At 68.5% G+C, this 56,276-nt stretch carries 56 protein-coding genes and 1 pseudogene (1 of these 57 running past the window's edge); 23 read left to right on the top strand and 34 right to left on the bottom strand.

The features are described from left to right. On the bottom strand, window positions 1–192 hold the 5' portion of the coding sequence (locus tag ACM6LR_RS27075; RefSeq protein ID WP_414936347.1) for a DUF3558 family protein. Its footprint begins 813 nt before the window's first position; 192 of the gene's 1,005 nt are visible here — the first part of the coding sequence; its start codon is at window positions 190–192; its stop codon lies off the left edge, out of view. A 60-nt stretch (window positions 193–252) separates the two neighbouring features. Beyond that, entirely contained in the window at window positions 253–1,521 is a 1,269-nt protein-coding gene (gene serS / locus ACM6LR_RS27070; RefSeq protein WP_414944764.1) for a serine--tRNA ligase, read from the bottom strand. A gap of 166 nt (window positions 1,522–1,687) precedes the next feature. Between serS and ACM6LR_RS27065 the strand changes: the two genes are divergently transcribed. Continuing rightward, window positions 1,688–2,971, top strand: a complete 1,284-nt coding sequence (locus tag ACM6LR_RS27065; protein ID WP_414944763.1) for an aspartate aminotransferase family protein — start codon at window positions 1,688–1,690, stop codon at window positions 2,969–2,971. A 71-nt stretch (window positions 2,972–3,042) separates the two neighbouring features. Here ACM6LR_RS27065 and ACM6LR_RS27060 read toward each other — a convergent pair whose 3' ends face one another. Genes ACM6LR_RS27060 through ACM6LR_RS27045 form a run of 4 tightly spaced genes read right to left on the bottom strand, consistent with a single transcriptional unit; the run spans window position 3,043 to window position 6,288 of the window. Next, window positions 3,043–3,948: a haloalkane dehalogenase gene (locus ACM6LR_RS27060; RefSeq protein ID WP_414936350.1), complete on the bottom strand. Its 906-nt coding sequence runs from the start codon at window positions 3,946–3,948 to the stop codon at window positions 3,043–3,045. Between the two features lie 56 nt (window positions 3,949–4,004). After that, window positions 4,005–4,457, bottom strand: coding sequence for a DUF350 domain-containing protein (locus ACM6LR_RS27055; protein WP_101611747.1), 453 nt, complete (start codon window positions 4,455–4,457; stop codon window positions 4,005–4,007). Between the two features lie 55 nt (window positions 4,458–4,512). Continuing rightward, window positions 4,513–5,679, bottom strand: a complete 1,167-nt coding sequence (locus tag ACM6LR_RS27050; protein WP_414936351.1) for a glutathionylspermidine synthase family protein — start codon at window positions 5,677–5,679, stop codon at window positions 4,513–4,515. Then, window positions 5,680–6,288, bottom strand: a complete 609-nt coding sequence (locus ACM6LR_RS27045; RefSeq protein WP_414936352.1) for a hypothetical protein — start codon at window positions 6,286–6,288, stop codon at window positions 5,680–5,682. It lies immediately after the preceding gene. Between the two features lie 94 nt (window positions 6,289–6,382). Here ACM6LR_RS27045 and ACM6LR_RS27040 point away from each other — a divergent pair, with 94 nt between their 5' ends. From ACM6LR_RS27040 to ACM6LR_RS27025, 4 genes are all read left to right on the top strand, one after another. Further along, window positions 6,383–7,387, top strand: a complete 1,005-nt coding sequence (locus tag ACM6LR_RS27040; RefSeq protein ID WP_414936353.1) for a septum formation family protein — start codon at window positions 6,383–6,385, stop codon at window positions 7,385–7,387. Between the two features lie 4 nt (window positions 7,388–7,391). Next, complete coding sequence (locus ACM6LR_RS27035; protein WP_093936420.1) at window positions 7,392–7,742, top strand: metallopeptidase family protein; 351 nt, start codon at window positions 7,392–7,394, stop codon at window positions 7,740–7,742. Between the two features lie 208 nt (window positions 7,743–7,950). Continuing rightward, the gene (locus tag ACM6LR_RS27030; protein ID WP_414936354.1) at window positions 7,951–9,216 is read left to right on the top strand and encodes an MFS transporter; all 1,266 of its coding nucleotides are present in this window, start codon (window positions 7,951–7,953) and stop codon (window positions 9,214–9,216) included. A 59-nt stretch (window positions 9,217–9,275) separates the two neighbouring features. After that, window positions 9,276–9,713 (top strand): hypothetical protein, encoded by a 438-nt coding sequence (locus tag ACM6LR_RS27025; protein ID WP_414936355.1) that lies wholly within the window; start codon window positions 9,276–9,278, stop codon window positions 9,711–9,713. A gap of 4 nt (window positions 9,714–9,717) precedes the next feature. Here ACM6LR_RS27025 and ACM6LR_RS27020 read toward each other — a convergent pair whose 3' ends face one another. From ACM6LR_RS27020 to pheA, 3 genes are all read right to left on the bottom strand, one after another. Next, window positions 9,718–10,362: a DUF4232 domain-containing protein gene (locus ACM6LR_RS27020; RefSeq protein ID WP_414936356.1), complete on the bottom strand. Its 645-nt coding sequence runs from the start codon at window positions 10,360–10,362 to the stop codon at window positions 9,718–9,720. 226 nt (window positions 10,363–10,588) lie between these two features. Beyond that, complete coding sequence (locus ACM6LR_RS27015; RefSeq protein WP_414944762.1) at window positions 10,589–11,212, bottom strand: histidine phosphatase family protein; 624 nt, start codon at window positions 11,210–11,212, stop codon at window positions 10,589–10,591. Continuing rightward, window positions 11,209–12,117 carry a prephenate dehydratase gene (gene pheA / locus ACM6LR_RS27010; RefSeq protein ID WP_414936358.1) on the bottom strand — a complete coding sequence of 303 codons (909 nt, stop codon included), beginning with the start codon at window positions 12,115–12,117 and terminating at the stop codon, window positions 11,209–11,211. Before pheA ends, ACM6LR_RS27015 begins: the two co-directional genes overlap by 4 nt. Window positions 12,118–12,214: 97 nt before the next feature. On the opposite strand from pheA, the gene ACM6LR_RS27005 reads away from it, so the two are divergent. The 3 genes from ACM6LR_RS27005 to ACM6LR_RS26995 all read left to right on the top strand — a co-directional run bounded on the left by ACM6LR_RS27005 (window position 12,215) and on the right by ACM6LR_RS26995 (window position 14,622). Further along, complete coding sequence (locus ACM6LR_RS27005) at window positions 12,215–12,856, top strand: macro domain-containing protein (RefSeq protein ID WP_414936359.1); 642 nt, start codon at window positions 12,215–12,217, stop codon at window positions 12,854–12,856. 332 nt (window positions 12,857–13,188) lie between these two features. Further along, a complete protein-coding gene (gene coaA / locus ACM6LR_RS27000; protein WP_414936360.1) occupies window positions 13,189–14,121 on the top strand; it encodes a type I pantothenate kinase in 933 nt (310 codons plus the stop codon). A gap of 330 nt (window positions 14,122–14,451) precedes the next feature. Continuing rightward, window positions 14,452–14,622 carry a hypothetical protein gene (locus tag ACM6LR_RS26995; RefSeq protein ID WP_414936361.1) on the top strand — a complete coding sequence of 57 codons (171 nt, stop codon included), beginning with the start codon at window positions 14,452–14,454 and terminating at the stop codon, window positions 14,620–14,622. Between the two features lie 97 nt (window positions 14,623–14,719). Here ACM6LR_RS26995 and ACM6LR_RS26990 read toward each other — a convergent pair whose 3' ends face one another. From ACM6LR_RS26990 to ACM6LR_RS26970, 5 genes are all read right to left on the bottom strand, one after another. Continuing rightward, window positions 14,720–15,136 (bottom strand): type II toxin-antitoxin system VapC family toxin, encoded by a 417-nt coding sequence (locus ACM6LR_RS26990; RefSeq protein ID WP_414936362.1) that lies wholly within the window; start codon window positions 15,134–15,136, stop codon window positions 14,720–14,722. Beyond that, entirely contained in the window at window positions 15,133–15,432 is a 300-nt protein-coding gene (locus tag ACM6LR_RS26985) for a type II toxin-antitoxin system Phd/YefM family antitoxin (RefSeq protein ID WP_414944761.1), read from the bottom strand. Before ACM6LR_RS26985 ends, ACM6LR_RS26990 begins: the two co-directional genes overlap by 4 nt. A 70-nt stretch (window positions 15,433–15,502) precedes the next feature. Then, window positions 15,503–17,059, bottom strand: a complete 1,557-nt coding sequence (locus tag ACM6LR_RS26980) for a DUF1841 family protein (protein ID WP_414936364.1) — start codon at window positions 17,057–17,059, stop codon at window positions 15,503–15,505. Between the two features lie 246 nt (window positions 17,060–17,305). Continuing rightward, window positions 17,306–18,619, bottom strand: a complete 1,314-nt coding sequence (locus tag ACM6LR_RS26975) for a hypothetical protein (protein WP_414944760.1) — start codon at window positions 18,617–18,619, stop codon at window positions 17,306–17,308. An 88-nt stretch (window positions 18,620–18,707) separates the two neighbouring features. Next, window positions 18,708–18,845, bottom strand: a complete 138-nt coding sequence (locus tag ACM6LR_RS26970) for a hypothetical protein (protein ID WP_414944759.1) — start codon at window positions 18,843–18,845, stop codon at window positions 18,708–18,710. Window positions 18,846–19,202: 357 nt separating this feature from the next. On the opposite strand from ACM6LR_RS26970, the gene ACM6LR_RS26965 reads away from it, so the two are divergent. From ACM6LR_RS26965 to ACM6LR_RS26950, 4 genes are all read left to right on the top strand, one after another. Continuing rightward, window positions 19,203–19,523, top strand: a complete 321-nt coding sequence (locus tag ACM6LR_RS26965; protein WP_414936367.1) for a nucleotide pyrophosphohydrolase — start codon at window positions 19,203–19,205, stop codon at window positions 19,521–19,523. A gap of 173 nt (window positions 19,524–19,696) precedes the next feature. After that, window positions 19,697–22,189: a M14 family zinc carboxypeptidase gene (locus ACM6LR_RS26960; RefSeq protein ID WP_414944758.1), complete on the top strand. Its 2,493-nt coding sequence runs from the start codon at window positions 19,697–19,699 to the stop codon at window positions 22,187–22,189. A 102-nt stretch (window positions 22,190–22,291) separates the two neighbouring features. Then, on the top strand, window positions 22,292–22,918 hold the full coding sequence (locus tag ACM6LR_RS26955) for a response regulator (RefSeq protein WP_020632829.1): 627 nt from the start codon (window positions 22,292–22,294) through the stop codon (window positions 22,916–22,918). Between the two features lie 117 nt (window positions 22,919–23,035). Beyond that, on the top strand, window positions 23,036–24,571 hold the full coding sequence (locus ACM6LR_RS26950; RefSeq protein ID WP_414944757.1) for a hypothetical protein: 1,536 nt from the start codon (window positions 23,036–23,038) through the stop codon (window positions 24,569–24,571). On the opposite strand, the gene ACM6LR_RS26945 is transcribed toward ACM6LR_RS26950, so the two are convergent. The 10 genes from ACM6LR_RS26945 to ACM6LR_RS26900 form a co-directional block, all read right to left on the bottom strand. Continuing rightward, complete coding sequence (locus ACM6LR_RS26945) at window positions 24,561–26,789, bottom strand: hypothetical protein (protein ID WP_414936370.1); 2,229 nt, start codon at window positions 26,787–26,789, stop codon at window positions 24,561–24,563. The genes ACM6LR_RS26950 and ACM6LR_RS26945 overlap by 11 nt on opposite strands. A gap of 86 nt (window positions 26,790–26,875) precedes the next feature. Continuing rightward, window positions 26,876–27,145: a hypothetical protein gene (locus ACM6LR_RS26940; RefSeq protein ID WP_414936371.1), complete on the bottom strand. Its 270-nt coding sequence runs from the start codon at window positions 27,143–27,145 to the stop codon at window positions 26,876–26,878. A 42-nt stretch (window positions 27,146–27,187) separates the two neighbouring features. Beyond that, complete coding sequence (locus ACM6LR_RS26935) at window positions 27,188–27,796, bottom strand: histidine phosphatase family protein (RefSeq protein ID WP_414944756.1); 609 nt, start codon at window positions 27,794–27,796, stop codon at window positions 27,188–27,190. A 7-nt stretch (window positions 27,797–27,803) separates the two neighbouring features. After that, window positions 27,804–28,436, bottom strand: coding sequence for a class F sortase (locus tag ACM6LR_RS26930; RefSeq protein WP_414936373.1), 633 nt, complete (start codon window positions 28,434–28,436; stop codon window positions 27,804–27,806). After that, window positions 28,433–29,056, bottom strand: coding sequence for an excalibur calcium-binding domain-containing protein (locus tag ACM6LR_RS26925; protein WP_414936374.1), 624 nt, complete (start codon window positions 29,054–29,056; stop codon window positions 28,433–28,435). The genes ACM6LR_RS26930 and ACM6LR_RS26925 overlap by 4 nt, the downstream gene beginning before the upstream one ends. A gap of 133 nt (window positions 29,057–29,189) precedes the next feature. Further along, entirely contained in the window at window positions 29,190–30,335 is a 1,146-nt protein-coding gene (locus ACM6LR_RS26920) for a GAF domain-containing sensor histidine kinase (RefSeq protein ID WP_414936375.1), read from the bottom strand. Window positions 30,336–30,349: 14 nt separating this feature from the next. Further along, a complete protein-coding gene (gene cydD, locus ACM6LR_RS26915) occupies window positions 30,350–33,604 on the bottom strand; it encodes a thiol reductant ABC exporter subunit CydD (protein WP_414944755.1) in 3,255 nt (1,084 codons plus the stop codon). After that, a complete protein-coding gene (gene cydB, locus ACM6LR_RS26910; protein WP_414944754.1) occupies window positions 33,601–34,608 on the bottom strand; it encodes a cytochrome d ubiquinol oxidase subunit II in 1,008 nt (335 codons plus the stop codon). The genes cydD and cydB overlap by 4 nt, the downstream gene beginning before the upstream one ends. A 456-nt stretch (window positions 34,609–35,064) precedes the next feature. Continuing rightward, complete coding sequence (locus tag ACM6LR_RS26905) at window positions 35,065–36,576, bottom strand: cytochrome ubiquinol oxidase subunit I (RefSeq protein WP_414944753.1); 1,512 nt, start codon at window positions 36,574–36,576, stop codon at window positions 35,065–35,067. 81 nt (window positions 36,577–36,657) lie between these two features. After that, on the bottom strand, window positions 36,658–37,611 hold the full coding sequence (locus ACM6LR_RS26900; protein ID WP_414944752.1) for a S41 family peptidase: 954 nt from the start codon (window positions 37,609–37,611) through the stop codon (window positions 36,658–36,660). A gap of 188 nt (window positions 37,612–37,799) precedes the next feature. Here ACM6LR_RS26900 and ACM6LR_RS26895 point away from each other — a divergent pair, with 188 nt between their 5' ends. Together ACM6LR_RS26895 and ACM6LR_RS26890 are read left to right on the top strand one after the other, a co-directional pair. Then, window positions 37,800–38,387 (top strand): TMEM165/GDT1 family protein, encoded by a 588-nt coding sequence (locus tag ACM6LR_RS26895; protein WP_414937091.1) that lies wholly within the window; start codon window positions 37,800–37,802, stop codon window positions 38,385–38,387. A gap of 88 nt (window positions 38,388–38,475) precedes the next feature. Then, window positions 38,476–39,147: a DUF998 domain-containing protein gene (locus ACM6LR_RS26890; RefSeq protein ID WP_414936380.1), complete on the top strand. Its 672-nt coding sequence runs from the start codon at window positions 38,476–38,478 to the stop codon at window positions 39,145–39,147. 4 nt (window positions 39,148–39,151) lie between these two features. Here the strand turns inward: ACM6LR_RS26890 and ACM6LR_RS26885 are convergent, their stop codons facing one another. After that, on the bottom strand, window positions 39,152–39,790 hold the full coding sequence (locus ACM6LR_RS26885; protein ID WP_414937092.1) for an IclR family transcriptional regulator: 639 nt from the start codon (window positions 39,788–39,790) through the stop codon (window positions 39,152–39,154). Window positions 39,791–40,013: 223 nt separating this feature from the next. Continuing rightward, window positions 40,014–40,868 carry a hypothetical protein gene (locus ACM6LR_RS26880; RefSeq protein WP_414937093.1) on the bottom strand — a complete coding sequence of 285 codons (855 nt, stop codon included), beginning with the start codon at window positions 40,866–40,868 and terminating at the stop codon, window positions 40,014–40,016. A gap of 85 nt (window positions 40,869–40,953) precedes the next feature. On the opposite strand from ACM6LR_RS26880, the gene ACM6LR_RS26875 reads away from it, so the two are divergent. The 3 genes from ACM6LR_RS26875 (at window position 40,954) to ACM6LR_RS26865 (ending at window position 44,811) form a co-directional block, all read left to right on the top strand. Continuing rightward, a complete protein-coding gene (locus ACM6LR_RS26875; protein WP_414936381.1) occupies window positions 40,954–42,123 on the top strand; it encodes a homogentisate 1,2-dioxygenase in 1,170 nt (389 codons plus the stop codon). A 118-nt stretch (window positions 42,124–42,241) separates the two neighbouring features. After that, window positions 42,242–44,059: a substrate-binding and vWA domain-containing protein gene (locus ACM6LR_RS26870; RefSeq protein ID WP_414936382.1), complete on the top strand. Its 1,818-nt coding sequence runs from the start codon at window positions 42,242–42,244 to the stop codon at window positions 44,057–44,059. Between the two features lie 11 nt (window positions 44,060–44,070). Continuing rightward, window positions 44,071–44,811 (top strand): hypothetical protein, encoded by a 741-nt coding sequence (locus ACM6LR_RS26865; RefSeq protein WP_414936383.1) that lies wholly within the window; start codon window positions 44,071–44,073, stop codon window positions 44,809–44,811. A 9-nt stretch (window positions 44,812–44,820) separates the two neighbouring features. On the opposite strand, the gene ACM6LR_RS26860 is transcribed toward ACM6LR_RS26865, so the two are convergent. Continuing rightward, a complete protein-coding gene (locus ACM6LR_RS26860; RefSeq protein WP_414936384.1) occupies window positions 44,821–45,828 on the bottom strand; it encodes a hypothetical protein in 1,008 nt (335 codons plus the stop codon). Window positions 45,829–45,923: 95 nt separating this feature from the next. Here ACM6LR_RS26860 and ACM6LR_RS26855 point away from each other — a divergent pair, with 95 nt between their 5' ends. Further along, complete coding sequence (locus ACM6LR_RS26855) at window positions 45,924–46,715, top strand: DUF2470 domain-containing protein (protein WP_414936385.1); 792 nt, start codon at window positions 45,924–45,926, stop codon at window positions 46,713–46,715. Here the strand turns inward: ACM6LR_RS26855 and ACM6LR_RS26850 are convergent. After that, window positions 46,712–46,846 (bottom strand): annotated as a pseudogene (locus tag ACM6LR_RS26850) (PPOX class F420-dependent oxidoreductase); the annotation flags it as partial. The gene ACM6LR_RS26855 and the pseudogene ACM6LR_RS26850 overlap by 4 nt on opposite strands. Window positions 46,847–46,959: 113 nt before the next feature. Between ACM6LR_RS26850 and ACM6LR_RS26845 the strand changes: the two are divergent. The 3 genes from ACM6LR_RS26845 (at window position 46,960) to ACM6LR_RS26835 (ending at window position 49,747) form a co-directional block, all read left to right on the top strand. Continuing rightward, entirely contained in the window at window positions 46,960–47,760 is an 801-nt protein-coding gene (locus tag ACM6LR_RS26845; RefSeq protein WP_414936386.1) for a CPBP family intramembrane glutamic endopeptidase, read from the top strand. Between the two features lie 66 nt (window positions 47,761–47,826). Then, a complete protein-coding gene (locus tag ACM6LR_RS26840) occupies window positions 47,827–49,038 on the top strand; it encodes an arginine deiminase (RefSeq protein ID WP_414936387.1) in 1,212 nt (403 codons plus the stop codon). A gap of 157 nt (window positions 49,039–49,195) precedes the next feature. Next, window positions 49,196–49,747, top strand: coding sequence for a ferritin (locus ACM6LR_RS26835; protein WP_414936388.1), 552 nt, complete (start codon window positions 49,196–49,198; stop codon window positions 49,745–49,747). Window positions 49,748–49,829: 82 nt separating this feature from the next. On the opposite strand, the gene ACM6LR_RS26830 is transcribed toward ACM6LR_RS26835, so the two are convergent. The 4 genes from ACM6LR_RS26830 to ACM6LR_RS26815 all read right to left on the bottom strand — a co-directional run bounded on the left by ACM6LR_RS26830 (window position 49,830) and on the right by ACM6LR_RS26815 (window position 52,708). Next, entirely contained in the window at window positions 49,830–50,669 is an 840-nt protein-coding gene (locus ACM6LR_RS26830) for a hypothetical protein (RefSeq protein WP_414936389.1), read from the bottom strand. Next, complete coding sequence (locus tag ACM6LR_RS26825; RefSeq protein WP_414944897.1) at window positions 50,666–51,178, bottom strand: SigE family RNA polymerase sigma factor; 513 nt, start codon at window positions 51,176–51,178, stop codon at window positions 50,666–50,668. Before ACM6LR_RS26825 ends, ACM6LR_RS26830 begins: the two co-directional genes overlap by 4 nt. A gap of 205 nt (window positions 51,179–51,383) precedes the next feature. After that, window positions 51,384–51,737, bottom strand: a complete 354-nt coding sequence (locus ACM6LR_RS26820; RefSeq protein WP_414936390.1) for a DUF952 domain-containing protein — start codon at window positions 51,735–51,737, stop codon at window positions 51,384–51,386. An 86-nt stretch (window positions 51,738–51,823) separates the two neighbouring features. Beyond that, on the bottom strand, window positions 51,824–52,708 hold the full coding sequence (locus ACM6LR_RS26815; protein WP_414944751.1) for a DUF5926 family protein: 885 nt from the start codon (window positions 52,706–52,708) through the stop codon (window positions 51,824–51,826). A gap of 467 nt (window positions 52,709–53,175) precedes the next feature. On the opposite strand from ACM6LR_RS26815, the gene ACM6LR_RS26810 reads away from it, so the two are divergent. Together ACM6LR_RS26810 and ACM6LR_RS26805 are read left to right on the top strand one after the other, a co-directional pair. Further along, window positions 53,176–53,397: a hypothetical protein gene (locus tag ACM6LR_RS26810; RefSeq protein WP_414936392.1), complete on the top strand. Its 222-nt coding sequence runs from the start codon at window positions 53,176–53,178 to the stop codon at window positions 53,395–53,397. A 72-nt stretch (window positions 53,398–53,469) separates the two neighbouring features. Next, window positions 53,470–54,639 (top strand): cytochrome P450, encoded by a 1,170-nt coding sequence (locus tag ACM6LR_RS26805; protein ID WP_414944750.1) that lies wholly within the window; start codon window positions 53,470–53,472, stop codon window positions 54,637–54,639. 101 nt (window positions 54,640–54,740) lie between these two features. On the opposite strand, the gene ACM6LR_RS26800 is transcribed toward ACM6LR_RS26805, so the two are convergent. Together ACM6LR_RS26800 and ACM6LR_RS26795 are read right to left on the bottom strand one after the other, a co-directional pair. After that, window positions 54,741–55,679: a DUF4328 domain-containing protein gene (locus ACM6LR_RS26800; protein WP_414944896.1), complete on the bottom strand. Its 939-nt coding sequence runs from the start codon at window positions 55,677–55,679 to the stop codon at window positions 54,741–54,743. A 44-nt stretch (window positions 55,680–55,723) separates the two neighbouring features. Next, window positions 55,724–56,074 carry a rhodanese-like domain-containing protein gene (locus tag ACM6LR_RS26795; RefSeq protein ID WP_414936395.1) on the bottom strand — a complete coding sequence of 117 codons (351 nt, stop codon included), beginning with the start codon at window positions 56,072–56,074 and terminating at the stop codon, window positions 55,724–55,726. Between the last annotated feature and the right edge of the window lie 202 nt (window positions 56,075–56,276).

Genomic DNA, 56,276 nt, shown 5'->3' with positions numbered 1-56,276 from the left:
GGGGCGTTCCGCACCGGGATACGCGACTCCCAGCGCCGTCGCGTGCTCCTGCGTCAGCAGCGCGCACGGCTCGGCCTTCGTGATCACCGGTCCCTGGCCGGGCACCGGTGCGGCCGTACCGCCGATCTTCGACGTGCAGCCGCCGAGCGCCAGCACCGTCAGCCCGAGCGCGAGCGAATTCCGAAACCGCATGCGTCCCTCCTCATCGGCCCGCACGCACCCTACTGGTGATCGGCTTTCTCGGCGCGGACCCTACTTCGATGTCGGCGCGAGCATCTCGGTTCCGCCGAGGAAGGGGCGGAGCGCTTCCGGCACCCGGACCGAACCGTCTTCGAGCTGGTGGTTCTCCAGGATCGCGACGATCCACCGGGTGGTGGCGAGCGTGCCGTTCAGCGTGGCGACGGTCTGCGGGCGGCCGTCGTCGTCGCGGTAGCGGATGCCGAGGCGGCGGGCCTGGAACGTCGTGCAGTTCGACGTCGAGGTCAGCTCGCGGTAGGTGTCCTGCGACGGCACCCACGCCTCGCAGTCGAACTTCCGGTACGCCGAGGTGCCGAGGTCGCCGGTGGCGGTGTCGATCACCCGGTACGGGACCTCGATCTTGGCGAGCATCTGCTCTTCCCAGTCCAGCAGGCGCGCGTGCTCGGCCTCGGCGTCCTCGGGACGCGTGTAGACGAACATCTCGACCTTGTCGAACTGGTGGACGCGGATGATGCCGCGGGTGTCCTTGCCGTACGAGCCTGCCTCGCGGCGGTAGCAGGACGACCAGCCCGCGTAGCGCTTCGGGCCCTTGCCGAGGTCGAGGATCTCGTCGGCGTGGTAGCCGGCGAGCGGGACCTCGGAGGTGCCGACGAGGTACAGGTCGTCGTCGCGCAGCCGGTAGACCTCCGACGAGTGCGCGCCGAGGAAGCCGGTGCCCGCCATGATCTCCGGCCGCACCAGGGTCGGCGTGATCATCGGCGTGAAGCCGTTCGCCGTCGCTTGCGCGATGGCCATGTTCAGCAGGCCGAGCTGCAGCTGGGCGCCGATGCCGGTGAGGAAGTAGAACCGCGAGCCCGAGACCTTCGCGCCACGCTCCATGTCGAGCGCGCCGAGCCCCTCGCAGAGTTCGAGGTGGTCCTTCGGCTTGAAGTCGAACTTCTTCGGCTCGCCGACGTGCTTGAGCACGACGTAGTCGTCCTCGCCGCCTTCGGGTGCTTCGGGGTGGACCAGGTTCGGCACCACACGGTGCAGCTGCTCGAACTCCTCCGACGCCTCGATCTGCTCGACCTCGGCGGTCTTGACCTGGGCGGCGAGGTCCTTCGCCTTGGCGAGCAGTTCGGCCCGCTCGTCACCCTGGGCCTTGGGGATGAGCTTGCCCAGCGACTTCTGCTCGGCGCGCAGCTTGTCGGCGGCGGCGATCGAAGACCGGCGGCGGGAGTCGAGGGAGAGCAGCTTGTCGACCACTCCTTCGTCCTCGCCACGGGCGCGCTGCGAAGCGCGCACGACGTCCGGGTCATCGCGCAGAGTCCTGGGGTCAATCACGAGTGCAGAGGGTAGTCCGTGGTCTTCGCGCGCTTCGAGGCAGTTTCCCCGTACACACTGTGCGGGCCGCCGCGGATAACCCGACAGTCTGATCGTTGTCGCCCGTTTCGGGCCGTCCCCATACTGAGCCCGACCCCGGATTCCTTGCTGCGGACGGAGAAACCCGATGACCGATGCGGACCTGCTGGCGCGGCACAAGGCGGTACTCCCGTCGTGGCTCGCGCTCTACTACGACGAGCCGATCGAGATCGTGCACGCGCAGGACCGCCGGGTCGTCGACTCGACCGGGCGCAGCTACCTCGACTTCTTCGCGGGCATCCTGACGAACTCGATGGGCTACGACGTGTCGGCGATCAGCGACGCCGTGCGCAAGCAGCTCGACACCGGGATCCTGCACACCTCGACGCTGTACCTGATCCGCTCACAGGTCGAACTGGCCGAGCGCATCGCGAAGCTCTCCGGCATCCCGGACGCGAAGGTGTTCTTCACCAACTCCGGGACCGAAGCCAACGACACCGCGCTGATGCTCGCCACGCAGTACCGGCGCAGCAATCAGGTGCTCGCGATGCGGAACTCGTACCACGGGCGGTCGTTCGCGACGGGCGGCGTGACGGGCAACCGCGGCTGGTCGGCGTCTTCGCTCAGCCCGGTGAAGGTGAGCTACGTCCACGGTGGCTACCGGTACCGCAGCCCGTTCCGGGCGCTGTCGGACACGGAGTACATCGACGCGTGCGTCGCGGACCTGGTCGACGTCCTCGAGACGGGTACTTCGGGCGACGTCGCCTGCATGATCGTCGAGCCGATCCAGGGCATCGGCGGGTTCAGCTCACCGCCGGACGGCCTGTTCAAGGCGATGAAGGAGGTCCTCGACCAGTACGGGATCCTGTTCGTCTCCGACGAGGTCCAGACCGGCTGGGGACGGACCGGGGAACACTACTGGGGGATCCAGGCGCACGACGTCGTCCCCGACGCGATGACCTTCGCGAAGGGCCTCGGCAACGGTCTCGCGGTCGGCGGTCTCGTGGCGCGCGGCGACCTCGTCGACTGCCTGACCGCGAACTCGATCTCGACCTTCGGCGGCAACCCGGTCGCGATGGCTGGCGCGGCCGCGGTACTCGACCACATCGCCGATCACGACCTGCAGGCCAACGCGCTCGCGCGGGGCAAAGAACTGCTCGACGGCCTGCGCGCGGCGGGGAACCCGGTGCTCGGGGACGTGCGCGGCAAGGGCCTGATGATCGGCGTCGAACTGGTCAAACCGGGCAGCATGGAGCCGGACACCCAGGCCGCGGCGCGGATGATGGAGGAGACCAAGGCGCGCGGGCTGCTGATCGGCAAGGGCGGGCTGTACGGCAACGTCCTGCGGATCGCGCCCCCGATGACGCTCACGGCCGATGAGGCGGCCGAGGGGCTCGGGATCATCACGGACGCCCTGGCCGCCATCTCCTGAGCCCACCCCCGTGCTATGAACGGTCCGTTACTTGCAAATTTTGCAAGTAACGGACCGTTCATAGCATCCGGTCAGGACTTCACGAATCGGGCGATGACCTCGCCAAAGCGAGTGCCGGCGTCCTCCTGGAGGAAGTGACCGGCCCCGGTGATCGTCGGATGCTCGAGTTCGCGGGCGCCGCGCATCGAGCCCCGCAGTTCGAGACCCCATGGCGCGGTGATCGGGTCGCCGTCGGAGAACGAGACCAGGAACGGCTTGTTCAGTTCGGCGAGCACCTTCAACGCGGCCCGGTTGGCGGCCGAGGCCGGGTCGTCCGGCGTGATCGGCACCAGTGACGGCATCGCGCGCGGCGCGGCCTTGTACATCTCGTTCGGGAAGGGCGCGTCGTAGGCGGCGCGGACCTCCTCGGACAGCTTGATCTGGCAGCCCGACTGGACGAACCGGCCGACGTCGAGGACCTGGGACTTCTCGATGGTGCCGCGGAACTTGTGCCAGATCTCCGGCATGTCGGTGTCGCCGCTGGGGAGGCCGGTGTTGGCCGCGACGACGCGGGAGAAGCGGCCGGGGTTCTCGGCGACCAGCCGCAGGCCGATCAGTCCGCCCCAATCCTGGCCGACCAGGGTGACCTCGGTCAGGTCCAGCACGTCGAAGGCGAACGCGCGCATCCACTCGACGTGCCGCTGGTAGGTGTGGTCGACCATGTCGCCGGGTTTGTCGGAACGGCCGAAGCCGACCAGGTCGGGCGCGATGGCGCGTAGTCCGGCGTCGGCGAGCACCGGGATGACCTTGCGATAGAGGTAGGACCAGGTGGGCTCGCCGTGCAGCAGGAGAACGGGCGGCCCATCCGCGGGTCCGGCCTCCACGTAACCCACTCTGATCACGCCGCCGTGGAGGTCGACGAGTTCCGCGTAGCGCGGTTCGAAATCGAAATCGGGCAGGTCCGAAAACCGGTTGTCCGGTGTCCTCAAAAGGCGCACGACTCCCACGTTAGTGGGCTTCGTGCGCCTTTGCCGTGTTCAGAGGGTCGGGAAAGTCACGAGATGCCGACGGCCACGACCAGGCCGAGGGCGAGGTGCGCGGCGGCGACCACGACGCTGACCGGGGCGAACTTCTCGCTCTCGATGGTCGAGCGGACGTCGATGCGGGTCGCCCACTCCAGCAGCCGGACCGCCAGAACCTGCACGACGATGCCCAGCAGGCCGTAGACCAGCGAGGTGATGAGGCCCTCGGTCAGGTCGCTGGCGGAGTTCGCGATCGCCACGACGACGATGAACGCCATCGACAGCAGGCCCGACGCGGTGACGATGACCGCGTTCGGCAAACCGCGGCTGACCAGCTGGGCCAGCTTGCCGGGCGTGGTCCAGTCGATCGCCCAGAACCCGGCGAACATCAGCAATAGGCCGACGACGCCGTACAGCAGGATCGCGCCGATCCCTCGCACGAGGTCGGAGCCGAACGTGTCGGACAGCGCAAGGGTGGTCGTCACAGGGTGCTCCCAGAGGTACGGGTCGAGAATGTCAGGTTTGTGCGGGTTGCTTCTATCACGACTCGACGATGCGATGCGGGACGAACGCCGCACCGTCGTCTGTGACGAGTCCTGCCGTCTCGCGGATCCCGAGGCCGGCGGCGTGGTCTCCGACGATCCAGGCGCCGAGCGCGGGCCGGTAGCCCTGGAACTCCGGGAGCGGGTCGAACGCCTGGTAAACGTAGCCTTCGGCGCCGTAGACGCCGTCGGTCTGCGTCTCGTACCCGGTGGCGACGATCTGCACGTTCGCGCCCTCACGGCCGAGTTTCGGCTTGCGGACGTATTCGGTCAGCAAGCCGGGATCGTCGGCGAAGGCGGGCAACAGGTTCGGGTGCCCAGGGTAGTTCTCCCACAGGATCGCGAGCAGCGTCTTGTTGGAGAGGATCATCTTCCACAGCGGCTCGACCCACAGCGTGCGCGGCATGGTCTCAATGGCGAAGCGGCCGAACTCCTCGTCGACCACCCATTCCCACGGGTAGAGCTTCACCACGGTCGCCATCTGCTGTTCTTCGAGGTCGACGAACCGCTTGAGCACCGGGTCCCAGCCGATCTCCTCGATCGACAGGCCGACGGTGTCGAGTCCGGCTTCGGCCGCCGTCTCCTGCAGGTACGCCGTCGTCACGTGGTCCTCACCGGACGGATCGGCGGAAGACCAGGTGAAGTGCAGTTCGTTGGAGGGCAGCTTGTCGGCGAGTTCGCCCCAGCGCTCGACCAGCTTCTCGTGGATCGAGTTCCACTGGTCGTCCTCCGGGAAGACCGACGTCTTCCAGTGCCACTGCAGGACCGCGGCCTCGAGCAGCGACGTCGGGGTGTCTGCGTTGTACTCGAGCAGCTTCGCCGGGCTCTTGCCGTCGTAGCGCAGGTCGAACCGGCCGTAGACGTGCGGATCCTGCCGCTTCCACGACTCGGCGATATGCGGCCAGACCCACTCGGGGATGCCGAAGCGGTGGTACTGCTCGGTGGTCACCACGTTGTCGACGGCTTCGAGGCACATCGAGTGCAGCAGTTCCACGTCCGCCTCGACGGACAGGATCTCGTCCATCTCGAAGACGTAGTGGACCGACTCGTCCCAGTACGGCCGGGACTTGCCGGAGCCGTCACGGGCGGGGGTGCCGAAGACCAGGCCCTGCTCCTCGACGATGTTCTGCCAGTCCCGCCGGGGCGGCTTGGAATCCCGGTACACCTACGAGCCCCCGCTCTTACCGCTGCTGCCGCTCTTGCCGCTGATGCCGAACCCGCCACGCTGGACGGACTTGCCCGATTTGGTGCTGACGTTCGCCCCCGACGGCGCGGTGTACGAACCGCCCGACACCCGCTGCCCGATCGCGCCGGAACCGCCGTAGTTGTAGCGGTAGCTGTTGTAGCCGCCGCCGAAACCACCGATCGGGATGAAGAAGAACCCACCGGACGAGTACCCGCCCTGTGATCGGACGTGGTTCTCGTCGCAGTTCCGGTCGTCCTGGACGATCTCCGTGTCTTTGGTGGCGCAGACCGCCGTGACCTCATCCGGCTTCGCGACGGTGTAGAACGTCGCGACCAAGCCGACCAGCCCGACGGTCACGCCGGTCCCGATCAGGATCTTCTTCTTGGTCGAAGACTTCTTCTCGGCGGCGCGAGCGGCTTCGGCGTCGAGCACCTCCTGGCGTTCTTGCTCCGCCAGTGCCTGCTGCCGTGCCCGCTGCTCAGCCAGCGAAGGCTGTCGCGCCTGCGTGCTGTCGTCCTGGAACCGCATGGAGCCGCGCTTCGGCGGCTCCTGGGGCGGCTGTGCCCCTTGGTTGTCATCCTGCGTCATCGAAGCTCCGTAATCGCCCGCCGGCTTGATCCCGCGTCCAACACTAACCACCCGGTATACGCACCTTACGTGCGGCGCGGGCATCATGGAGTGGATGTCTCAACAGGCCGAGCGGTTCCGTGATCCGCGAAACGCGCTGAGCACCCTGCGCACCCGGCTCGTCATGGCCGGTGTGTTCGTGGGCGCGCTCATCGCGCTTTCGCTGAGTGTGGCGTTCTCGTGGAACGTGGGCCCGGTGGGCGGTGCGGGCGGCGGTGCCCCCAAACTGTCACCCGCGGCGGTCGAAGCGTTCCAATCTCCCCCGGGCACCTGCCTGACCTGGAACAACCCGGACGCCAACGACGTGCGGCGGGTGCCGTGCGCGGAGTCCCATCTATTCGAGGTCACCAGCATCGTCGACATCGGCGCGCAGTATCCGGCTGGCGTGCCGAGCCCGAACCTGGAGCAGTGGCAGGAGATCTCCCGGTCACGCTGCACCGTCGACGTCAAGCCGTACCTCGGCCGAACGCTGGATCCCTACGGCAAGTTGAGCATGAACCTGCTCCGGCCGACTCCCGCACAGTGGGAGGACGGCGACCGGCAGCTGCGGTGCGGCCTGCAGTGGGCGGGCCAGGGCGGCAAGCTGCAGCCGACCAAGGGGCAGGCGAAGGAGCAGAACCAGTCCGCGGTGTGGGAACCCGGCACCTGCCTCGCGCTGCTCAACAACAGCTTCGGCGACCCTGTCGACTGTGCCCAGCCGCACTCCTACGAGATGATCGCGACGCTCGACCTCAAGACGAAGTTCAAGGACGCCTACCCGTCACAGGAACAGCAGAACACCTGGCTGGACACCGAGTGCTCGACGGCCGCGCAGGACTACACCGGCAACGCGGACCTGGCGGCGAAGAAGGTCATCCTCAGCTGGGACGTCCGCGAGCAGGAGAGCTGGGACGCCGGCTCGACGCTGGTGAACTGCAAGGTGGCGGCGGCCCTGCCGGACAACAAGGGGCTCGCCCCGATCACCGGGAGCGTCAAGGTCGGCGACGGCGAGGCCCCGCCCTCCGACGGCGGCCAGACGAGCCCGCCGCCGTCTTCCTCGGCTCCGAAGACCGGCGGGTGAGCCCGTGCCCGTCGAGATGACCCAGCAGCGCTTCGAAGAACTGGTGTCGGAGGCGCTGGACGAGCTTCCGCCCGAATTCGCGGACGCCATGGACAACGTGGTGGTACTGGTGGAGGAGTTCAACGAGGAGTCGCCCACGATCCTCGGGCTCTACCACGGGGTCGCGCTGACCGAACGGACCCACGAGTACGGCGGGGTGCTGCCGGACCGGATCTCGATCTACCGGCGACCGCTGCTTGAGATGTGCGACACCGAGGAAGACGTCGTCGAGGAGGTGCTGATCACGGTGGTCCACGAGGTCGGCCACCATTTCGGCATCGACGACGCGCGCCTGCACGAACTCGGCTGGGGCTGAGCCGCGGGACAGGCGATCAGCAAAGGTCCCCTGCTCCCTTCACGGCGAATTTCGCGCCGAAGGCGGCACGGTCGGTGATTTTCGTGCGTCGGACACCAAGGGCTCTCCGGATTTTTAACTGGGCGTAACAAGCCCACAACTTTGGGCGACAACCCCGCTGACTTTTCCACTCGCCGGCCGGTGCCGTCGAATGCCTGGGGAGGCGTGCATGGCCGAGTCGACGGCACACGGGAGGGGCGACCGGCGATTGCGCTGGTTGCTCGCGTCCAGTGCGGCGTCGAATCTCGGCGATGGAGTCGGCAAGGTCGCGTTCCCCCTGCTCGCGGTCACCCTGACCCGCGACCCACTGCTCATCGCCGGACTCTCGGCGACCCAGTTCCTGCCGTGGCTGCTCTTCGCGCTCCCGGCGGGCGCGCTGCTGGACCGGATCGACCGGCGACGCGCGATGATCGTCGCGAACACCGCCCGAGCGGTGGTCGTCGGCGGGATGGCCGCCCTGGTCGCGGCCGGCGGGGTGACGATCTGGGTGGTCTACGCCGCCGCCCTGCTCATCGGCGTCGCGGAGGTGGTCGCCGACAGCGCCGCGAACGTGCTCGTCCCGGCGGTCGTCGGCAAGGGTTCGCTCGACAGCGCGAACAGCAAGCTCCAGGCCTGCGAAATCGTCGGCCAAACCTTCCTCGGCGGACCAGTCGGTAGTGTCACCTTCGCGCTCTTCGCGACTTTCCCGTTCCTGCTCAACTCGGTGGGCTTCGCGATCGCGGCGGTCGTGCTGATCGGACTCACCGGGAGCTACCGGGCTCGTCCTTCTACGGCCTCCGAGAGCGCGTCCACCGGTTTGCGCGCCGAGCTGGCGGAGGGTTTCCGCTGGTTGAAGGGCAATCGCCTGATGCTGCGACTAGTCATCGTCGCTGGGCTGATCAGCTTGGTCAGCGAACTCGCCCAGGCGCAGTTGGTGCTGTACGCGATCGAGTACCTACGTCTCAGCGAAGCGGCCTTCGGGCTCTTCGCGTTCGTCGGCGGCATCGGCGGTTTGCTCGGCGCGGCCATCGCCCCACGGCTGGTGAAGACGTCCAGCCGTCGCACGGTGCTCCTCGGAGGCACCGCCTGCTGTGGCGCGGCGTTCACCGGCATGGGCCTGACGAATTCGCCGGTGGCGGGGGCGGCCCTGTTCGGACTGTTCGCGGCGGCCGTCGTTTCGGTGAACATCGTGCTGGGCACGGCGCGGCACACGCTCGTCCCCGGCGAACTGCTCGGTCGCGTCCTCGGCGTATGGCGCACCGTGGTCTGGGGGGCGATCCCGGTCGGGGCCCTGCTCGGCGGCGTCCTCACCCACGCCCTCGGTTCCCCGTCCCGGACGTTCCTCACGTCCGGGCTCTTGCTGTTCGGCGTCGCGGGCTTCGCGTTCGCCGCCTTGCGACCGGGTTCAGATGACGAATCGGCCACGGCCTTGCGGGTACTCCACCAAGACCGGTGAAAAGTCGGGCCGTTGGTGCTGGAATAGCGCATCACCGCCAGCTGGCGAGGAGGTCCGCGATGCAGCAGACACTGGTGCCGGAGGCCGGCGTGGGGACGACAGAACCTTCCAGACGCCCGCAAGTGCTCACCGCGGTCGCCGGTTTCGTGATCGGTGCCAGCGTGATCGGCATGCTGTGGGCTCTCTCGAGCGTCAACGCGGGAGCGCTCGAAGACGCGCAGGACGCGTGTCAGGCACTGGCGAGGGTCGGCACGATCCCGGACACCACCGACGCCGCGCCCGGCGACCGGACCGTGGCGGTCCTGGCCCCGGAGATCCTGCACAGGATGACGGCAGCGCGCGAACTCTCCGCCGCGGCGGCGGCCGCCAACGACACCTACCGGCCGCTGGCCGAGCACATCGACGGTGTCAGCCGAATGGTGTTCAGCCTGCACTTCAACCAGATCTCCGGCCAGCGGCACCTGGCACAGGCCGAACAGCTCTGCACCCAGCTCTAGGCGGTCACGCTCCCTTGTGGACCGTCTTGACGGTCAGCTGGTTGCCGGGGATCTTCCCCGCGCAGCCGAGCCCCTGCACCGGCACGAAGTTCGACGCGGTCTCTTGCGGCAGGTAGACCCGCAGGCCACGGGTCTCGGTGGGCTTGCAGGCCGCCTCGTCGTAGTTGCGGACGTTCACGAAGCCGAGGTCGGCGGACGCGCTCTCGCCGTTGTTCAGCTGCACCGGGCCGCCCTTGTCACCGTCACGGAACGCTGCCTCACCGACCTGGTGGCCGTCCGCGCCGGTCACGTAGGAGACGCCGGGGAAGCCCTGGATGGTGCACGCGTGCCCGCTCGAGTTGGTGATGACGAGCTTCCGGTACACCGTCCCGGCCGCCGCGTCACCGTTCGCGACCGAGAGTTTCACGTCGCCTGCCTTGCACAGCCCGTCGTTCTTCGGAGCGGGAGCCTGCCCCTGTGCGGGCTGCGTTGTCGGCACCGGGCTCGAACTCGCACTGGGCGCGGGTGAGGTCTCCGCCGCCGGACTGGACGGCGTCGTGGACGAACTCTGCGCGACCGGGGCCGTTTCCGAACCGCAAGCGCTGAGCAGCAGGAGTCCGGCGGTACCCGCGATGAGACCGCCGATGGAGATCATCTTCGAACGAACCATGGTCCTTCGCCTCCCTGTAGCCGGGTGACCCACCGATCAGTAGACGTGTTGGCGATCCCAGAGGTTGCGCTCCCCCGGTTAATTCCCCACAAGGTGTTAATCGATCTCGTGGGGTGTATTCCCCGGCGGAAACGGAGGCAAACGCTCGCGTTTCGTCCTCTGGTTGCGGTCCTTGCGCGTGCAAGGACCGCAACCAGAGGACGAAACGCGAAGGGAGGGAGTGGCCTCAGGCGGGGTCGACGGGGACGTCCGCCCAGGTGAGGCAGGTCCAGCCGTCGGCGGTGGCGGCGAGTTCGACGATGCCGGTGTTCGGGATGAGGCCCTGGTTGGCGACCTCGGCGGTGACGTTCCCGGCGAGCCACTCGCCGCCGAGCCGGATCGCGCCGCCGTGACTCACCAGCACCACCGTGCCGTCGGGGTCGGCCTGCTCGTGCTTGGCACGCAGCCGGGCGACCGCGTCGAGCAGCCGGGTGCGGACCTGCGCGCCGGTCTCGCCGCCGGGGATCGGCGCATCGAGTTCGCCGAGCGTCCACCGGCGCACGACGCTCATGTAGGTCGCGACCGAGTCCTTGTCGGTGTTGCCTTCGAGATCGCCCGCGGCGACTTCGTGCGCCCCGTCGACAACCTGGACGTCGACGCCGAGCTTGGCGGCCAGCGGCGCCGCGGTCTGCTGGGCTCGGACGGCCTGTGAGGCGTAAACCGCGACGATCGGCTCACCGTCGAGCCGCGTCGCGAGGTCCCTGGCCTGTTCGCGGCCCAGTTCGGTGAGCGGCGGGCCGGGCAGCGCGGTGTCGAGCGCGCCCCGCACGTTTCCGTCGGTCTGACCGTGACGGACAAGGAGAAGTTTCACGCCTGTGCTCCCTTCCGGACCGACTCGACCCAGTCGATCGCTTCGGTGAAGTCCTCGTTGGCGGCGCCCTGCTCCACCGCGGTCATGCCGTCGTCCGCCCGCGGATGGGAACCGAGGAACCGCACGTTGCGGCACCGACGGCGCAACGCGGCCAGCACGTCGCCGATCCGGGGCTCGGCCACGTGTCCCTCGAAGTCGATGAAGAAGCGGTACTCGCCGAAGTTGTTCCTGGTCGGGCGGGCGTCCAGCTTCGTCAGGTTGATGCCGCGGACCGCCAGTTCGGTGAGCAGTTCCGCCAGGGCCCCGGTCCGGTTCGTCGCGGCGGCGACGATCGACGTGCGGTCGGCCCCGGTCGGCTCCGGCAACTCGCCGGGCAGACGGACCAGCAGGAACCGGGTCTTGGCGTCGCGGACGTCGGCGACCTCGGTGGCCAGCACGTCCAGCGGGTAGTGCTCGACGGCGACCGGCGCGGTCACGGCGGCGTCGAACTCGCCCGCGTCGACCGCGACCGCGGCCGCCGCGGTGGACGACGTCGCGACCGGATGCGCGCCGGGGAGGTTCGCCTCGACCCAGTGACGGACCTGCGCGAGCGCGTGCGGATGGCTCGCCACGGTGCGGATCTCAGTCGTCCCCGGCCGGGTCAGCACACTGAAGTGGACGGGCAGCAGCACCTCCGCCACCGCGACGAGCGGCTCGGCCTCGCTGAGGCTGTCGAGGGTGGCGGTGACCGCGCCCTCCACGGAGTTCTCGATCGGCACGCAGGCCGCGTCGGCCGCACCCGAGCGCACCGCGGCCAGCGCCGCCGGAATGGTTTCCGCGGGGATCAGCTCCTCACCGGGGACGAGCCGGCGCGCGGCCTGTTCGGTGAAGGTTCCCTGGGGGCCGAAGTAGGCGATCCGTGACACCCCGCCAGATTACGCACGCCGCGGGTGGCGACTTTCACTCGGACAGCCGGTACGCGAACCGGTTACGCCGGGTGCCTTTTTTTGCCATGCTTAGCGGGTGACCGCCGAACCGGGCACGCACACCGGCCACGAGGATGTCGGCTCCTCTTTCGCTCCCCTGCCCGACCATCCCACCCCGGAGCTGGTGCTGTGCGCCGTCGATGACCTGCTCGCGCAAGCCTGGACCACCGTCGCGGACACTGTGGACGGACGGGTCTTCGTGCACCGCGGGTCGGTGCTCGACGTCGTCGCGCAAGCCGTCGTCAGCCCCGCGAACTCCTACGGCTGGATGCGCGGCGGCATCGACGCCGTCTACGCCCGCGCCTACCCCGGTGTCGAGCAGAACGTGCGCAGCGCCGTGCTCGCCTACCACGGCGGGGAACTCCCGATCGGCGAGGCCGTGATCGTGCCCACCGGTGAGGCGGAGCCCGCCTGGCTGATCAGCGCGCCGACGATGAGGGAACCCGGCGAACGCCTCCCTCGCGACACCGTGCACCCGTACCTTGCCGCCAGGGCGGTGTTCCAGCAGTGGCGCGACGGCAGGCTCGACCAGGGCCGGGTCCGTGATCTGGTGCACACGATCGCGATGCCCGGGCTCGGTACCGGCGTCGGCGGGGTCGCGCCCGCCTCCTGCGCCCGGCAGGTCGCCGCGGCGTGGGATGAGGTCTTCACCCCCGGCCGTTCCCGTAACGGACGGTAAGAGCCTGTCGGCAGAGCCGAGATGTACCTCCGAAAGTGACCGAACGCGTGACCCCGCCATGGCAGAAGGCCCGCTATCGCGGTGGCAGCGCGCCTTCTCCGCATCGGCGAGGTGAATGACCAGGCCGCGTCCTGCCGACGTCGATCGCGGATGTGAGTTCACTACAGGCGCTGACGCCCCGAAGCGGGCTACATCACATCGCAGCGCGTTCACGAGCCGTAAGCCCTACCGTTAAAGCGGCTTCATCCGGTTCGAGGCACGATTATCCGCCGAGAACTCGTCAACACGGCTTTTGTACGGCGCCAGCGCAGGTGACGGGCGAGGAGTGTGCGATGCCGCGGGTCCGTGAGCTCAGTCCCTACGTCGAGCTGCACCGTGAGCAGTGGCGCGAGTTGCGCAGGTCCACCCCCCTGCCACTGACCGCCGCGGAACTGCTGCGACTGCGCGGTCTCGGTGAGCAGGTCGACCTGACCGAGGTCGCCGAGGTCTATCTGCCGCTCTCCAGGCTGATCAATCTCCAGGTCGCCGCCCGGCAACGGTTGTACGAAGCCACCACCACCTTTCTCGGTGAAGACAGTCGGGGCACCAAGGTGCCTTACGTCATCGGGATCGCCGGAAGTGTCGCCGTCGGCAAGTCGACGACCGCGCGCATCCTGCGCACCCTGCTCGCCCGCTGGCCGGATCACCCCAGGGTCGACCTGGTCACCACCGACGGGTTCCTCCATCCGCGGGCGGAACTGGTCCGGCGCGGCATCATGCACCGCAAGGGATTCCCGGAGAGCTACGACCGGCGGGCCCTGCTGCGGTTCGTCACCGATGTGAAGTCCGGGGCGGAACGGGTCAGCGCGCCGGTGTACTCGCACCTCGCCTACGACATTCTTCCCGGCGAAGAACAGGTCGTTCAGCGACCCGACATCCTGATCATCGAGGGACTCAACGTCCTCCAGCCCGGCCCCCGGCTCACCGTCTCCGATCTGTTCGACTTCTCGATCTACGTGGACGCGCCGACGACCGACATCGAGCGCTGGTATGTCGAGCGCTTCCTCAAACTGCGGCACACCGCGTTCGCTGACCCCGCGTCACACTTCCACCACTTCGCCGGGCTCCCGGACGACGAGGCACGGGCCGAGGCGCGCCACCTGTGGCGCACGATCAACGAGCCCAACCTGATGGAGAACATCAAGCCGACGCGGCCTCGCGCGACCCTCGTCCTCCGCAAGGACGCCGACCACACGATCAACCGGGTCCGGCTGCGCAAGCTTTGAATGAGGACATTCCGTAACCGGACACTCACGGATTCTCTACTCACGGCGAGCGTTTCACGACGACAGCCAAGATCACTCCGCCGGAAGCCGATCACACGGGCGAATTCCGGCTGTTCCCTCACAAGCACCAGCCTTCGCACCCCCGGCGAGCCGGCGGTACCGGGCGGTCGCGTACCGCGACCGGTGAGCGGGTTCCCTCGGCCGATCGGCCGATCCACGCTCAGTACGTGTAACCGGTTGGCCGATACCGGCTACAGGCCCCCGAGGCGACCCTTGTGTCAGGGGAACAAGAGGTCTCGAAAAGGACCTTGAGCAGGGAGGAGGCTCACGATGTTCTCGATCATCCTGACCTGGGTCGGCTCGATTCTCGGACTCGCACTCCTGGTGGCCATGGCCGCCGGCGCCTTCGTCGTCGACTTCGACGACGCCCGCGGGGACCGTCGCAGGAAGAAGCCGGAAGTCACGGAAAGCAAGGGCACCCCGGCCGCGCCACTGGGCTGAACTCCCGAACCCTGAACACTGGACTGAGCATCACTGGACTGAGCGACGCCCGACTGAGCGCGGCCGATCAAGACGTCCGGACGTCTTGATCCCTTCCTCAGTCGAACGGGTTGTGCACCTGCGCCCCGAGTCCGGCCATGTCGGCTAGATTCCGGGTGACCAGGGTCAGCTCGTGGATCCGGGCGGTCGCGGCGATCAGTCCGTCGACGGACGGCACTTTCCTCGGCGCGTACTGCCTGCCCCATTCGGCTGCGATTTCGGCGGTCACCGGAAGGATCCGTTCCGAGAACTGCGCGGTGAGCCCGGCCAGCCAGTCGGCCAGCGCGTCCGCCCGCTCCCGGCCTTGATCTCCTCGATGCCTGAGTTTGCCGATCCCCCTCTCGATCTCTCCCACGGTCAGCACGCTCAGATAGAGCCTGCTCGATGACACCCCGCCCCACCACCGGGCGAAACCCGGGTTCCGCGTGCGGCGCCGGGCCTCGGACACGATGTTCGTGTCCAGCAGAAAGCTCACCCGCTCACCTCCACGGCATCCCTCGGCAGATCCTCCGCGCGTTCGGCGGCGATCTCCTCCAGCACGTCGGCCAGCGCCTCCCCGTGTTCGGGATGGTGCTGCTCACCGGAGAGCACGAGTTTGAAATCGACGGCTTCACCGCCTCCGGCCAGCCTGCGGTAATCCATGATGTCCAGCACCACGGCCACCTCCTCCCCATGTTTGGTGACGAACTGCGGCCCCTCGGCCGCGGCCCGGCGCAGCAGCTCGCTCAGCCGCTGCTTGGCGTCCTGCACTTGCCAGGTGGATGCTTCCATCTAGACAGACTAGATTGAACTGGGTGGGATGGCAAGGCCGGGAGAGGTCGTGATCCGGGGGAAAGCGTCGTCAGGCGAGGTCGCCGAGTGCCTTCCGGTAGTCGTCGAGGTCGTAGTCCATTTCGTGTTCGCCGGCTTCGGTGAGCTGGGCGGCCAGCGCGTCGACGAGGTGCCCGAAGATCTCGTCGCGGTCCTGTCCGGTGTCGCTCAGCCGCCGCACGGCCCGCCAGACCTCGGCGGGCTCGTCGGCCCAGAGCTGGTCGACGATCGTGGTCTTGAGCGCGAGCCGCATCCGCGGCTCGCCGTCGAAGGTCTCCTCGGCCAGCGCCTCGTGGTACTCGGGGTGCTCACCGATCACGAGCAGGCGGCGCTGTTCGGGGTCGGTGGGCTCGAGTTCCAGCTCCTCGTCGCCGATCTCCGCGTAGACCGTCGGCACGGCGAACATCCGGCGCTCGAGTGCTTCCGCGAGTTCCGCCGGGTCCTCGATCCCCTCTGAACCGTCGAAGTAGACGTCGAGCGTGGAGTCCTCGTCCTGCGCGAACTCCTCCAGGAACTCGGTCGCGCTCTCCAGCAGCGCCACGCGGGCGGCCTCGGGGAGGCCGGCGCGGTCGGCGGCCCAGGTGACCCAGCCGAGCAGTGCGGGCTCCAGCGCGTCCTCGTACGCCTCGTCGACCTCGAATTCACCGTCGAGCAGCGACTCGAGGAACCGGGCAAGCTTCTCGGGCCCGACCCGCAAGGGGCTGCCCGGCTCGGTCTCGCAGCCGTAGTCGACGAGCAGGCGCGCGTAGAACCTTGTCGCCTCGGTGTCCTCCACGAGCCCGGACCCGATGAAGTCGGCGACGACCTCTTCGCGGACCTGCTCGGGCCACTCGGTGATCTCGGGCGACGGTTCGGGGGTGGGGAGGGTCTGGATCCAGGCCAGCGCGAGCGCGTGGAACCGCGCGTAGTCCTCGCTGACGTCGGGCTCCTCGACGACGTCCGTCGCGGCCAGTCCGTCCGCGAGCAGCTGGTGGGCACGCTCGGGCAGGACCCGCTCCAGTGTGACCAGCTCCGGGTCGTCGGCGGCCTGCTGCCGCATCTCGGACAGCACGTCGTGCGGCTTGTCGACCACGACGACGTCCCGGATCCGGCCGCCTTCGGTGAAGTCGACGAGTGCGAGCAGACCGTGCTCGACACCGCCGCGGGAGAAGACACAGAGAAGGGAGGACTCGTCACCGAAGACGTCTCCGGTCCGCCAGCAGTCCCCGACGGTCACCGCGGCCAGGTCCGCCGCCCACTCCGGCTCCGGGATGCCGCGGCCCAGCACGGTGTCGAGCGCCGCGGCGGCCGCCTCGCGCTCTTCCTCGGTCTCGGCGAGCACGCGCAGTCCGGCGAGCAGCGCGGCCGCGGCGGGGGTGATCTTCCGGGCCGCGAACGCGATGAGCTCCAGGCCCAGCGGCGTTTCGTCCTCCTCGACCTCGATGTCCCACCACTGGCCGAGCACCTCGGAGGTCAGCAGCTCGACGTCGAGCACCTCGGGTGCGGCACCGAGGGCCGAGAAGTCCCGCAGGACGTCCTTGAAGAGACCCGTCACACTCGGGGTGGAGGGCTGGGCTGCCTTCTTGCGGGCACGACTCACCGGACTCATGAATCACATGTTTTCACCGAGCGGGCCGCGGGTGCGTAGCGGGCCCGACGATTCTCGGACCGGACTCATGGATACGGGCTCGTCGCGGTGGTCCTTGGCGCGAAACGCGGGGTCCAGGTCGCGGGGAGGGCGCGGGCGGACACCGGTTCAGGACCACCGCGACTTCAACGGCCCGCCAGTGTGGCTCGACCTTTCTCCGCCGGGTTTCCTCGGTTCGCTTCGAATAACGACCGGCGGCGCGCGTGGTTACGCCTTGACCGATTTCGGAATCGCGATTCTCGCCGCTTTGACCTCGGCGATCAGCCGCGTCTTGCGTTTGTGTATTTCCACCAACGTACCGAGGTACGAGCTGAATTCTTCAGCGGTACCAGACTTTTTGTGCGCGGTGCGCAGTTTACGCAGTTGCCGGGCGGCCTCACGGTAGGAGTTCGGATCTTTTCGCGTGATCAATTCTTCGACATGCTCCCGGTAGATGGGAATTGTTTCGGCCGGATGGGCTATGGAACGCGAATCCGCGAGTTCGACGCGCACCGGCAATGAGGCTTCGAAACGCACCGCCGCCCGCCAGGCCTCGTCGGCGCGATCCTCGCCGAGCAGCGCGCGGACGAGTTCGTCGGCGGCCTCCGTGCTTTCCGCGGCGAGTTCGCGCAACCGGGCCAGCGCGGTCTTGCGCTGCGCGACCCACCGCCCCGTTTCCCATGACTCTTCGCGCAGCGCGAGATACGCCGCGGCGCCGGGTCGCTCGTCGAAGTCCTTGCGCGACAAGGGAAACGGCTCCTCTTCGAGCGGAGGTGCCTCCTCCTTCTTGTCGTGCGTGAGCGCCCGCGCCGCGTGCGCGATGGCCTCGCTGTGCCGTCCCGCCGCGCGCAGCACCCGCACGATCTTGAGGCTGACGTCGACCCGCGGCGGCTTGGCGGCGAGGATCGCGACGAGTGCGTCGACATCGCCGGACACCTCCGCCAGTTCCTCGCGCAACCGCTCGGCCGTCTCGCGTTTCGCCCCGGGCACCTGCTCCGCGAGCACGCTGTCCACAGTGGACCTGATCAGCGTGATCCCCTTGTCCCCTAAAGCGGAAGCGAAGTCGGCCAGCTCGATGACCGGCCAGCCGGGTCCGTCGAACTCTACTTCGAGGATCCAGCGGGCCAGGCCCTCTTGGTCCGGCGGGCGCGCGACGCAGGCCCGGGCGTACAGCTCCACCGCTCGGTCCAGCCGGTCCGCGACCTCGCCCGAGGTGTCGTCGATCTGCTCCATCATCTCGCTGATGTCGTCGACGGTCCGACGGGCGAGCGGCGCCAGATCGGCCCGGCTGCCGGCGTCGAGGAGGCGCTGAAGCGTGTCGAGCACGGAGCCGACCTTCGCGGCGTACTCGACGTTGCCTGCCATCACGGCGGTGTCGAGGAGGCGGTGCGCCTCGGCGAGGTCACTCCCCTGGGTGACGAATCGGTTCTCCAGGGTTTGACGTAACACAGGGTCACGCTCAGCGTGGGCATGGAGCAGGTCCGCCAGCGTCTCCGCGTCCAAGGTGCGCAGGTAGGGGCGCAGATCCGTCGTCGAACTCACCCGGACAAGTCTGCCCGACCGGTTCGCCGACGCGTGTGGGCCAACAGCGTGCTCTTTTCGGCGTAGTCGGGCACGCGGTGTGACCAGCTCAGCGGCGCCGCTTCGAGCGTGCCGGGCAGCGGATGATCGGGATCGGGAGTCGCCGGGCGAGCAGCATCACGACCGCCATCACCGCCCTCGCGAGCAGCGAAACCTCCGCGGCGGCGGCGTAAGCACCGCTTGACACCCCGTGCCCGGCGGCGACGCGCCAGGCGTCCTGGCCGACGGGAGGCGGCGTGGCCGCGCTCGACGCGGTTTCGACCGCGCCGAACCGGCTCCAGTCCGCGCTTCCGACGAGATCCCCGTAAACCGACGGCTACTTTCCGTGAGTTTTCCGGCGGCGGCGTCGAGCCTGGACCGCGTGGTGTTGACGAGGAATCGCCGAGGCACAACGCGACCAGTACCAGGGCCGCACCCGGCACGAACGCGATGGAAAGCATGCGAGAGCGAATGCGAATGACGCTATGCAATTTGCAATTTGCACGTCAACGCCCGTCCGCCATACGGCCGTTTGCGCACCGTGACGATCTGGTAGGCACGGCACGTGACTCTCGAAGACCTCAACCAGCGCCTCCGTGACTTCGCCGCGGCACGAGCCTGGGAACCGTTCCACACGCCGAAGAACCTGGTCATGGCACTATCCGGCGAAGTCGGCGAGCTGACTTCGCTGTTCCAGTGGCTCACCCCGGAGGAGTCCGCGAAGTGGCGTTCCGACCCCGACCTGGCGCACAACGTCGTCGACGAAATCGCCGACGTCACGCTGTATCTCCTCCAGCTGGCGAACAGCCTCGGCGTCGACCTGATCGAGGCGGCCAACGCCAAGATCGACCGGAACGAGCACCGGTTTCCGGCGCCCGAGCGTTAGCCCTGACCGCGATCTGCCAGCCACCGAGCAGACCACCGACCCCCACGTCGCCGCTGAGAAGAAGTAGTCCCTGCGTCCGATTAGCCGCCTTTCGGGTCTTGTGACGTCTTTGGCGAGCGGAAACACTGTGCCGACGTCTTCGGAGGTGGCCCTTGTCGCGTTCGGCTCGCACCATGGTCCTGGCTCTGCTGCTTTCCCTGAGCGCGGTCGCCGCGCCGGCGTACGCGGCACCACCGCCGACGACGCATCGCGACCCCGGCAACGGGCCGGAACGCAACGAGGTCGCCGCGACCGACCCGCCGATGAGCGCCGCACGGGCGGCGGGCGAGAACGTCGCGGGCGACCACTCCGGCTATCCACGCAAGACGAAGTTGCGCGTCCATCCGGAGAACACGGCCGACAAGTCGATCAAGCTCGGGCTCGCGCCGTACCACGCGATCGCGCCGAAGCTGAACGCGTTGCAGGCGCGCAGCGACCGGATCTCGGTCGAGATCGCCGGGCGGTCCGGCCTCGGCCGGGACCTCTACCTGGTGACGCTCACCGCGCCGGAGAGCCCTCATCAGACGCGGCGGCAGGACGCGTGGCGATCGCTGATCGAGAACGACCCGGCCCGTGCCGCGCGCGACCCGTTCCTGCGCCACGGGTACAAGGCGCCGGTGTGGATCAACAACAACATCCACGGCAACGAATGGGAAGGCACCGACGGCGCGCTCCGCGTCATCGAGAAGCTGGCGACGTCGAACGATCCCAAGACCGCCGAACTGCTGAAGCGGAACCGCTTCTACTTCAACGTCACGGCCAATCCGGACGGTCGCGTCGCCGGTACCCGGCAGACGTCGGCGGGCTTCGACCCGAACCGCGACTTCGTCACCGCGTCGCAGCCGGAAGTGCGGGCCATGCGCGGCATCGCCATCGGCAAGCAGCCGCTGATGATGCTGGACGAACACGGCTACGTCGCGAACACGCTCATCGAGCCGACCACGCCGCCGCACGGCCAGAACTACGACTTCGACCTCTACGTCAAGCACGGATACGCCAACGGTCTCGGCATGGAGCAAGCGGTCAAGGCACTCGGACGGCCGGAGACGGCGAAGCCCGAGATCCCGTTCCGCGACTACGAACCCGGCAGCTGGGACGGCTGGGCGCCGATCTACACCGCCCAGTACGCGATGTACCACGGCGCGGTGTCGTTCACGATCGAGATCCCGATGCGGGTCAACAACGCGGACTACGAAACGCTGCCCGTCGAGGAACTGCGGCGGCGTTCGGTGATCAACACCGAGGTCGTCGAGGCCACCATCGGCAGCACGCTGAACTACGTCGACCGCAATCGCGGTGAGCTGATCGCGAACCAGATCGAGATGTTCCGCCGAGGTAGCGCGGGCGAGGCACAGCGTGAGATCCCGGACGGGTTCGTGCCCGGATTCGGGCCGGAAGACCGCTACCGCACCGAATTCCCGCGTGCGTACGTCATCCCCGCCGGCGCGGGCCAGCGCTCGGCCGTCGCGGCTTCGCGGCTCGTCGATCACTTGGTGGCCAACGATGTCCGCGTACGCCAGGCGGATCGCGCCTTCTCGGCGGCCGGGCGGCGTTATCCGGCCGGTTCGTATCTGGTCGACATGCACCAGCCCAAACGCGGCCTGGCGAACGTGATGCTGGAGCGGGGCAGCGACATCTCGGCGAAGGTGCCGGTCATGTACGACATCTCCGGCTGGAGCCATCGCCTGCTGTGGGGTGCTTCGGTCGACATCGTCGAGCAGGGCGGGCTCGACGTCCGGGCGCACGACGTCGCCGCGGCTTCGCCCACCGGCGGCATCGACGCGGCGCCCGGCCGGGATCTCGCGCTGAAGCTCGTCGACGGCAAGGACGTCAGCGCCGCCAACGATCTGCTGAACCGCGGCCTCGCACTGGGACGCGCGGCCGACGGCTCGATCGTCGTCCCCGCGTCGGCTCGCCCCGCCGCGGCCGAAGTGGCGGACCGCTACGGCGTCCGGTTCGCCGAAGCGCGGGGGACCTCGACTCCGCTCAGCCGCAAGACGATCGCGGGAGCCGTCGGCCCGGATGAACTGAAAGCGTTGCGGGACATGGGATTCGACGTCCGGCCGGTGTCGGCGGCGGTGCTCAACGCTGGCTTCGACTGGTCACGGATCGACCTGCTGTTCGTCTCTTCGGGACTGCGATACACCGATCTCAACCCCGCCGCGAAGGACGCTTTGCGTGCCTTTCTCACCCGCGGTGGCGTGGTCACCCGCGGCGCCACGGGCGCGCGGTTCAACACTGATGGGGGACTTCTCGAAGCGCGTCCGGTCGCGGGCTGGGAGGACGGCAACGGCGTCGTTTCGGTCGTCAACGGCACCGGTCCGATCGGTGCCGGCGCGCTGCCCGACTCGTTTGCCTACGGGCCGTTCTGGTTCACCGATCTCGGCTCTTCGGTCAGCGTCGAGCAGCGCTACGCGAGCGGGAATCCGCTGGTCGCGGGGCATTGGCGGACGCGGGACGACGGGACAGGCGGGCCACTGCAAGCGGCCGGACAGGCGGCCGTCGTCTCCGGCACTTCGGGGCTCGGCGGACGGGTGGTGCTGTTCGGCACCGAGCCGCTGTTCCGCGATCACCCGAAGGGCTTGTACGCACAGATCGCCAAGGCGGTTTTCTGGGCGGCCGCCTGATCAAGACGGTCTACGCTTCGCGGATGGCATCGCGAGCGGGCCGAACTGCCGTCTCCGCTGGTGGATCGGGTGGTCGCCAAGGCGACGAAGTACCGTGGGGGTATGCCGATCCAGGTGCTGCTCATCGACGACCACGAGGTGGTGCGGCGCGGTCTGCGTGACCTCCTCACCGACGAGCCCGATATCGAGGTCGTCGCCGAGGCGAGCGGGGTCGACGAGGCCCTGGCCGTGGCGATGCACGTCGAGCCGGACGTCGCGGTGGTCGACGTGCGCCTCGGCGACGGGGACGGCATCGCGCTCTGCCGTGAACTGCGCTCGAAGGCGAACCCGCCGCAGTGCCTGATGCTGACCGCGTTCGACGACGAGGAGGCCATGGTCGGTGCGATCATGGCGGGCGCCGCCGGGTATCTGCTGAAGCAGGTCCGCGGTCAGGACGTCGTCAACGCGGTCCGCGAGGTCGCGGCGGGCCGGTCGCTGCTCGACCCGCTGTCGACGGCGCGGGTGCTGGACAAGCTGCGGCATCCGCCCGAGGACGAACTCGGGTCGCTCACCGAACGCGAGCGCGAGGTACTGGACCTGATCGGGCAGGGCATGTCCAACCGCGAGATCGCGGAACGCCTGTTCCTCGCCGAGAAAACGGTGAAGAACTACGTTACGTCCGTCCTCGCGAAGCTGGGCATGCAGCGGCGCACGCAGGCAGCGGCGTGGATCGCACGCCGGGACAGGTAGTGCGCGAAATAAGTACCCCCCCCCCCGTCGTTTTGGGCGAAGGTCCCGGTCGACCCCGAGTTCGATCAGTGGCTCACGGTCCGGTTCTCCCATCGCGTTCTGGTCGTCGTCCGCACCGTGACCACCTTGACCCGGCTGCTCGACGTCCTGTCGCTTCTGAAGGACGATCCGCGAGTCCAGGTCGTGTTCACCCACAACGAGCGAGAACCGGCGATCCTGTCCTCTGGAGTCAGTGAGTTCCTCGCCTCACTGGACGCGAAGGTCATCTCCTGGGATCAGGCTGTCGAAACCCGGTTCGACCTCGCGATAGCCGCCAGTGAGAACGACGAACTCCACCGGTTGAAGGCGCCCGTCCTGCTCGTGCCGCACGGCATCGGGCACCAGAAGCTCTACCCGCACCAGAGGGTCATTTCGGGCCTGAATCCGGCGCGGTTGGTCCGCGACGGTCACGTCGTGCCCAAGCGGATCGGTCTTTCGCACAGCAACCAACTGCGCTACCTCCGTCAGAACTGTCCACAAGCCGAGCCGAACGCCGTCGTGGTCGGCGACCCCTGCCACGACAGGATGCTCGCCAGTCTCAATCGCGCGGCCCGCTACCGGCGGCTGCTCGACGTAGGTGAACGCAAGCACGTCGTACTGGCCTCGACCTGGGGACCCGATTCCCTCCTTGGCACCGATCCGAGCCTGCCCGCGCGTCTGCTCACCGAGTTCCCCGTCGACGAGTACAAATTCAGCCTCATCGTGCATCCGGGCGCCTGGGCCGCCCATAGTCCGTGGCAGATCCGCGCGTGGCTGTCCCGGGCCCTCCGAGCGGGCCTCGCCGTGATCCCGCCCCAGCGTGGCTGGCAAGCGACCGTCATCGCCGCGGATTGTCTGATCTCGGACGGAGGCTCCATCGCGCTGTACGCCGCCGCGGCGAAGATCCCGGTACTGATCGGCAGCCGGGAGCCTGCCACGGTGGTACCGGACTCACCACTCGCGGAACTCCTGGTCAGGGCTCCACGGCTCGATCCGGACGGCGATCTGCGCCGGCAGGTCGACCAGGCAGGCGCCACGGAACCACTCACCGATGTCGCGGAGCAGGCGGTCGAGTTTTCCGGGAAGTGCGCGGAACTTCTTCGACCCGTTCTCTACGGCTTGATGCGTCTGGCAGAGCCGGACGCACGCGCGGTCTTCCGTCCCGTTCCCGATCCGGTTCCGGACGTCACGGAGCCGGCGACGTTCTCCGTCGAGGTGCGGCAGTACCTCGACCAGCTGGCGGTATTCCGGTTCCCCAGTGAACAGGTCGGACAGGGCGTTTCCCTTGGCCGTCACATCGTCGCACACGAAGAACTGTCCACTCTGGACGAACTCGAAGGTGCCGACGTGGTCTACTGCCAGTTCACCGGCGAGAACGCCGATTTCGCCGACTGGGCACGAGAAATCGCTCGTCGTCGTCCTGATGCCGGCATCATCGCGGGAATCGGCGTGGACCGGTGCCTGCTCTGGAGCGCCGAAGGACATGGCTTCGAACTCTTCGGCAAAGGCGAACCGTTGCCTGCGATTTCCGCCTGGTACTGGCGCAGGGACCGGAACCTCCCGATGACCGGGTCGTTCCGCGTGCGAGCCGGCCACAGCACCCGAAACGTGTTCGCCTCGGCGCTCACCGAGTGATCAGTGGCGGCATCCCGTCGAGGATCTTGGCGTGCACGCCAAGGGCACGCGGATGCCTGACCGCCTGCAACCGCTGCCAGACGCCGGACCAGTGGTGCCGCGCCAGATCGAAGTTCCCGCAGTACCACGCGGCGTCCCCGAGCGCCTCGGCGATCTCCAGCTCGTACTGATCACTCCCGGTGGGGACCACCATGCGCCAGACTTCCGGCAGCAGGTCGAGTGCTTGTCTCGCGGCGGCCATCGTTCCCGATCGGCTCAGCGCCTTCGCACGGACCAGCCAGACCTGGGCGAGGTCACGTTCGTTCCCCCGGTTCGTATTCGACTCTGCTTCTTCGAGCAGGTGAAACGCCCCGGTGAGATCGCCGAGCAGCACCTGGACGTTGGCGAGCATCCTCGCGTGCAGTCCTTGCCCGCGGAAGGGAAGTCCGCCCAGTGTCCGGCTGATCTTCAGTGCTTCGAAGAAGCACGTGGCCGACTCGGTGTACTCCCCTCGTTCTCGATGGAAAAGCCCTCGAAACTCCCAAAGTGACGCGCGGAGTTGACGATTCGTTTCGGTTTCGGGTGACTCCAACCGGTGAAGCAACTCCCGCAGCCGTCCGAACTCCGCCTCTGCCCGCGGGAACTCCTGAAGCAACGAGTGCAGGCGTGCCTGCTGCCCGATGGTCCTCAGCTGGAGCGGGACATCGCCGAGTGCTTCCGCGCTCGCGATCCCCCATTTGGTGATCTCCACGAGCTCACGCAGGTGTCCCCGGTGCAGCCCGACGATTTCCAGTGCGCCACAGATCTGCGTCAGCTCGTGATGGAGTCCGGCGTGATGGGCCGGTTCCGCCAGTGCACGATAAACCGGGATTTCGGCGACGAGCAGTTCGACCGGGTCCTGCCCAGGGGCCAGATCCAAGGGACCGGTGTCCTTCGGCAGCGTCCGGTCGTACAGCCGCAGCCGCCCGCCGGGCGTCTTCCAGTGATCCACCTGCACCGCCAGGGTGCGATGGAATCGCACGAGCCGCGGAAATCCTTCACCACCCTGGGTGTGACCAGCGCGGGTGAGTGCCTGCCTCGCTTGTTTGGTCAGCCGAAGCCGCTTGCCGGGCTCCTCGGTCACGAAGAAAACGGATTGGAGATGCACCAGCTCGGCAAGGACCTCGAACGGTGCACAACCGACGACGGCCGCTGCCGCCTCGTGGGTGAAACTCGGTCCCGGAATTTCGGTCAGCGACCGGCAAAGTTCCTGTTCAGGCTGCGGAAGTCCGGCGAGGACCCGGTCGAAGGCGGCACTCACCGGGCCGAGGGCACGCCCGCTGCGCAGCTCCTCCGCGAGGAGCTTGAGCGGCCGGGCCGCCAGCGCCGCTCGCTGCCTCGCCGCTATGGCCGCGGCGACCACCGTCGCCGGAAACCGATCACATTCGACGAGGACTTCGTGGGTGCCGTCGGGATCGGCGGTGAGCAGATCGGTTCCCGCGATCGCTTCGAAAAGCATCCGGTCCGCTCCCTCTTCAAGTCTGCTGAGAGGTACGTGCCGGGGATACTGCGTCACGAGCTCGTCGGGCGCACCTTCCGTCAACGCCAGCACAAGGCTCATCGGCGCCGGGGGCACCAGGGCCTGGAGATCGCGGACGCTTTCGACCGAGTCGAAGACCAAGAGCAGCCGTAAAGGCCCGAGCAGGTCGTTGTACTGGGTTTTCAGTTCGCCGGCACCCGACGTGATGAGCTTCGGCTCCACTCCCAGTGCTTGGAGTACGGCTTCCCTGACCTGGCTGATCCTCAACGGCGCTCCCGGGCCGTCGCGGTGATCCCCGAGGTCGATCAGCAACGCGCCGTCGGGATAGGCACCGCCGGAGCGCGTCCCGTAATGCTCGGCGAGCGCCGTTTTGCCGACTCCGGACGGGCCGGAGAGCACCACCACACCGGTACCGGCCATCTGGGCCTGAGCGCCGACGCGGTCGTACAGGTGCGGCGAACGGGGGACGATCCGCGGTCGGGCCTGACTCATCGCGAGCACGCTTCCGACCAGCTCCCGCAATTCCCCCGCCACGGCCGGGTCTTCGGCGGCCAGTCGACGCACGGCGGCCTCCAGCGCGGCCGGGTCGGAACGCAGGCGTTTCTCGTCCCGCCGTCCCGACAGCTTCTTCCAGAGATACTCGGCCACCTTGCCACCAGTGGTGAAACACAAGGCGATGGCTTGTTTGACGATCTCCGTCTGTACCACCGGATCGGTCACCTGTTACCCCCCACACAGCCGTACCCGACACGCTAGCAGCGCGGATCGTCCACGTCACTGAACGTAAGGCCCATGCCGTCCGGTCGCTACTCGACGAGACCCAGCGCCTCGATCAAGCGTCCGGTGGCCAGAAAGAAGAGAGTTCCCACCAGCAGAATCGAGAAGCTGGCGCGGCCGTCGGTCAGGTACCGGCTGGTCGTGCGCCAATCCTTGTTCCGAGGCTGCAGGACCTTGTCGTGCCGGTCGGCCAGGCGCGGGCAGCGGGACTCGGTCGCGGCCACCGAAGTGGCGGGCGGAGCAATCGGTACGACCGCCACGGCGGCGGCAAGGGCCGTGGCTCGCAGGAACCTCGGCATGTCAACTCTCCACGTCTTCGTCGGCTTTCCGGGGAGATCGTGTCATTTGCCGGCGAGACTTACGACCTGCCGGTTGTGAAAGTAGTCGTCCTCACGGAGCACCGTGACGCTGCCGGGTGAACCGCGGAAGTCGACGTACCCGGCCGACTCGAGCGGCATCCGGATCCACGCCGCGATGACGAAGGTGAGCGCGCCGCCGTGCGTCACGACGATTTGGTGCTCGCTGTCGCTTTCCAGGATCGAGTCCATCGCCGCGTAGACCCGCGCGGCCATCGCGCCTTTGGTCTCGGCGCCCGGGATTCCCTCGTCGTGTCCCAGCCGTTCACCTGTCGCCGGTGGCGGGACGAACCGGCTGTCCAGCCATTCCTGCGGCTTGCCGCCTGCCTCCCCGTACGACTTCTCACGCAGCCGCCGGTCCGGAATCGGTGTCACCCCGAGCCTTTCGCCGATCACTTCCGCCGTCCGCGCCGCACGCCGCAAGTCCGAGGTGTACAGCTCCACGTCCTCCGGCACCTTCGCGTGCAGCGACTCCGCGATGGCGACGGCGGCGCGCTCGCCTTCGGGAGTGAGTTCGGAGTCGTACCAGCCGCCCACGAGGCGATCGAGGTGATGGGTGGACTCCGGGTGCGTGACGACGTAGACGGTGCGCATACCCCGATTAAACGCGGCTCAATTTGCCGTAGGCGACGACGTTGTCGAGATAGTTGCCGGTCGAGGAGTCGAAGTCCCCGCCGCAGGTGATCAGGCGCAGTTCCGGCCCGGTCGTGTCGCCGTAGACCTTCTCCGTCGGGAAGGTCGCTTTCGGGTGCCGCTCGACGGCGTACACGGTGAACACCGCGGTGACCCCGTCCTTGCGATGAACGACGGCTTCGTCGCCGGGCTTCAGCTCCTTGAGCCGGACGAAGACACCGGGGACCTTCTTGTAGTCGACGTGCCCCGCGAGCACGGCGGGGCCGATCTCGCCGGGTGCCGGGCCGCCGGTGAACCAGCCGGTGGTGATCGCGTCGTGCGGTACCTGCAGGCTGCCGTCACCGGCCAGGCCGAGGTCGACGATCTCGCCGGTGCGGACCCCGATCGCCGGGATCTCGAGCGTCGCCGGTTTCCCGGGCCCGAGCGGAGGGGCCGCGACGGGCGAGGACACCATCGAAGACACCGTGGAAGGTGCCGCCGGTGACGCGACCTTGCCCGCCGACGGGCCGGCGCACGCGGTCAGCGCGGCCGCGAGCACCACCCCGATAAGGGTGCCGGCGCCCAGCAAAACCGGCCACCGGCGCCATGGAGCCCTGGTCATCGCTCAGCACGCCGCCGGAGAACGAGCGACGCACCCGCGGCCGACGCGGTCAGCAGGGCCGTGCCTGCCAGCGCGACCGCGCCGATCTCCAGAAGACCGCCGTTGACTTCGACGGTTTCCTCGCCGCCTCCGCCGGTCGCGACGCCGCCGACGGGCTTGACCTTCACCTGGCCGGATTTCGCGGGCTCTCCGAACCGGGACTCACAGGCGTATCCGTCGTTGTCGCCGTCGAGCTTGTGCGGGTCACGCGGATTTCTCTTCAGCTCGGCCTGCGCCGCGGCCTGCGACGGGAAGTCGGCGCAGTCCTTGTCCGCGGATCGCGCGGGTTTTGTTTCCGTCACGACGGGAGGAACGGTGGGTGTGACCGTTTTCGTCGGCGCCGTTCCGCGCTTCTTCAACGATTCACACGCTATTCCGTCCTTGTCGTCGTCGAGGCCGTGCGGATCGGATCGATCTTTCTCGTACTCCGCCTGCGCGTCTTCCTGGAACTGGAAGTTCCCGCAGTTCAGATCGGCGACCGCGGGCGCGTCCGACAACGCGAACGCGAAGGAAGCGGGGCCGAACACAGAGAATCCGGCGAGGATCACGGCTGTGCCGAGGGCGCGACGAACCGAGGACATGAGGAGTCCTTTCGATGGGAATTCGCGCTCCGAGCGCGTTCGATACCCTTATAGTCGCGCCCCGACCCAGGCTGTTACGGATTAATCAAAAAACGCGAATCGTCACTCTGTCGAGCGACAGAGACCGTTAATTTCACACGACTTGGTCGAGCGGAACGTCGAAAGCGACCAAAGTCCCCAAGCTCGGCGAAGAATTGATCGAAAAGCGCCCGCCGGAAGTCGTCGCGCGTTCGGCGAGATGCCGGAGGCCGCGTTTGGCGACCCCTTGCGGCACACCGGACCCGTTGTCCCGCACCCGGAGCTTGACGCCCTCGACATCCCGGCTGAGTGTCACGCGGGTCTCGCTCGCCCCGGAATGCCTGACCACATTGGACAGTGCTTCGCGCAAGGCGGCGCGGATGTGGTCCGCCTGTTCGGCGGGGATGTCGGCCAGCTCACCCGACAGTTCGAGGGTCGGCGGGTAGCCGAGCAGCTCGCCCGCGATGCGCACCTCTCCGCGCGCGGACTCGGCGAGGTCGGTGGCGGTGACCGTCTCGTTCGCGGGCTCCGGGCTGCGCAAGGCGCGCACGGTGCCGCGGATTTCCTCGATGGTCTGGTCGAGCTGGTCGATCGCCTCGGACAGCCGCGCGCCATCGGCCTGCGCGAACCGTTTCCGCATGTTCTTGCGGACGCGGTCGAGTTGCATGCCCGCGCCGTAAAGGCGTTGCACGATGACGTCGTGCAGTTCGCGCGCGATGCGTTCGCGCTCTTGATAGAGGGTCACGCGATGCCGGGCGTTGGCGCCTTCGGCCAGTGCGAGCACCACGCCCGCCTGCGCCGCGAAGGCGGTGAGCACCTCGACCGTGCCGGCGGAGAACGGGGCCCCGCCGTGGCGGCGGTACACGGTGAGCGCGCCGAGGACCCTCCCGCCCGCGCCGAACGCCGACGCCGCGAAGGGCCCGAAGCCCTGCAACTCCGGCGGCACGAACGGCGCCGTGCGGGGATCGACAGTGAAGTCCTCGCTCACCACGGTTTCGCCGCCACGGGCGACCTGCCCGGCGGCGGAATCGGCGGCGAAGGCCAGTCCACGGAGGCCCTGGGTGGCGGCCCCGTGCGCGGCCTCGACGACCACCTGGCCATCGTCCGCGCGCACCATGACGAGACCGAGGTCCGCCTCGGCCAGTTCGACGGCGCGGGCGACGACGGTCTCCAGCACGTCGCCCGGGTCGTCGCCGGACAGGGCGGTGCCGGTGATCTCGGTGGCGGCGGACAGGGCGCGCGCGGCAAGCGTGGAATCCATGAGCGCTGTCGACATTAGTCCGCCCCGACCGGCGTGCGCGCTGTGACGCGACCCTCTCGCACCTCCAGGACGACGTCGGCGTCGGCGGCCTCGGCGGCGTTGTGCGTGACGTGCACGACGGTCTTCCCGGCCAGCGCCTCGCCAAGGCGTTCACGGACGGTACGTGCGGTGAGTTCGTCGAGGTGCGCGGTCGGTTCGTCGAGCAGGACGAGATCGGCACGCGCGGCGCCGAGCAGGGCACGCGCGAGCGCGACCCGCTGCGCCTGCCCGCCCGACAGCCCGGCGCCCGCGCTGTCCAGCATCGTGGTGAGCTCGACGTCCTCGAGAACGGCCTGATACAGGGCTTTTCGCAGGTCGGCCTCGGATGCCGTCGGTTTGGCGAGGCGCAGGTTCTCGGCGACCGACGTCGAGACGAGCATCGGTTCTTGCGGCGCCCAGGCGACGTTCTCGGGTACGGCGACGTCGCCCTTGCTCGGCTTCAGGAAACCGAGCAGGGCCGCGACGAGTGTCGACTTCCCGGCGCCGCTCGGGCCGACGACGGCGACGTGTGTGCCGGGCGCGATGTCGAGGTCGACGCCGGTGAGAACCGGGTGATCGGTACCGGGCCAGCCGAGGTCGGCGTCGCGGATCCGCACCCCGCCGGTGTTATGAACGGTCCGTTCGTAACGGGTTTTGTCGGAAACGGTCCGTTCATCACACGCGGCGAGACGCAGCCGGGCCTGTCGCAGGGTGTCCCAGTGCTGCGCGGCCGGCGGGAGAAGGGAGAGGACTTCCGTCAGCGCGAGCGGCACCAGGGCGACCACGGGGGCGAGAACCGGGTTCAGCGCGCCGGCGGCGACGGCGCTCAGGGCGAGCCCGGTGCTCACGACGGTGGCGGCACCCGTCGCCAGGATGATCAGGGCGTCGGCCGCACCGGCGCCGAAGGCCTGTCGCCGCGCTTCGGCGGTCAGGGCGGTGTCGGTCGTGGCGATTCGGCGACGTCGCGCCTTGTCGACCCCGTACGCGATCAACTCGGCGGCGGCTTCGAACAGGCCCAGCACCTGCGCCGACACCGACCGCCGTCCCTCGGCCAAGGCGCTGGTCGCACGGCGTTCCGCCCGAAGCGCGAGCAGCGGCGCGAACGCGCTCACCAGCACAGCGGCCGCCAGCACGAGTCCGGCTTCGGGCAGTACGACGGTCTGGACCGCGACGGCGCCCACGGCCACCAAAGCGACCACGACCAGCGGCGTGACCACCCTGGGCAGCAGATCGCGCACGGTGTCGGTGTCGCCCACCAGCCGCCGCTGCTCCTCACCGGCCCGAAGCGCCCGAGCCGGTCCGTGCCGCACCAGCGACTGCCACAGCCGGACCCGCAGGCTTCCGGCGATCCGGAACGCGGCGTCGTGCGTGACCAGCCGTTCGAGGTACCGCAGCCCCGCGCGGCCGAGGCCGAACGTCCGCACGCCGACGATCATCACCGTCAGCGTCAGGATCGGCGGCTGCTGCGACGCCTTGGCGATCAACCAGCCCGAAAGCGCGGCGAGCGCCACCCCGGCCAGCAAGGCGGCGGTGCCGAGCAGCGCTCCGCCGAAGAACCTGGGGTGCAGCAACTCGCGCCACGGCACCGGCCGGGTCGCAGGCCGCTCGTCCGTCGTGCCGACCTCCCTCAGCGAATCTGCCGACATGTCGATACCGGGTGGGCGATCGTGCGCGGCGATGATCGCGGCGGCACCGTTGTCGACGGCTTTGGAGACGGCGGCCATGACGAGTCCGGCGTTGACCTCGTCGAGGTGCGCGGTGGGCTCGTCGAGCAGGAGCAGCCACGCACCCGACCGGATTCGCACCAGGGCCCGCGCCACCGCGACTCGCTGGCGTTGTCCTTGCGACAGTTTCGAAATCGGTCGTTCGGCCAGACCGGTCAGCCCGAATTCGCCGAGGATGTCGTCGGCGCCGACCTCATCGCCCACGGTGCCCCCGCCGAACACCGGCGACTGCGGCACCCAGGCGACGTTCTCGCGCCAACGCTCGAGATCCGCGTCGGCGAGGCTGGTGCCGCCGACGGTGATCGTCCCATCGTGGACCTGCACGAAGCCGAGTAGCGCGGCGAGTGTCGTCGATTTGCCGCCGCCGCTGGGTGCGCGCAACCAGGTCAGTTCGCCAGGGCGGACACTGAACGTCTCACCATCCGGCGCGAATCCGCCCCTTCGAGCCACGCGAAGACCTTCGACGCGGATCTCGCCTTTGGCCGTCGCCTCGGAACCGTTGGGCGACAGGGGTTCCGCGAGCACGTCCGCGACCCGGCGAACGGCCTCGACGCCGTCTTCGCTGGCGTGGAACGCGGCACCGACCGCGCGCAGCGGCTGATAGCACTCCGGGGCGAGGATCAGCACGCCGAGCCCGATGGCCAGCGGCAGTTCGCCGGACACCAGCCGGACGCCGATGACGACCGCGACCAGCGCGACCGAAAGCGTCGCGATCAATTCCAGCGCGAACGCCGACGCGAACGCGACCTTCAGGGTTTTGAGCGTCGAGCGGCGATGACGTCCGGAGATCTTCCGTACCGTCTCGGCCTGCGCCTCGGCACGACGGAACGCGCTGAGGATCGGCAGCGCGCGGACGAGTTCCAGCAGCTGTCCCGACAACCGATGTTCAGCATCGGCGGCGTCGGCGACCCGCTCGGCGGTGTGTTTGCCGATCAGGATGGCGAACAGCGGCACCAGCGGCACGGTGATCGCGATGAGCACGGCCGATGGCCAGTCGGCGAACAGGATCGCGGTGCCGGCGGCGAGTGGCACGATCGCGGCGGTCACCAGCGCCGGGAGGTACTGGGTGAAGTAGGCGTCGAGCGCGTCGAGGCCCTTGGTGGTCAACGACGTCAGCTCGCCGTGGCCGCGACGGGCGATCCATTCCGGGCCGAGCCGCAGGGCGTGGTCGATGGCCTTGGCGCGCAGTTCCTCCTTCGCGCGGGCGGCCGCGCGAGCGGATACGACCCGCACCGCCCAGCCGGTCAACGCGCGCCCGGCGACGAGCGCGACCAGCACGGCCAGTCCGGCGGTGCGGTCCCCCGGTGCTCCGCGGACGACCGCGGAGAGGACATCGGCCAGCAGGAACCCTTGCCCCACCAGCAAAACCGCGTTGACGAAAGACAGTACTCCGACGAGTCGCAGGGCAGCCCGGCGCGCCGCACTCGAAAGTGGAGCCAGCGCGCCGAGCGGCCCCTTCCCCGGTCGCGTCGAGTCCATTGTGGACTCTTTGGCGGAAAGGGTGTCGCGGCCGGGAAGTTCGGTCATGGTGCGTGCACCGGTGGGATGTGCCGGGTGCCGATGCGCTTGCGGAACACCCAGTACGTCCAGCCTTGGTAGATCAGGACGGCGGGCGCGCCGAACAACGCGACCCAGGACATCACGGTCAGGGTGTACGGGCTCGACGCCTCGCCCGCGATCGTCAACGTGTTGGCCGCGTCCAAAGTGGACGGGAGAACGTTCGGGTACAGCGCGACGAAGATCGCGACCGCCGAAGCGGCGATGACCCCGCCGAGCGCGGCGAACGCCTGCCCTTCCCTGCCCGCGCGGATGCGGAACCAGGCGAGGATCGCGGCGATGACGGCGACGCCGATCAGGAGCAGCGTCCACAGGTCACCCGAGCGGAGTTGCACGACGATGAGGAACGCGAGCAGCGGCAGCAGGGCGACGGGAAGTAGCCGGGTGGCCAGGTTCCGCGCCCGGTGGCGGAGGTCGCCCTCGGTCTTGAGGGCGAGGAACGCGGCACCGTGGACCAGCGAGAACCCGACGACCGCGACCGCGCCGAGCAGGGTTTCGAGGCTGAGCGCGGCGAACGCGCCACCGACACGGTCACCGTCGGCGTCGAGCGGGAGGCCGAGGACGGTGGTCGCGAGCAGCAGGCCGACACCGAACGGCGGGATCCACGAGCCGATCCCGATGACGCGGTCCCAGTTGCGGCGCCAGCGGTCGGAGTCGACCTTGCCGCGGTATTCGAACGCGACGCCGCGGCCGATGAGGGCGAGCAGGACGACCAGGAGCGGGAGGTACGCGGCCGAGAACAGCGACGCGTACCAACCGGGGAACGCGGCGAACATCGCGCCGCCCGCGACGATCAGCCAGACCTCGTTACCGTCCCAGACGGGGCCGATCGTGTTGACCATGACGCGGCGCTCGGTGTTGTCCTTCGCGAGGACCGGCATGAGCATGCCGACGCCGAAGTCGAAGCCTTCGAGGAAGAGGTAGCCGAGCCAGAAGAGGGCGATGACGCAGAACCAGATCGTTTCGAGGGTCATCGGGTGCTCCTGCTTGCTTCAGTTGCTCCGAGCGCTTCAGCCGCTTGGGCCGCTTCAGTCACCTGGGCCGCTTGGGTCGCCTGGGTCGCCTGGGTCGCCTGGGTGAGCTGAAGGACGCTTTCACCGCATGCCACGCGGCGAAGGGCGCTTTCACTGCGTGCGATGCGGCCATGGGCCCCTTCGGCCCGCCGCCCCCCGGCCGACCCGCCCCGGATGTCGCGAAAGCCACTTTCGAGACCTTGAGCGTCGTGAAAGTGGCTTTCGCGACCCGCCACTAGCACCCGGCCCCGACCGATCCGGCATCTCCACCTCCGGTAGCCCTGAGTTATCCACAACCTCTCGAGTTGTCCACAGATTGGCTGTGGGTAACCCGCCTGAGCGATACCCCCGATACGCTGGGTGCGGGGCCGTCCCCCGGGAAGGGCGGGGGGCTGGGTAGGTGACGTCAAGAGGTGATCAGTAGGCGAAGGCGAGTGCGTCGTCATCGCTGTCACCGCCGTCGGGGTCGTCGTTCTTACTGGTCGAGGCCGATTTCTTGGGAGGCATGACGCCGTCGACACCGCCGCGCACGTACTTGCGCATCAGGTAGACCTCGACGACACCGAGCACCGCGTAGACGGTCGTCAAAGCGATCAGCGACGTCCACACCTCGCCTGTGGACAACTTCGAGACCGCATTCGCGGTGAACATCCACACTCCGTCGACACCGGTCGGATTCGGCACCACCACGAACGGCTGACGACCCATCTCGGTGAAGATCCAGCCGGCGCTGTTGCCGATGAACGGCGTCGCGATCCCGCCGAGCACGAGCAACGGGAACCACCGCTGCCCGGGAATCCGCCCGCGCCGGGTCAGCCACAGTGCGAGCAGCCCGATCCCGGCCGACATCGCGCCGAAGCCGATCATCGCGCGGAAGCCCCAGTAGGTCACCGGCAGGCTGGGCACGTAGTCGATCGGCTTGCCCGCGAGCGAACCGAGCTGCGGGTCGTCCGGATAGTTCGTGCCGTATTTCGCCTGGTACTCGATCACCAGATTCTCCACGCCCTTGACCTCGGTCGAGAAGTCGTTGTGCGCCAAGAACGAAAGCAGTGCCGGCACGGTGAACGTCTTGACGTCCTCGCAGTTCGCGTTCCGGACGTCGCCGATCGCGATGATCGAGAAGCTCGCCGGTTTCTCCGTGCGGCACAACGCTTCCGCTGACGCCATCTTCATCGGCTGCTGCTCGAACATCAGCTTGCCCTGCACGTCACCGGTGATCGCCAGCACCGCGAACGCCACCACACCGGCCCAGCCACCGAGACGCAACGACGAACGCCACACCGCGCGGTGCTCGTCGTCCTCCGAACGCTTGCGCCACAGCTGCCAGCCTGCCACCCCGACCAGGAACGCCGCCGCCACCGAGAAGGCACCCGCGAGTGTATGCGGGATCGCGGCCAGCGCCGTGTTGTTCGTCAGCACCGCCCAGATCGAGTTCATCGTCGGCTTCCCGTCGACGAATTCGACCCCGACCGGATGCTGCATCCACGAGTTCGCCGCCAGGATGAAGTACGCGGACGCCACGGTCGCCAGCGAGTACGCCCAGGCACACGCCAAGTGGACCTTCTTCGGCAACTTGTCCCAGCCGAAGATCCACAGCCCGAGGAAGGTCGACTCGACGAAGAACGCGACGAGCCCTTCCATCGCCAGCGGCGCGCCGAACACGTCCCCGACGAACCGCGAGTACGCGCTCCAGTTCATCCCGAACTGGAACTCCTGGACGATCCCGGTGACCACGCCCATCGCGAAGTTGACCAGCAGGAGTTTCCCCCAGAACTTGGTCATCTTCAGATAGCGCGGATCACCGGTCCTGACCCACGCCGTCTGCATCCCGGCGACCAGGACCGAAAGCCCGATGGTCAGCGGGACCATCAGGAAGTGATAGACGGTGGTTATGCCGAACTGCCACCTAGCGAGATCGAGAACCTCCACGCCTCAAGCCTGCTCACCGCGCGGTGGGCCCGCCAGATCGAGTGGTCCTGACCTCGGCGGGACGTAGGTCCCGCGCCCGGCTCAACCGAGGCCGGCGAGCGTGATCCGCGCCTCGTCGGCGAGCTGCCGCCGCACGCCCGAATCCCCCAGTGTCAGCACGTGTTCCAGGGCCAACGCGTACGCGGTGTCGAACGCGTCCTCAACGGCGACGGGGATGTCCGGCCGCACTCCGACGCCTTCCCAGTTGGTCCCCGTGACCGGGTTCACGGCCCGTCCACCCGGGACGGTGACATCCACGTGGGTGTCCACTTTGTACTGCCGACGCGGATTCGCGCCGCCGCCGGTCACCGCGCCGACCGTCTTCGCCCGCCCCAGCTGCTGGAGCGAGTAGCTCAGGTCCTCCGCGCCGGAGAAAGTCGTCGGGCCGGTCAGCACCCACACCGGCTTGTCCGCGCCGAACTTGCGTCCCGGCACGTACGGCAGCGTCCAGAATTGGTTGGTCACGTCGCCGTCGCGCAAATAGATACTGTTGAAATGCACGGGCTCGTCGACCAGGTAGCTGATCAGCATGGCCACCGCCATCGGGTCGCCACCCCGGTTCTCCCGGACGTCGATCAGCAACGCGTCCGCGGTCGCGAGCAGCGTCATCGCCGCCGCCAAGGCCTCGCCGGAGATGTCCGGCCCGTAGAGCAGCTTCGTCTCCAGATAGCCGACGTTCCCGGACAGCCGTCGCGCCGACGCGATGCCGAAGCCGTTCAGTTCGGCCTCGCGCCGGTACACCTCGGGATCGAAGGACTGGCCGTCCACCTCGGGCAGCGGGTCGACGTGGAACCGCAGCCGCAGATGTTTGTCCCCGCTGACCGATTGCAGGTCCTGGGTGACCGCGTCGGCGAACGCTTTGTCGTCGAGCCCCGCGTACGCGCCCTCGCCCAGCCTCGCCTGCAAGAACACCGTCAGCTTCTCGGCGACATCGGGGAAGACGTAGTGGTCCCGTAGCCGCTGGCACACGTCATCGATCCGCGCTCTCTCGTCCATGATCGCGGACGCTACCAGCGGGGACTGAAAAAAGAATTCGGTTTGCCGAAATCTCGTTTCCGCCCGGCCAAGAAAGACAATTCGCCCGTGCAGGCCGCCCGATTCGGAAAAGCCATCAGCTTGCCCTTTGCCGAATCGCCCCTTTATCGTTGCAGTGAAAGGGGTGAAGAATCATCATGTCTGGTTCGATGTTGGCGCTCATCAGCGCGTTCGGCCTGGTACTGGCCGTGGAGCTACCGGACAAGACACTCGTCGCCACCCTGGTTCTCACCACTCGCTTCCGCGCATGGCCGGTATTCGCCGGGGTCACCGCCGCGTTCGCCGTGCAATGCGCGATCGCCGCCACTTTCGGCACTGTGCTCACTTTGCTGCCGGAGACGTTGGTGACCGCGATCGTCGCCACGATGTTCGGTATCGGCGCGTACATGCTCCTTCGTGAAGGGTTCCGCCCCGGCAAGGACGGCGGAGAGGACGCGTCGCGTTCCGGGCCGAGCCCCGCGACCTTCTTCCGCTCCGCGCTGACGTCGTTCGGCGTGCTGTTCGCCGCCGAGTGGGGCGACGCCTCCCAGCTCGCGACAGCCAGTCTTACGGCCCGCTTCGGCAACCCGTTCGCTGTCGCGGTCGGCTCCTTCGTCGCTCTGGTCGCCGTCGCCGGTCTCGCCGTCTTCATCGGCGCGAAGGTCCGGAGCCGTATCCGCCCCAAGCTCATCCAGCGCGTGGCGGGCTTCGTCTTCGCCGGGTTCTCGCTGTTCGCGCTGGCCCAGCTCGCCTTCTGAGGCGCACGGGATTTTCACAGGTTCCCCGGGTAACCTTTCGGAAACGAAAAGGTGAACACCCGCCCCGACGTGCCTGGAGAAACCAGTCGTGACCTCGCCCAAGATCGTCGTGGCCCGTGCCGTCTCCCCCGTGCACGGCAGGCTCGCGATCTTCGGCATGGCCGTCGCCATCGCCATCTCGATCGATCTGCACCTGCGGCTGTCCAGCCAGGTCAGCCCGATCTGGCAGACGCTCTCCGAGTACGTCTACGGCTACCTCTCGCCCGGTTCGACCGCGGCCCCGCTGTTCGGCGCGATGTGCCTGGCGCTGGGGCTCGGTTCGCTCGCCCTGCTCGGCGGCATCGCCAAGGCGCACCGCAGCGGCTACGGGTCCGTTCTCGTGCTGCTCGGCGTGTGGTGCGCCGGGCTGTTCGTCCTCGCGCTCGTCCCCGTCGATCCCGAGGGCCAGGCCCGTTCGCTGGCAGGGCAGATCCACAACTACGCCGCGCTGACGGCCTTCGTCGCGCTTCCGGCCGCCGCCTGGGTGCTGACCCGCCCCGGCCGGGCACGCTGCCCGTGGGAGCCGCGCCGCACGACGATCCGTCGGCTTTCGATGGCCAGTTTTGCCGCCGTGGTGATCGTGCTCGGCGGCTTCGTCTGGACGATGTTCACCGGGCCGTCACATCAGGAGGTCACGCTCGGCCTGTTCGAGCGGTTGCTGTTCGCGGTCGACCTCACCCTGCTGGCGACCATGGTGCGCCCGCTGCTCAGCGACCGTTGACGCGCTACTTGGGCTGTTTCAGCACCTCGGCCAGCCGGACGGCGGCCCCCAAGACCGCGGGACCCACCATCGAGGCGTCCAGCGGCTCCAACGACACGACGCCGAGGCTCGCCTTCAATCCCGGCACCCCGCGCACGGGCGCGGCGACCCCGGACGCGCCTGCCTCCAGTTCACCGGACGAGGTCACCCAGCCTTCGCCGCCGGGGCGCAACGTCATCGCCTTGCCCGCCGCGCCGGCGGACAGCGGATGGCGCGTGCCGACCCGGTAGGCGACGTGGAAGCTCGTCCACGTCGGTTCGACGACCGCGACTGCCTGCGCCTGGTCCCCTTGCGCGACCGACAGATGCGCCGTCGCGCCGACCTTCTCCGCGAGTTCACGCAGGATCGGCCTCGCCGCCTCGCGCAACTGCGGGAGGACCTGCCCGGCGAGCCGGAGCAGGCCGACACCCAGCCGCACCTTGTTCCCGTCGCGCCACACCAAGCCGCGTTCGGACAGCGGGACGAGCAGCCGGTAGACGGCTGCCCGGCTCGCGCCGATGGCGGCGGCGAGTTCGGAGATGGTCGCCGCCTCGCCACCGGCGTCCGCCACCGCTTGCAGCAGCGCCAGCCCTCTGTCCAGAGTCAGCGACCCTTCGCGAGTCAAGACCAACCCAGCCAAGGCTCAACCACCCACGACCGACTCAACCACGACCGACTCGCCCGAGACTCACGTGACCAAGGGTCTTTTGATCCCTTGAAGTCGCGCCTTTTGGCCGAAGGCCCCGCTATCGCGATGACAGGGCGCCCTCCAAACACAGGCGACCTTCTACGCCCACGAGCGCCCTGGCAGCGCGATAGCGGCAGCGCGATAGACAACAGCGCGATATTCACAAAAGCCCGAGCTCCCCGAGGTCGGCGACCGGCTCGTCGAACGAAGCAGCCGCGTAGGAGGCGAAGAGTCCGCGAACGGCCTTCGCGGCCGGCTCCGACATGCCCTTGGCCTCGGCGGCCAGCGCGGCGCTGTCGGTCGACTCGAGCGCGGCCCGCACGTCACCGCCCGAAAGGGAGCGTGCGGACGCGACGATGAGGTTCAGGAACCCGTGATGGGTGAAGCCGCTGGTCTCGTCGTCATGCCGGACGGCACGGTGCAGGCTGTTCGTGGCCTTGAACGACGCCCCGGTCGAGCCGCTGACCACCGAGAGGAAGTCCGCGACCTCGTCGACGCTGGGGAAGTTCTCGCCCGCCTTGCCGCCGCAGCGGATCTTCGGCCAGCTGCCGTGCTCGATCACCTTCCGCACACCGTCCAGCCAGCCGACACCGCGCCGCGGCTCGACCACCCGGATGACGTCCTCGGGCACGAACTCGGAGACGCGCTCCAGCCAGACCTCGTCGACGTCGGACGGCGCCGGCATCTCCACCATCCGCAGCGCGAGGATCTCGCTGCGCGACTCGACGATCGAGATCGCCTTCGGGACCCCGCCGAGGCCGGTGTCGATGATCAGCGACAGCGGCAGCGGTTCCTTGGGTTTGATCTTGATCAGTTCGGTGATGAGCTCGGGCAGCCTCGACGCCTGGCACAGGAACACGCCGAGGACGCCGGAGTGTTCACCGGACCTCGACGCGAAGTGCGCACGCAGCGCTTCGGGCATGGACGCCTCGCCGGGCGGGAACAACGCCGAGTCGTCGACGAGCCGCGCGAACAGGGGAGGGATTCCTCGGGGGCCGGGTGGCGTGAGTTCCACAGCGCTTGACACGACTGACACGCTAGTAGCGTACGACATCAGGACAAAATCGTTCGCACAACGGACACGTTCCGGGGAGATTCCGATGCCTTACTACCGGCAGGTAGGCGAGATCCCGCACAAGCGCCACACGGCGTTCCGCAAGCCCGACGGGGGCCTGTACGCCGAGGAACTGATGGGTGTCGAGGGCTTCTCGGCGGACTCCGCGCTGCTCTATCACCGCGGCCTGCCCACCGCGATCGTCGACGCCGTCGCGGTCGAGGACGAGCGCGGCCCGATCACCCCGAACCACCCGCTCAAGCCGCGCGCCTTCAAGACCCAGGACCTCGAGTTCGGCGACGCCGACGCGGTCACCGACCGGCGGCGCCTGTTCGGCAACGCCGACGTCACCATCGGCTTCGTCAACGCGACGAAGCCTTCGCCGCTGTACCGCAACGCGGCGGGCGACGAACTTTTCTACGTCCACGGCGGCGGCGCGACCGTCGAGACGATCTACGGCTCACTGGAGATCGGGGACGGCGACTACCTCGTCATCCCGACGTCGTGCACCTACCGCGTGCTCCCGCACGACGAGGTCGAGCTGCTGACCATCGAGGCGCGCGGCCACATCGGCCCGCCGAAGCGCTACCTGTCGGCGAAGGGCCAGTTCCTGGAGCACTCGCCGTACTGCGAGCGCGACATCCGCGGCCCGGCCGAACCGCTGGTCGTCGACGGCACCGACGTCGAGGTCCTCGTGCGCCACCGTGCGGGCCTGACGCGCTACACCTACGCGACCCACCCGTTCGACGTCGTCGGCTGGGACGGCTGCCTGTACCCGTGGGTGTTCAACATCGACGACTTCGAGCCGATCACCGGCCGCGTGCACCAGCCGCCGCCGGTGCACCAGACGTTCGAGGGCCCGAACTTCGTGGTGTGCTCGTTCTGCCCGCGCAAGGTCGACTACCACCCCGAGTCGATCCCGGTGCCGTACAACCACGCGAACGTCGACTCCGACGAGCTGATGTTCTACGTCCGCGGCAACTACGAGGCGCGCAAGGGCTCCGGGATCGAGGTCGGCTCGCTTTCGCTGCACCCATCCGGCTTCACGCACGGGCCGCAGCCCGGCGCGGCGGAGGCGTCGATCGGCGCCCAGTTCTTCGACGAGACCGCGGTCATGGTGGACACCTTCGCGCCGCTGGAACTCGGCGAAGCGGCCGAGGCCTCGGAGGACCCCGGCTACGCGTGGACCTGGTCCGGACGCGGCCCCGACGCCTGAATTCCTCGTCGCGGCCGTGGCGGGACAAGTACCGCCACGGCCGCAACGGTTCGGCAACGCGGCCCCTGGCGAGGGGAAACCTCCGGATAATCGGTGTTCCCACCGCTGGAGGTTCTCCATGGTCGTGAATCCCGGTCAGTCCAGAGGCGGCCGCAAGGTCCTGGCGTTCGTGGCCGCGGCGGTGGTCGCGATCGGCTTGATCATCGGCTTGCGCGCGCTCACCAGCGATTCCGGCGACGAGACCGCGGAAGCGAAGTGCACGACAGGCGACGCGGTCGAACTGCAGGTGTCGTCGTCACCGGAGAAGGCAGGGGTGGTCACCGAGATCGCCAAGGGCTACAGCGGCCGCTCGGTGGCCGGGCGCTGTGTCGACGTGCTCGTGCAGTCGAAGTCCTCCGGCACCGCGATGCAGGCGCTGTCCCGCGGCTGGAACGAGGCGGTGGACGGGCCACGGCCGGACGTCTGGACGCCGGCCGCGTCCGGCTGGGTGAACCTGCTGCGCCAGAACCTCACCGGCACCGACCACCCCGCGCTGGTTCCCGAGGGCGACCCGGAGTCGGTCGCGAACGCGCCGCTGGTGGTCGCCATGCCGAAGCCGATGGCCGAAGCGCTCGGCTGGCCTGGCAAGGGCATCGGCTGGAAGGATCTCGCCGCGCTCGCCACCGATCCGCAGGGCTGGGCGAAGTACGGCCATCCGGAGTGGGGGAAGTTCCGGCTCGGCAAGACGAATCCGAACATCTCGACGTCCGGTCTCAACGCCACCATCGGCGCCTACTACGCGGCGACAGGGACTTCGTCGGACCTCACCGCGAACGCGCTCGCGAAGCCGGAGGCGCGGACGTTCGTGCAGAACGTCGAGCAGGCCATCGTCCACTACGGCGACAACACGCTGACGTTCCTCACGAACCTGCAGAAGGCCGACGACCGCGGCGCGGCGCTTTCGTACATCTCCGCGGTGACGGTCGAGGAGAACTCGCTCGTCGGCTACAACCAGGGCAATCCCACCAACGATCCGGAGAAACGCGGGCAGCACGCACCGCCGAAGGTGCCGCTCGTCGGGATCTACCCGAGCGACGGCACGCTCAACTCCGATCACCCGTTCACCGTGCTGAACTGGGCCGACGACCTCCACAAGCAGGTCGCGGCGGACTTCCTCGCGCACCTGCGCGGCGCCGAGGCGCAGCAGAAGTTCAGTGACATCGGCTTCCGCACGTTCGACGGGAAACCCGGTTCGCAGACGATCTCGGAGAACGGTGCCCAGCCCGACACGAAGCTCAACCTGATCCGCCCGCCGAGCCCGCCGGTGCTGACCGAGGTGCTGAAGTCGTGGAAGGACCTGCGGAAGAAGGCGAACGTGCTGCTGGTCGTCGACGTCTCCGGCTCGATGGGCGACGGCGTCAGCGGGACCGGGAAGAACAAGATGGACCTCGCGAAACAGGCGGCCGTCGCGTCGTTGCCGCAGTTCAGCGACGCGGACCAGGTCGGGCTGTGGATGTTCTCCACGAAACTCAACGGTGACAAGGACTTCTTCGAACTCCGGCCGGTGGCGCCGATCGGCGGCGAAGCGGGTAGGCAGGAACTGGCGTCGCGGCTGAACGGATTGACCCCGCAGAACGGGACCGGTCTCTACGACTCGTCGCTCGCGGCCTACGAGTTCATGAAGCAGCGGCTGGATCCGAACGCGATCAACGCCGTCGTCGTGCTCACCGACGGCCGGAACGAGGATCCCGGCGGCATCGATCTGCCCAACCTCGTCGGGCAACTGCGGACCGAGGGTGGCGGTGAGGCGGTGCGGATGTTCACCATCGCCTACGGCTCCGACGCGGACTTGGGCGTGCTCAGGGAGATCGCCGAGACCACACAGGGCGTCGGATACGACTCGTCCAAACCGGACTCGATCGACCAGGTCTTCACCGCCGTGATCTCGAATTTCTGAGATCCTCGGATATGCGCTTCGTCCGTGAACTAGCCGAACCGTGGGGACTGCTCCTCGCGGCGACGTCGGCAGGTGCGGCCTGGGCGGTGCAACTGCCGTCGGTCGCGGCGCTGGGCGTCGGCGTGACCGTGCTCGCCGCCCGCGCCGGGATCGCCGCCGCCACGCGGGCGAAACCCGCGTCCGAGCCCGGAGAACGGGCTCTCCCCGACGTCGAGCCGGGTTCCCCGGAGGCGGGCTGGTTGCGGCGCGCGGAGGCCGCGGCCGACGGTTTCCAGTCCATCTCCGACTCGCTCGGCACCGGCCCGCTCGCCGACCGGGTGGCCGACATGGAACCGGTGGTGCGGGAAACCGTCGACACCCTCCGACGGCTGGCCGGCCGCACGTCCGCCACCGGAAAAGCGCTGGCCCGGGTGGACGCGGGCGCCGTCGCCGCCGAGAAGGCCCGGCTGCGGAAGGAACTGAAGACCGCCGACGACGACATCCGAGGCGACCTGACGCAGTCGCTAGAAGCCGTGCAGGCACAGGAGGACGTCCACGCGCGGCTTTCGAGCGCGCAGCGGAAACTGCTGGCACAGCTGCGATCCGGCGCGCTCGGACTCGACGGCCTGGTCGCCAGGGCTGCCGAATTGTCGGCAGCCACCGGCGATTCGCTGCTCGACACCACCACGATCGGCGAACTGAGCGAACAGCTGGAGGGGATCCGGCGAGGCGTCGTCGAGACCGAAGAGGCGACGCGGCGCTCGCTCAGCTGACCCGCGGCGTCACGGCCCGAACTTCACCGGCCCGAAAACCGCGTGACCGGGCACTCCGGCCTTCGCGGTCTTCCCGGCCACCGGCACACCGAGCACCCACAACCGTCCGGTCGCGGCGATGTTCGCGGCGAGGGACTGGTCCGAGCCGCCCGCGCTCACGGTGATCTGCCTGCCGTCGGGCAGGACGGTCCGGCCCTTCACCGTGACCATGCCGAAGAGGTTGACGGACGCCGGGCCGGACACGACGGGCAGCTCGGTCCACCGCGGTTCGGGTACCGGCCTGGAGACGACGAGCGCGGCGATGGCGAGACCGAGCAACCCCAGCACACAGAGGACCGCCAAGACCTGCGCGATCAGCACGAGGAGGCTGCCGCGATCCGGGAGGTCGACCGCGATCCAGATCGAGAAGGCGGCCGCCACCAGAGTGACCCCGGCTCCGTAGAAGTAGTACTGCCCCAGCAACCGGCGTTGCAGCGAGAGAAGCCGTCCGGATGAAACCGGCTCCGTGGCCAGCGGCCGCGAACCCCTCACCGGGACGCCCCGGAACGCGCCGCGCCGGGGCACGATGACGCCCGGAAGCAGGACGAACCGGCCCAGCACCCACAGCCTTCGCTGAGCGGCGAGCTGCGCGCGAAGCGGGGCCGGGAGCCGCACCACCAGCCACTGCCCGTCGAGCGGAACGCTCACCCGCGAACCAGCGACGACGGCGCCGCCGAGCCCGCTCACCAGGCGGAACGGCTGGTCGGCGAGGCGCCGCATCGGCAAGGATCCGGCGATCGTGAGGTGGCCGTAGAAGACCGAAACCGGCGTCATGAAGACGAGGAGGAAAAGCGGTACGGCGATCCCGAACCGGCCCATGACCAGCAGGAAGACGCCCAGTACGACGAGCAGCCCGGCGGCGAACGCCAGCGTGCCCGCGGTCGTGGCCGAGCGGTCGAGAAGGGACACCAGGATCGGCATGTTCGCCACCGGAATCCCTTCGGGTGGTTCGAGCACCTGGATTCTGCGGTCTTCCACCTGGTCAACGTAGACGCGTGCGGCGGGAAGTGATCGAGCCTACTTCCGCTCAGCACTTCAATCAGGTTAGGCTCACCTAACTTAGGAGGTGAGCCGTGACCACACCGACGTCCCTTCGCCGCCCGCCGGCGCCGAACCCCGCGGAGCGCGCGAAGACGATCGCCACCCGCAACGGGCCGGCGACGCTGATGCCGACCGCCGAGCAGCGCGACCAGCCAGGACAGTACGGCCGCGTCGTCCCCGAGCTGCACCACGTGCACACGAGCGGCAGCGTCAGCATCCTGCTGCCGGACGAGCACACCCTGGTGAAACGCGCACACGAGGCGCAGCGGGGCGAGCTCGCGGTGATGGTCGAGCTGACCGACCAGGCGCCGGTCGCCCTGCGCGAGCCCATCCGCGGACTGTTGTGGATCACCGGCTGGCTCCGCCCGCTCTCCGACGTCTCGGCCCGCGCCCGTGCGGTCTCCATCGCCGAAACCCGGCCGGACGAGCGGTTGCTGGACGTCGGACACGGCCTGACGTTGCTGCGGCTGACCCCGGCGTCGCTGGTGCTCGCGGACGCCGAGGGCACGCACTCCCTCCGGCCGCACATGTTCAGCGCCGCACCGCCGGACCCCTTCCACGACTACGAGGCCGGCTGGCTGCGGCATCTGGAGACCGACCACGCCGACGTCGTCCAGCAGCTCGCCAAGCATGTGCCGACCGAACTGCGCGGCGGATGGATCCGGCCGCTCGGACTGGACCGCTACGGCCTGCGACTGCGGGTCGAGGCCGACTCCGGCGACCACGACGTCCGGCTCGCGTTCTCGCGCCCGGTCGACGGGCCGCCGCAACTCGCCGGCGAGATCCGCAGGCTGGTCGGCTGCCCGTTCTTTTCGGCGGATTAGGCGAGTTGCGCCGGGAAGCCGCCCTTGGCGATCGGGCCCCACGACTCGATGGTGACGCGGATGATGCTCTTGCCCTGCTTCACCATCGCTTCGCGGTACTCGTCCCAGTCGGGGTGCTCGCCCGAGATCGCGGGGCTCCAGCAGCGGCTGAAGGGAACCATGCCCGCATGCGACGCGGTGAAAGTTCCCTTCACCGCGTGCCATGCGGTGAAAGCGTCCTTCAGCTCCAAGGTAGCGTGCGGCAATGCGAAGCTGGCTGCGTCCCGAACGCCCGGCGCCGCCGGAATTCGTGGAAGACCCGGCACGCCGCCGCGCGATCGTCATCGAACTGGTCGTCGTCTTCGGAATCACCCTCGGCCTGTCCGGGTTGCGCAGCCTGCTGTCCCTTGTGGACTCGCTGCTGCAACCGGTTCCGCTGGCACAACAACAGGCCCAGCTCAACGTCCCCCAGGCGACGCTGAGCCTCGTCGACATGCTCAAGCAGCTCCTGAGTGCCGGCCAACTGGTCGGCTGGGGCGCGCTCGGCCTGTACCTGCTGTGGCGCGGCGGGATGAAGCTCGCGCGGATCGGGCTGGATCGGAGCCGTCCCGGACGTGACATCGGCTACGGCGTTCTGCTCGCCGCCGCGATCGGGATTCCGGGACTGGGGCTGTACTTCCTGTCCTACGGCCTCGGGTTCAGCCTCTCGGTGCAACCGTCCACTTTGGGCGAGACGTGGTGGCGCCCGATCACGCTGACGTTGTCGGCGTTCGGGAACGCGTTCGCCGAAGAGGTGCTCGTCGTCGCGTACCTGCTGACCAGGCTGCGGCAGCTCGGGCTGCGCGAGAACAGCTCACTGGTCGTCTCGTCGGTGCTTCGCGGGTCATACCACCTGTATCAGGGTTTCGGCGGCTTCGTCGGCAATGTCGTGATGGGTCTGGTGTTCGGCAGGCTGTGGCAGAAGACGAACCGGCTGTGGCCGCTGATCGCCGCGCACACCGTGCTCGACTTCGTCTCCTTCGTCGGATACGCGCTGCTCAAGGGGCGAGTTTCCTGGCTTCCCTAGCCAGTCCATCCATGCCCCCGCCGCCGCCCTCAACGGCGGAGCTTCACTCCGCATACTCTGAACAGGGTGATTGACGAGACGACTCCACCCCGAGTTGACAGCGAAGTCGGCCCCCTGCGTGCGGTGCTGCTGCACAGGCCCGGCAACGAGCTCAAAAGGCTCACGCCTCGCAACAACGACCAGCTCCTGTTCGATTCCATCCCCTGGGTGGACCGCGCACAGGAGGAGCACGACGCGTTCGCCGAAGTACTGCGCGGCCGCGGTGTCGAGGTGCTGCTGCTGGCCGACGCGCTGCGCACGGCGCTCAGCGACACCCGCGCCCACGCGGCGGGCGTGCACGCGGCGGTCGACGAACGACGGCTCGGGATCGACCTGGCCGATTCGCTGCGCTCCCACCTGTCGAGTGTCTCCCCCGAGGTGCTGGCCGAAGCGCTGATGGCCGGGATGACCTTCGAGGAACTGCCCGCCTCCGAGGGTGTGTCGCTGGTCCGGCTGATGAACCACCCGAACGACTTCGCCGTCGATCCGCTGCCGAACCTGCTGTTCACGCGGGACTCGTCGGCGTGGATCGGCGACCGGGTCGCGGTCTCCTCGCTCACCATGCCAGCCCGCGTCCGCGAAACCGCGGTGCTGGACCTGATCTACGCCTACCACCCGTGGTTCCGCCACGCGTCCCGCGCGTACGGCGCGCATTCGGCGCCGATCGAGGGCGGCGACGTCATGCTGCTCTCGCCGGGTGTCCTGGCCATCGGCGTCGGCGAGCGGACCACCGCGGCCGGCGCGGAGTCGCTGGCGCGGTCGGTGTTCGCCGACGGGATCGCGCACACCGTGCTCGCCGTCCCGATCCAGCAGACCCGCGCGACCATGCACCTGGACACGGTTTGCACGATGGTCGCGGCCGACGCTGTCGTCATGTATCCGCTTTCCCGTGATTCGCTGACCGCGTTCACCATGCGGCCGACCGATGACGGTTCCATGAAGGTGGAAGGTCCGGCCCCATTCCTCACCGCGGCCGCCGAAGCAATGGGAATCGACCGGCTCCGCGTCATCGACACCGGACTCGATCCGGTCACCGCGGAACGTGAGCAATGGGACGACGGGAACAACACCCTCGCGCTCGCTCCCGGCGTCGTCGTCGGCTATGAACGTAATGTGGAAACCAACGCACGACTGGAGGAGGCCGGTATCGAAGTACTGGCCATCACCGGCTCCGAGCTGGGCTCCGGCCGCGGCGGGCCGCGCTGCATGTCGTGCCCGATCCGGCGCGAAAGCATCTGAAACAACAATCAAGTAAGCCTTCCCTCATTGATTACGACTGATTAGGGAAGGCTTACTTAATTGAGCTGGACCTATCATTGGGAATGGTAACCTTATAGGGGACAGATCACCGGATAGAAGTGGAAATCAAAGAGGGACATGACGTAGTGTCGAACATATGGCCCTCCTCAAGAAGCAACCGCGCTCGAAGTTCTATGAACTGCTGCAGGCGCAGATCCACAACGAGTTCAACGCCTCCCAGCAGTACATCGCGCTGGCGGTCTGGTTCGACGCCGAGGACCTGCCGCAGCTCGCGAAGCACTTTTACAAGCAGTCCGTCGAGGAACGCAACCACGCGATGGCGCTGATCCAGTACATGCTGGACACCGATCACCATGTGGAGATCCCCGGCACCGGCGACGTGCGCAACACCTTCTCCGACGTCACCGAGGTCATCGAGCTCGCGCTGCAGCAGGAGAAGGACGTCGCGACCGACATCCAGCAGCTGGCCAAGGCCGCCCGCGCCGAAGAGGACTACATCGGCGAGCAGTTCACGCAGTGGTTCCTCAAGGAGCAGGTCGAAGAGATCTCCCAGATGTCCACGCTGCTCAACATCGTCAAACGCGCGAACGGCAACCTGTTCGAGGTGGAGAACCACCTGCACCGCGAGTCCATCGGGGACGGCGGCGCCGACTCGGGGATGCCCCCGGTCGCGGGCGGGGCGCTCTGACGCGCTGACCGCTCTCCCACCACAGAGAAAACCCGGGCTCTCCCCCTTGGAGCAGCCCGGGTTTTCCGTCTGCGCCGACGGCTCAGCTGAACTGGCAGTCCTGGTTGATGCTGGTCAGCAGGATGCTGACGGCGGACCCGTCGTCGGACACGAAGATCCGGTACGCGCTCACCGCGCTGGCGGGCGCGACGTAGGTACCGCCGTCCTTGGTGCTGCCGGGGTACGCGGCGAGGATGTCCGCCTCGGTCGAGCCGACCCCGATCCCTTCCGGAGTGTGCACCGTGCCTGCCGGGTTGATGACGGTCACGCCGTCGGCCTCGGTCAGCGACACCGACGTCGGGCCCGGTACGCCGAAGCCCTCCGCGTAGCCGTAGACGCAGCCGCCGCGAACCTCTCTTGCCCGGATCGGGCTGACAGCGGCCTCCGCGTCGGCTTCGCTCATGCCCAGCCGGAGCTTGCCGAAGCCGGACGCGGTCAACAGCGAACCCGTCGTCACCTTGTTCGGTGAAGGCGGTTTCGTGGCCGCGGTGCTCTTCGGCGGCTTGACCGGCCCATCGGAGATCGTCGACTGCGGCGGCTGGGCCATCTGGCTCGACTGCGGTGCCGAAGACGACACCGGCGGCACCTCGCTCGCGGGTCCCGGCAGGACCTGGCTGGTCGCGGACTGCCCCAAGCCGAGCTGATCGGGGGGAAAGACCGCGCCGTTGTCCTTGTCATGGATCGTGAAGACGGTGAGTCCGCCGCCCACCATGACCACCGCGGCGGCCATCCCGGTCGTCGTCTGCATCATCCGGCGGCGACGGCGGCGACGCTTGGCCCCCGCCACGATCGTCTCGGGATTCAGCGTGGACGGCACCCCGAGCCGATCGTCGGAGAACAGGTCGCGCAGCTTCTGCCGCACGTCCTCCTCGGACATGTTCATCCCGCTTCCCTCCCTTCACCTTTGGACTCGAACAGTGCGAGCTTCGTGCGCAAGGACGTGATCGCCTTGCTGGCCTGGCTTTTCACGGTGCCCTGGCTGATGCCGAGCGAGTCCGCGATCTCCGCTTCGGACAGCCCCTCGTAGTAACGCAGGACCATCACCGCGCGTTGCCTCGGCGGCAGCGCGCGTAACGCCTGCCACAGCGGCTCGTGCTCGAACGGGTCCACCGGACTGTACGGCCGCGTGTCCGGGAGGTCGGCGACCAGGCTCTCCCGCTTGGTCCGGCGCCACCGGCTGACGTGCGCGTTCGCCATCGAACGGCGGATGTAGGCCATCGGGTCGCCGGTCTTGTGCTGGACGTAGGACCAGCGTGCGCCGATCTTCTCCAGCACGGTCTGGACCAGGTCGGCGGCGTCGTGCGGGTTCCCGGTGAGGGCGTGCCCGTACCTCAGCAGACCCGGCAGGCTGGCCTGCACGAAGTCGCCGAAGTCGGTGAGCTCACCCGGCACGTCACTCCCTCGGCTCTCGCCGGCCCCCCAGACGTCCGTCCCCGAGATGACCGTCGCGGCAGCGGTCACCGTATCGCCTCCTCCCGGGGTCCCTCGGCCAGTTACGCCTGGCTCACCTCTCCCGAAACGCATGACCGCCCCCACAGGTTGTCTCTTGCCGCGAACCGATTCGAGAGACGCCCATACGGATGAGGAGTTGCCCGCCTCAACGTCTCGACAGGGACTCGGGAATTCTGAACGAACCGTCCCCCCGATCAGGGAATTCGTGCACGGCCACGACGGCGTTACGCGGTATCGGTCCGTACACGTGGGGGAACTGGACACCGGCCGGATGCGGCGGGTCGCCGTCCTCCCAGACCACGGGCGAGCCGACGAGCGCCGGGTCGATCTCCAGCAGCACGAGATCGGTGCGGCCGGCGAACACGGCGTTGGCCGGGATGTGCGCGGTTCCCGGGTCCGAGCAGTGGATGAAGCCGTCGGAGTCGAGCGACGCGGCGGTGTAGACGCCGCCTTCGGGCACTTCGGCCCACTCGGCCTGACTGCAGATATGAAGGATCACGCACCCATCCTGACGCAATTCGTCCTCTGGTTGCGGTAGATGCGCGTGCAACTACCGCAACCAGAGGACGAAACGCGAGGAGTGGGTCAGCGAATGGTGAGCTGGCGGCCGATCAGGCCGTCGCGCGAGCGGCGCTCGGCGGCGTTGACCGGCTCGGTGTCGAGGGACTTCAGCGCGGCCTCGAGCCGCACACCGAGCTGGCCCTTCGCGTCGGCCCATTCGCGGGCGTGGGCCTCGGGGTCGAGGTCCCACACCGGGACGAGCAGCCCGTGCGCGCGGAACGAACCGGCGTAGCGGGAGCCCTCGCCGAGGCCGAGCTCACCGGCCGCGGACAGCCGCGCAAGCGCTTGCAGCAGCAAGTTCTCCGGTTCGGGGCGGACCCAGCGCAGGTGCGCCTTCTCGCCGGCGAGCACCCAGTACGCGCCCGCGCCGAGACGCTCGGTCGGCATGATCGCCGCGTTCGCGCGCTCGAGGGACAACGCGACGTCGCCGCTCGCGTCGGCGTCTTCGGGCAGCCACCAGGCGAAGTCGTTGTAGAGCGTGACGTCGAGTTCGACGCTCGTGTCGAGCAGGTCCTGCAGGCGAGCCTTCTCGTCGGCGGTGGGCGGGGTCGTCGTGTCCGGCACGGACAGGACGTCGCCCTCCTTCGCCTCCAGCGCCCACTGGAGCGACCGGCCGAGGTCGCGGCTGATGTCCGAGGACCGGGTCTGCACCTGCATCCCGACGTAGCGCTCGCCGTCGGACCGGACGAACGCGGCCGCCGCCATCGGCAGCACCGTGCCGAGGGTGACCTTCTCGCCGGAGCCCGCCAGCGTGAGCGACGCCGTCGCCGAGGGGACGAACTCGCGCAGCGCGATCAGTTCGGTCTCGGCCGCGAGACCTTCGAAGGGCTGGCCGACGAAGACGTCGCGCACCTTCGGCTTGCGGTCCGAGGTCGTCTTGGGACCCTTCTTGCGCGAACCCTTGCCCACGTCAGCCTCCTCAAGCTCGGTTCAGAACGCTATCGCGGGAAGGGCGCGCGGCTCGTAAGGCCCCCGCCCTTCCCGCGCGCGATCAGGAGCGCGAGGCCGGACGACGGCCTCGGGAACCTTCGAAACCTGCTTCGGCTTCTCGGGCGTGTCATCAGCGAAAACAGCATTACGAATACGCATGGAAATATCCCAGATCCCCATGAGTCGATTTCTTTCCGAGCCAGACTGTCGCGGAAGTCTTCAGTGGGCCCGGTAACGAAAACATCGCGGGTGACACCCCGCTTCCCCGGAATCAACCTGATAGGCCGGTTTCAGCGGCCATTCGGGTATTACGGAAACATGACTGAAAATAGTTGTCACCATCCGGTAGGTCTAATCGCGGGTGATCAGTCTGCCCTTTTCCCGCACCTCGGCGAATACTTGATCATGGCGCCGACCGGCGCCGGATTGCGGAGAAGGGATCACAGATGAGCAACTCCAAGCGCCGGGCCGCACTGGCGGCCTTGCCCGTGGCACTCGGACTGTTGGTGGCAGGCCCCGCGGTGGGCATGGCCTCGGCCACGCCGCAGGCCGCGCCGCAGGCAGAGAAGAGCGACCAGGCGCGCTGCCTGCTGCTCTGTTTCGGCCACTACCACCATTCTCACCATTACCATCACCATCACGGCTACCCGGGATACTGGCTGTACTGACAGCTCTGCGACCGCGTCGGGGTGGGGTCCCGGCGCGGCGCTGTCATGACCCGGCCGGGTTACAGTCGGCGAGTGTTCGACCTCGCCGATCCGGCCTTCCTCGCGAACCCGTATCCGTACTTCGCCGACCTCCGTGAGCGCGGCGAAGTTCACCGGCACGACGGCCTCGGCATCGCCGTGGCGGTGTCGCACGCGGCGTCGGCCGCCGTCCTGCGGCATCGCGGGCTCGGCCGGATCTGGCAGGACGCGCTGCCGGTGGAGCGGTTCGCGTCGTTCAACCTGCTGCACCGCGACTCGCTGCTGGAGAACGAGCCGCCTGCCCACACCCGGCTGCGGCGGGTGATCGCGGGCGCGTTCGGACGCGGGCACGTCCAGCGGCTGCGGCCGATGGTCGCCGAACTCGCGGACGGCATGGTCGGCGGGCTCGCCGCCGAAATCGCCGAAACCGGCTCGGCCGATCTGCTGGCGCACCTCGCGCAGCCGCTGCCGGTCGCGGTCATCGCGGAACTCCTGGGCGTCCCGATCGAGGACGGGCCGCAGATGGTCACGTGGTCGAACCACATCGTGAAGATGTACGAATACGGCCTCGCCGAGGAGAAGCGCGACGCCGCCGAAGCCGCGTCCGCGGAGTTCGTCGAGTACCTGCGTGACGTGGCGAAGCAGCGCGCGAACTCTCCTGGCGACGACATCGTCAGTGACCTTCTCCGCGGCGAACTCACCGAAAGCGAACTGGTCGCGACCGCGGTCCTGCTGCTGATGGCCGGGCACGAGGCGACGGTGAACGTCATCGGGAACGGCGTCAACGCGCTGCTGACCCACCGCGACCAGTGGGAGCGGCTGGTGTCGTCGCCGGATCTCCTGGACCCGTGCGTCGAGGAGCTGATCCGCTTCGACGCGCCGCTCCAGCTCTTCGAGCGGACGGCGACCACCGACGTCGAGATCGCCGGGTTCCGGGTGGCCGAGGGCGAGAAGATCGGCGCGCTCCTCGGCGCCGCCGCGCGGGACCCCCAGGTGTTCGACCGGCCGGACACCCTCGACATCGGCCGCACGCCGAACGCGCACCTCGGCTTCGGCATGGGCATCCACTACTGCGTCGGCGCCCCGCTCGCACGGGTGGAGATCGCGGCCGCGTTGACGGCGCTGACCACGAAACTGCCGGGGCTGGAACTTGCCGAAATGCCCGAGCGACGGCCGGAGTTCGTGATCCGCGGCCTGCGCTCGCTCCCGGTCGCCACGGGCTAGGGGTAATCGAGGCCGAGGTTTCGTTCTCGACCGGCTCAAGCCTGCTGGCTCCGCTGCTTGCTGCTCATGTCTGCATGATCACCGGCAGACTCGCCTTGAGGTCAGCGCACGGAAGAGGTGGGGCGTTCGCGGCGTTCCGGGTCCGGAGCGCCGTCCACCTTCAGCACACGAAACAGGCGAAGCCGCTTCTCCGCGACAGGCGACAGCAGGCCGGACATACGCTTCACGAGCAGGGCCGTCACCACCGCCAGCCCGGCCGCGGCAAGGTCGGTCAGCGCGACCAGCACGACGCCGTCGGCCATGGCCTGGACACCGTCACGGAACCGCCAGACGATGACGAGGACGAGCAGCAGCCAGTTCAGCACCCAGACGCCCCACCACATCAGCACGAGCCGCGACGGCTTCGGCCGCGTTTCCCGCGTCCGGCGCAGGACGGCGTGTTCGAGTTCGGCGACGATCGGCAGCACCAGGATCAGGTTCACCACCGGCACGAGCACGAACGTCAGCACCTGCCACTGCCGCCTCGGCGGCAGCTCGCCGGAGACGTCCGCGGCGGCGTAGCGGGCCACGAGCAGCCACCACACGGTGAGTCCCGACGGCAGCAGCGAAAGGATCGTCGTGAGCAGGCCGGTGGTGATCACGAAACTGTCGGAGACCGTGACGACGGACGTCGACAACGCCGAGTCGCGGCTCTGCACGAGCAGGACGTAGCGCCAGATCTCGGCGGCCGCGGCGGCGAGCGCGAGGGCGGCGAAAGTCCACAGCACCGGCAGGAGACTGCGCGTGATCACCCGCAGCCGCTCGCCCGGCGTGACCTCGCCGGACGCCGTGCCGGGGACCGCGGTCGGGCGGCGCCAGGCCAGGTTCGGGAAGCCCCACCGCGGCGGGACCGGGTACGACGGCGGACCGGAGTAGCGCTCGGCCACGGCTTCACGCCGCGGCGGCCAGGCGCCGGGAGGCGGCGAAGCGACCCAGCGGACGCGGTGACGCACCGACTGGGCTCGCGGCTGCTGCATCGGCTCGGGACGCACGGGCGGCACCGGCGGCATCGGCGTCCTTGGCGGGTAGTGGCCTGGCTGCACGGTTACAGCACTTCGGGTTCGACGCCGGGATGGTCGCCGACCATCGGGCGCCCCTCCTGCTTCCACGACCCCATCCCGCCTGCGACGTTCACCGCGTCCCAGCCGCTCGCGTTGAGCCACGCGGCGGCGCGGGCGGACCGGCCGCCGCTGCGGCAGATCACGTAGACCGGCTGGTCGTCGGGCAGCTCGGCGAGTTCGCCGACGCGCGCGGGCAGGTCGCCCATCGGGATGTGCTTGGCGCCCGGGGCGTGCCCGGCGGCCCACTCGTCGTCCTCGCGGACGTCGAGCAGCGCGACGCCGTCCTTGGGCAGATCACGGACGGCGGCGGTCGGGATGTCAGCAGGGCTCACCACCCTGTCATCCTCGCATCCCGTCCCGTTGCGCGCGCGTGAAGCGGATCTCAGTGCTGAGTCGCCTTTTCCGCCCCGGCGCCGGTGAGGGAGCGGACCTCCATCTCGGCGTACTTCTTCTGGTTGTGTTCTTTGGACAGCACGGTGCCGAGCCAGCCGAGGAAGAACGCGACGGGGATCGAGACGATGCCGGGGTTGTCGAGCG

This window comes from Amycolatopsis sp. cmx-11-32, from assembly GCF_047608695.1.
Lineage (GTDB): Bacteria > Actinomycetota > Actinomycetes > Mycobacteriales > Pseudonocardiaceae > Amycolatopsis.
The sequence above is the reverse complement of the archived record's forward strand: the minus strand, read 5'-3'. Positions and strand labels throughout refer to the sequence as shown.

Excerpts from the sequence above, each read along its gene's own strand:
- ACM6LR_RS26960 (WP_414944758.1), top strand. The coding sequence starts at position 19,697 with ATGGTCCTGGCTCTGCTGCTTTCCCTGAGCGCGGTCGCCGCGCCGGCG.
- ACM6LR_RS26870 (WP_414936382.1), top strand. The coding sequence starts at position 42,242 with ATGGTCGTGAATCCCGGTCAGTCCAGAGGCGGCCGCAAGGTCCTGGCG.
- ACM6LR_RS26995 (WP_414936361.1), top strand. The coding sequence starts at position 14,452 with ATGTTCTCGATCATCCTGACCTGGGTCGGCTCGATTCTCGGACTCGCA.
- ACM6LR_RS26830 (WP_414936389.1), bottom strand. The coding sequence starts at position 50,669 with ATGAACATGTCCGAGGAGGACGTGCGGCAGAAGCTGCGCGACCTGTTC.
- ACM6LR_RS26835 (WP_414936388.1), top strand. The coding sequence starts at position 49,196 with ATGGCCCTCCTCAAGAAGCAACCGCGCTCGAAGTTCTATGAACTGCTG.
- ACM6LR_RS26925 (WP_414936374.1), bottom strand. The coding sequence starts at position 29,056 with ATGTCCTCGGTTCGTCGCGCCCTCGGCACAGCCGTGATCCTCGCCGGA.
- ACM6LR_RS26955 (WP_020632829.1), top strand. The coding sequence starts at position 22,292 with ATGCCGATCCAGGTGCTGCTCATCGACGACCACGAGGTGGTGCGGCGC.
- ACM6LR_RS26940 (WP_414936371.1), bottom strand. The coding sequence starts at position 27,145 with ATGCCGAGGTTCCTGCGAGCCACGGCCCTTGCCGCCGCCGTGGCGGTC.
- ACM6LR_RS27065 (WP_414944763.1), top strand. The coding sequence starts at position 1,688 with ATGACCGATGCGGACCTGCTGGCGCGGCACAAGGCGGTACTCCCGTCG.
- ACM6LR_RS27030 (WP_414936354.1), top strand. The coding sequence starts at position 7,951 with ATGGCCGAGTCGACGGCACACGGGAGGGGCGACCGGCGATTGCGCTGG.
- ACM6LR_RS26980 (WP_414936364.1), bottom strand. The coding sequence starts at position 17,059 with ATGAGTCCGGTGAGTCGTGCCCGCAAGAAGGCAGCCCAGCCCTCCACC.
- cydB (WP_414944754.1), bottom strand. The coding sequence starts at position 34,608 with ATGACCCTCGAAACGATCTGGTTCTGCGTCATCGCCCTCTTCTGGCTC.
- ACM6LR_RS26930 (WP_414936373.1), bottom strand. The coding sequence starts at position 28,436 with ATGACCAGGGCTCCATGGCGCCGGTGGCCGGTTTTGCTGGGCGCCGGC.
- ACM6LR_RS27025 (WP_414936355.1), top strand. The coding sequence starts at position 9,276 with ATGCAGCAGACACTGGTGCCGGAGGCCGGCGTGGGGACGACAGAACCT.
- ACM6LR_RS26900 (WP_414944752.1), bottom strand. The coding sequence starts at position 37,611 with ATGGACGAGAGAGCGCGGATCGATGACGTGTGCCAGCGGCTACGGGAC.
- ACM6LR_RS26865 (WP_414936383.1), top strand. The coding sequence starts at position 44,071 with ATGCGCTTCGTCCGTGAACTAGCCGAACCGTGGGGACTGCTCCTCGCG.
- cydD (WP_414944755.1), bottom strand. The coding sequence starts at position 33,604 with ATGACCGAACTTCCCGGCCGCGACACCCTTTCCGCCAAAGAGTCCACA.
- ACM6LR_RS26895 (WP_414937091.1), top strand. The coding sequence starts at position 37,800 with ATGTTGGCGCTCATCAGCGCGTTCGGCCTGGTACTGGCCGTGGAGCTA.
- ACM6LR_RS26845 (WP_414936386.1), top strand. The coding sequence starts at position 46,960 with ATGCGAAGCTGGCTGCGTCCCGAACGCCCGGCGCCGCCGGAATTCGTG.
- coaA (WP_414936360.1), top strand. The coding sequence starts at position 13,189 with ATGCCGCGGGTCCGTGAGCTCAGTCCCTACGTCGAGCTGCACCGTGAG.
- ACM6LR_RS26935 (WP_414944756.1), bottom strand. The coding sequence starts at position 27,796 with ATGCGCACCGTCTACGTCGTCACGCACCCGGAGTCCACCCATCACCTC.
- ACM6LR_RS27020 (WP_414936356.1), bottom strand. The coding sequence starts at position 10,362 with ATGGTTCGTTCGAAGATGATCTCCATCGGCGGTCTCATCGCGGGTACC.
- ACM6LR_RS27040 (WP_414936353.1), top strand. The coding sequence starts at position 6,383 with ATGTCTCAACAGGCCGAGCGGTTCCGTGATCCGCGAAACGCGCTGAGC.
- ACM6LR_RS26985 (WP_414944761.1), bottom strand. The coding sequence starts at position 15,432 with ATGGAAGCATCCACCTGGCAAGTGCAGGACGCCAAGCAGCGGCTGAGC.
- ACM6LR_RS26920 (WP_414936375.1), bottom strand. The coding sequence starts at position 30,335 with ATGGATTCCACGCTTGCCGCGCGCGCCCTGTCCGCCGCCACCGAGATC.
- ACM6LR_RS26810 (WP_414936392.1), top strand. The coding sequence starts at position 53,176 with ATGAGCAACTCCAAGCGCCGGGCCGCACTGGCGGCCTTGCCCGTGGCA.
- ACM6LR_RS27045 (WP_414936352.1), bottom strand. The coding sequence starts at position 6,288 with ATGACGCAGGATGACAACCAAGGGGCACAGCCGCCCCAGGAGCCGCCG.
- ACM6LR_RS26875 (WP_414936381.1), top strand. The coding sequence starts at position 40,954 with ATGCCTTACTACCGGCAGGTAGGCGAGATCCCGCACAAGCGCCACACG.